General features: G+C 50.3%; 52 protein-coding genes and 1 riboswitch (1 of these 53 cut by a window edge). Of the genes, 40 read left to right on the top strand and 12 right to left on the bottom strand.

Annotated features, from left to right (window positions below; genetic code table 11):
* Positions 1 to 608: 608 nt before the first annotated feature.
* The gene (locus tag I8J30_RS05930) at positions 609 to 1502 is read right to left on the bottom strand and encodes a LysR family transcriptional regulator (RefSeq protein ID WP_210656340.1); all 894 of its coding nucleotides are present in this window, start codon (positions 1500 to 1502) and stop codon (positions 609 to 611) included.
* A 229-nt stretch (positions 1503 to 1731) separates the two neighbouring features.
* On the opposite strand from I8J30_RS05930, the gene I8J30_RS05925 reads away from it, so the two are divergent.
* From I8J30_RS05925 to sdhB, 3 genes are read left to right on the top strand one after another with little or no spacing between them, the layout of a single operon-like run.
* A complete protein-coding gene (locus tag I8J30_RS05925) occupies positions 1732 to 2403 on the top strand; it encodes a succinate dehydrogenase cytochrome b558 subunit (RefSeq protein ID WP_210656338.1) in 672 nt (223 codons plus the stop codon).
* A gap of 25 nt (positions 2404 to 2428) precedes the next feature.
* Complete coding sequence (gene sdhA / locus I8J30_RS05920) at positions 2429 to 4174, top strand: succinate dehydrogenase flavoprotein subunit (RefSeq protein WP_210656336.1); 1746 nt, start codon at positions 2429 to 2431, stop codon at positions 4172 to 4174.
* Between the two features lie 14 nt (positions 4175 to 4188).
* A complete protein-coding gene (gene sdhB / locus I8J30_RS05915; RefSeq protein ID WP_091221036.1) occupies positions 4189 to 4956 on the top strand; it encodes a succinate dehydrogenase iron-sulfur subunit in 768 nt (255 codons plus the stop codon).
* Between the two features lie 434 nt (positions 4957 to 5390).
* Here sdhB and I8J30_RS05910 read toward each other — a convergent pair whose 3' ends face one another.
* Positions 5391 to 5699, bottom strand: coding sequence for a winged helix-turn-helix transcriptional regulator (locus I8J30_RS05910; protein ID WP_091221031.1), 309 nt, complete (start codon positions 5697 to 5699; stop codon positions 5391 to 5393).
* Positions 5700 to 5924: 225 nt separating this feature from the next.
* On the opposite strand from I8J30_RS05910, the gene I8J30_RS05905 reads away from it, so the two are divergent.
* Positions 5925 to 6764, top strand: a complete 840-nt coding sequence (locus I8J30_RS05905; RefSeq protein ID WP_210656334.1) for a DUF695 domain-containing protein — start codon at positions 5925 to 5927, stop codon at positions 6762 to 6764.
* A 9-nt stretch (positions 6765 to 6773) separates the two neighbouring features.
* Here the strand turns inward: I8J30_RS05905 and I8J30_RS05900 are convergent, their stop codons facing one another.
* The 3 genes from I8J30_RS05900 to I8J30_RS05890 form a co-directional block, all read right to left on the bottom strand.
* Entirely contained in the window at positions 6774 to 7688 is a 915-nt protein-coding gene (locus I8J30_RS05900; protein ID WP_210656332.1) for an EamA family transporter, read from the bottom strand.
* 154 nt (positions 7689 to 7842) lie between these two features.
* Positions 7843 to 8652 (bottom strand): histidinol-phosphatase, encoded by an 810-nt coding sequence (locus I8J30_RS05895; RefSeq protein ID WP_210656330.1) that lies wholly within the window; start codon positions 8650 to 8652, stop codon positions 7843 to 7845.
* Between the two features lie 13 nt (positions 8653 to 8665).
* On the bottom strand, positions 8666 to 9568 hold the full coding sequence (locus tag I8J30_RS05890; RefSeq protein ID WP_091221019.1) for a LysR family transcriptional regulator: 903 nt from the start codon (positions 9566 to 9568) through the stop codon (positions 8666 to 8668).
* Positions 9569 to 9754: 186 nt separating this feature from the next.
* Between I8J30_RS05890 and I8J30_RS05885 the strand changes: the two genes are divergently transcribed.
* Positions 9755 to 11029, top strand: a complete 1275-nt coding sequence (locus tag I8J30_RS05885; protein ID WP_210656328.1) for an MFS transporter — start codon at positions 9755 to 9757, stop codon at positions 11027 to 11029.
* A gap of 187 nt (positions 11030 to 11216) precedes the next feature.
* Positions 11217 to 11864, top strand: coding sequence for a metal-dependent hydrolase (locus I8J30_RS05880; RefSeq protein ID WP_210656326.1), 648 nt, complete (start codon positions 11217 to 11219; stop codon positions 11862 to 11864).
* Positions 11865 to 11924: 60 nt separating this feature from the next.
* Here the strand turns inward: I8J30_RS05880 and corA are convergent, their stop codons facing one another.
* Positions 11925 to 12860: a magnesium/cobalt transporter CorA gene (gene corA, locus I8J30_RS05875; protein ID WP_210656324.1), complete on the bottom strand. Its 936-nt coding sequence runs from the start codon at positions 12858 to 12860 to the stop codon at positions 11925 to 11927.
* 478 nt (positions 12861 to 13338) lie between these two features.
* A riboswitch (SAM riboswitch) is annotated at positions 13339 to 13445 on the top strand.
* 94 nt (positions 13446 to 13539) lie between these two features.
* Between corA and metA the strand changes: the two genes are divergently transcribed.
* From metA to I8J30_RS05825, 11 genes are all read left to right on the top strand, one after another.
* Positions 13540 to 14457 (top strand): homoserine O-acetyltransferase MetA, encoded by a 918-nt coding sequence (gene metA, locus I8J30_RS05870; protein ID WP_210656322.1) that lies wholly within the window; start codon positions 13540 to 13542, stop codon positions 14455 to 14457.
* 39 nt (positions 14458 to 14496) lie between these two features.
* The gene (locus tag I8J30_RS05865; protein WP_210656320.1) at positions 14497 to 15657 is read left to right on the top strand and encodes a PLP-dependent transferase; all 1161 of its coding nucleotides are present in this window, start codon (positions 14497 to 14499) and stop codon (positions 15655 to 15657) included.
* 6 nt (positions 15658 to 15663) lie between these two features.
* A complete protein-coding gene (locus tag I8J30_RS05860) occupies positions 15664 to 16851 on the top strand; it encodes an aminotransferase class I/II-fold pyridoxal phosphate-dependent enzyme (protein ID WP_210656318.1) in 1188 nt (395 codons plus the stop codon).
* 224 nt (positions 16852 to 17075) lie between these two features.
* The gene (mqnC, locus tag I8J30_RS05855) at positions 17076 to 18212 is read left to right on the top strand and encodes a cyclic dehypoxanthinyl futalosine synthase (protein WP_090981967.1); all 1137 of its coding nucleotides are present in this window, start codon (positions 17076 to 17078) and stop codon (positions 18210 to 18212) included.
* A gap of 338 nt (positions 18213 to 18550) precedes the next feature.
* Positions 18551 to 19549 carry a putative sporulation protein YtxC gene (locus I8J30_RS05850; RefSeq protein ID WP_210656316.1) on the top strand — a complete coding sequence of 333 codons (999 nt, stop codon included), beginning with the start codon at positions 18551 to 18553 and terminating at the stop codon, positions 19547 to 19549.
* A 436-nt stretch (positions 19550 to 19985) separates the two neighbouring features.
* Positions 19986 to 21923 carry a threonine--tRNA ligase gene (thrS, locus tag I8J30_RS05845; RefSeq protein ID WP_210656314.1) on the top strand — a complete coding sequence of 646 codons (1938 nt, stop codon included), beginning with the start codon at positions 19986 to 19988 and terminating at the stop codon, positions 21921 to 21923.
* Positions 21924 to 22015: 92 nt separating this feature from the next.
* Complete coding sequence (locus I8J30_RS05840; protein WP_420831217.1) at positions 22016 to 22597, top strand: 3D domain-containing protein; 582 nt, start codon at positions 22016 to 22018, stop codon at positions 22595 to 22597.
* Positions 22598 to 22709: 112 nt separating this feature from the next.
* Positions 22710 to 23228 carry an RNA polymerase sigma factor gene (locus I8J30_RS05835; protein ID WP_210656310.1) on the top strand — a complete coding sequence of 173 codons (519 nt, stop codon included), beginning with the start codon at positions 22710 to 22712 and terminating at the stop codon, positions 23226 to 23228.
* 76 nt (positions 23229 to 23304) lie between these two features.
* Positions 23305 to 23433, top strand: coding sequence for a hypothetical protein (locus tag I8J30_RS33555; protein ID WP_256256401.1), 129 nt, complete (start codon positions 23305 to 23307; stop codon positions 23431 to 23433).
* A gap of 129 nt (positions 23434 to 23562) precedes the next feature.
* A complete protein-coding gene (locus I8J30_RS05830; protein WP_210656308.1) occupies positions 23563 to 24951 on the top strand; it encodes a methyl-accepting chemotaxis protein in 1389 nt (462 codons plus the stop codon).
* Positions 24952 to 25051: 100 nt separating this feature from the next.
* Positions 25052 to 25432 carry a hypothetical protein gene (locus I8J30_RS05825; protein WP_210656306.1) on the top strand — a complete coding sequence of 127 codons (381 nt, stop codon included), beginning with the start codon at positions 25052 to 25054 and terminating at the stop codon, positions 25430 to 25432.
* Between the two features lie 106 nt (positions 25433 to 25538).
* Here the strand turns inward: I8J30_RS05825 and I8J30_RS05820 are convergent, their stop codons facing one another.
* Positions 25539 to 26834 (bottom strand): ammonium transporter, encoded by a 1296-nt coding sequence (locus I8J30_RS05820; protein WP_210656304.1) that lies wholly within the window; start codon positions 26832 to 26834, stop codon positions 25539 to 25541.
* Between I8J30_RS05820 and liaF the strand changes: the two genes are divergently transcribed.
* From liaF to serC, 12 genes are all read left to right on the top strand, one after another.
* Positions 26761 to 28197: a cell wall-active antibiotics response protein LiaF gene (gene liaF / locus I8J30_RS05815; RefSeq protein WP_420831210.1), complete on the top strand. Its 1437-nt coding sequence runs from the start codon at positions 26761 to 26763 to the stop codon at positions 28195 to 28197. The two genes, I8J30_RS05820 and liaF, sit on opposite strands and share 74 nt — an antisense overlap.
* A gap of 7 nt (positions 28198 to 28204) precedes the next feature.
* The gene (locus I8J30_RS05810; RefSeq protein ID WP_210656302.1) at positions 28205 to 29245 is read left to right on the top strand and encodes a sensor histidine kinase; all 1041 of its coding nucleotides are present in this window, start codon (positions 28205 to 28207) and stop codon (positions 29243 to 29245) included.
* On the top strand, positions 29232 to 29897 hold the full coding sequence (locus I8J30_RS05805) for a response regulator (protein ID WP_210656300.1): 666 nt from the start codon (positions 29232 to 29234) through the stop codon (positions 29895 to 29897). The genes I8J30_RS05810 and I8J30_RS05805 overlap by 14 nt, the downstream gene beginning before the upstream one ends.
* 60 nt (positions 29898 to 29957) lie before the next feature.
* Positions 29958 to 30371: a YugN family protein gene (locus tag I8J30_RS05800; RefSeq protein ID WP_091220985.1), complete on the top strand. Its 414-nt coding sequence runs from the start codon at positions 29958 to 29960 to the stop codon at positions 30369 to 30371.
* A gap of 222 nt (positions 30372 to 30593) precedes the next feature.
* Complete coding sequence (locus tag I8J30_RS05795) at positions 30594 to 32222, top strand: S1C family serine protease (RefSeq protein ID WP_210656298.1); 1629 nt, start codon at positions 30594 to 30596, stop codon at positions 32220 to 32222.
* Between the two features lie 174 nt (positions 32223 to 32396).
* The gene (locus tag I8J30_RS05790) at positions 32397 to 33089 is read left to right on the top strand and encodes a response regulator transcription factor (RefSeq protein ID WP_210656296.1); all 693 of its coding nucleotides are present in this window, start codon (positions 32397 to 32399) and stop codon (positions 33087 to 33089) included.
* 4 nt (positions 33090 to 33093) lie between these two features.
* Complete coding sequence (locus I8J30_RS05785; protein WP_210656294.1) at positions 33094 to 34578, top strand: sensor histidine kinase; 1485 nt, start codon at positions 33094 to 33096, stop codon at positions 34576 to 34578.
* Positions 34579 to 34648: 70 nt separating this feature from the next.
* A complete protein-coding gene (locus I8J30_RS05780) occupies positions 34649 to 35599 on the top strand; it encodes a 4-hydroxy-3-methylbut-2-enyl diphosphate reductase (RefSeq protein ID WP_210656292.1) in 951 nt (316 codons plus the stop codon).
* Positions 35600 to 35619: 20 nt separating this feature from the next.
* The gene (locus I8J30_RS05775) at positions 35620 to 36132 is read left to right on the top strand and encodes a DUF2062 domain-containing protein (protein WP_091220969.1); all 513 of its coding nucleotides are present in this window, start codon (positions 35620 to 35622) and stop codon (positions 36130 to 36132) included.
* Positions 36133 to 36276: 144 nt separating this feature from the next.
* Complete coding sequence (gene aroF, locus I8J30_RS05770; protein WP_210656290.1) at positions 36277 to 37338, top strand: 3-deoxy-7-phosphoheptulonate synthase; 1062 nt, start codon at positions 36277 to 36279, stop codon at positions 37336 to 37338.
* A gap of 270 nt (positions 37339 to 37608) precedes the next feature.
* Positions 37609 to 39033, top strand: coding sequence for a type I glutamate--ammonia ligase (gene glnA / locus I8J30_RS05765; RefSeq protein WP_210656288.1), 1425 nt, complete (start codon positions 37609 to 37611; stop codon positions 39031 to 39033).
* A gap of 191 nt (positions 39034 to 39224) precedes the next feature.
* The gene (gene serC / locus I8J30_RS05760; protein WP_210656286.1) at positions 39225 to 40313 is read left to right on the top strand and encodes a 3-phosphoserine/phosphohydroxythreonine transaminase; all 1089 of its coding nucleotides are present in this window, start codon (positions 39225 to 39227) and stop codon (positions 40311 to 40313) included.
* A gap of 105 nt (positions 40314 to 40418) precedes the next feature.
* Here serC and I8J30_RS05755 read toward each other — a convergent pair whose 3' ends face one another.
* Positions 40419 to 41147: a response regulator transcription factor gene (locus I8J30_RS05755; RefSeq protein ID WP_091220956.1), complete on the bottom strand. Its 729-nt coding sequence runs from the start codon at positions 41145 to 41147 to the stop codon at positions 40419 to 40421.
* 114 nt (positions 41148 to 41261) lie between these two features.
* Here I8J30_RS05755 and trmL point away from each other — a divergent pair, with 114 nt between their 5' ends.
* From trmL to I8J30_RS05740, 3 genes are all read left to right on the top strand, one after another.
* On the top strand, positions 41262 to 41726 hold the full coding sequence (trmL, locus tag I8J30_RS05750; RefSeq protein WP_210656284.1) for a tRNA (uridine(34)/cytosine(34)/5-carboxymethylaminomethyluridine(34)-2'-O)-methyltransferase TrmL: 465 nt from the start codon (positions 41262 to 41264) through the stop codon (positions 41724 to 41726).
* A gap of 138 nt (positions 41727 to 41864) precedes the next feature.
* Positions 41865 to 42116, top strand: coding sequence for an AbrB/MazE/SpoVT family DNA-binding domain-containing protein (locus I8J30_RS05745; RefSeq protein WP_090981926.1), 252 nt, complete (start codon positions 41865 to 41867; stop codon positions 42114 to 42116).
* 455 nt (positions 42117 to 42571) lie between these two features.
* On the top strand, positions 42572 to 43768 hold the full coding sequence (locus I8J30_RS05740; protein WP_210656282.1) for an aminotransferase-like domain-containing protein: 1197 nt from the start codon (positions 42572 to 42574) through the stop codon (positions 43766 to 43768).
* Positions 43769 to 43835: 67 nt separating this feature from the next.
* Here I8J30_RS05740 and I8J30_RS05735 read toward each other — a convergent pair whose 3' ends face one another.
* Positions 43836 to 44156, bottom strand: coding sequence for a Rieske (2Fe-2S) protein (locus I8J30_RS05735; RefSeq protein WP_210656280.1), 321 nt, complete (start codon positions 44154 to 44156; stop codon positions 43836 to 43838).
* Entirely contained in the window at positions 44156 to 44983 is an 828-nt protein-coding gene (locus tag I8J30_RS05730) for a DUF2161 family putative PD-(D/E)XK-type phosphodiesterase (RefSeq protein WP_338044821.1), read from the bottom strand. The genes I8J30_RS05735 and I8J30_RS05730 overlap by 1 nt, the downstream gene beginning before the upstream one ends.
* Before the next feature lie 442 nt (positions 44984 to 45425).
* On the opposite strand from I8J30_RS05730, the gene I8J30_RS05725 reads away from it, so the two are divergent.
* The 5 genes from I8J30_RS05725 to I8J30_RS05705 all read left to right on the top strand — a co-directional run bounded on the left by I8J30_RS05725 (position 45426) and on the right by I8J30_RS05705 (position 51445).
* Complete coding sequence (locus I8J30_RS05725) at positions 45426 to 47324, top strand: PrkA family serine protein kinase (RefSeq protein ID WP_091220948.1); 1899 nt, start codon at positions 45426 to 45428, stop codon at positions 47322 to 47324.
* A gap of 160 nt (positions 47325 to 47484) precedes the next feature.
* Positions 47485 to 47859 (top strand): hypothetical protein, encoded by a 375-nt coding sequence (locus I8J30_RS05720; RefSeq protein WP_210656278.1) that lies wholly within the window; start codon positions 47485 to 47487, stop codon positions 47857 to 47859.
* A gap of 218 nt (positions 47860 to 48077) precedes the next feature.
* Positions 48078 to 49535 (top strand): circularly permuted type 2 ATP-grasp protein, encoded by a 1458-nt coding sequence (locus tag I8J30_RS05715; RefSeq protein ID WP_210656276.1) that lies wholly within the window; start codon positions 48078 to 48080, stop codon positions 49533 to 49535.
* A gap of 27 nt (positions 49536 to 49562) precedes the next feature.
* Positions 49563 to 50564 (top strand): alpha-E domain-containing protein, encoded by a 1002-nt coding sequence (locus tag I8J30_RS05710; protein WP_091220940.1) that lies wholly within the window; start codon positions 49563 to 49565, stop codon positions 50562 to 50564.
* The gene (locus I8J30_RS05705) at positions 50561 to 51445 is read left to right on the top strand and encodes a transglutaminase family protein (protein ID WP_210656274.1); all 885 of its coding nucleotides are present in this window, start codon (positions 50561 to 50563) and stop codon (positions 51443 to 51445) included. The genes I8J30_RS05710 and I8J30_RS05705 overlap by 4 nt, the downstream gene beginning before the upstream one ends.
* Before the next feature lie 153 nt (positions 51446 to 51598).
* On the opposite strand, the gene I8J30_RS05700 is transcribed toward I8J30_RS05705, so the two are convergent.
* The gene (locus tag I8J30_RS05700; protein ID WP_210656272.1) at positions 51599 to 53044 is read right to left on the bottom strand and encodes a SpoVR family protein; all 1446 of its coding nucleotides are present in this window, start codon (positions 53042 to 53044) and stop codon (positions 51599 to 51601) included.
* Positions 53045 to 53215: 171 nt separating this feature from the next.
* On the opposite strand from I8J30_RS05700, the gene I8J30_RS05695 reads away from it, so the two are divergent.
* From I8J30_RS05695 to I8J30_RS05685, 3 genes are all read left to right on the top strand, one after another.
* A complete protein-coding gene (locus I8J30_RS05695) occupies positions 53216 to 53359 on the top strand; it encodes a hypothetical protein (protein ID WP_210656270.1) in 144 nt (47 codons plus the stop codon).
* 106 nt (positions 53360 to 53465) lie between these two features.
* Positions 53466 to 55376 carry a ribosomal protection-like ABC-F family protein gene (gene abc-f / locus I8J30_RS05690; protein WP_210656268.1) on the top strand — a complete coding sequence of 637 codons (1911 nt, stop codon included), beginning with the start codon at positions 53466 to 53468 and terminating at the stop codon, positions 55374 to 55376.
* A 249-nt stretch (positions 55377 to 55625) separates the two neighbouring features.
* The gene (locus I8J30_RS05685; protein WP_210656266.1) at positions 55626 to 56747 is read left to right on the top strand and encodes an ATP-binding protein; all 1122 of its coding nucleotides are present in this window, start codon (positions 55626 to 55628) and stop codon (positions 56745 to 56747) included.
* A gap of 98 nt (positions 56748 to 56845) precedes the next feature.
* Here the strand turns inward: I8J30_RS05685 and I8J30_RS05680 are convergent, their stop codons facing one another.
* Positions 56846 to 57671, bottom strand: the 3' portion of a protein-coding gene (locus I8J30_RS05680; RefSeq protein WP_210656264.1) for an LTA synthase family protein. 1034 nt of this gene lie beyond the right edge of the window; the window shows 826 of its 1860 coding nt (coding positions 1035-1860); its start codon lies beyond the right edge, outside the window — the gene reads right to left on this strand; its stop codon occupies positions 56846 to 56848.

Here is a 57671-nt window from a genome sequence, read left to right as displayed (position 1 = left end):
ACTTATTAAGCTGAGGTTTGATCACGGTTTTAAAGGCAGGACGTAAACTCTTCAGGCTGTTACGCTCCTCTCCAGTCGCGTCTTCCCCGAAGCAACAACAAAGGACGGCACCCGAATCGGTGCCCCGTCCTTTATTGTTGCGGGAGGGAGCGACTCCCACCACGCCACATACCCGGAGTGGTTCGGGTACGTTTATTTGAACCGCAAAATTTGCGTGGTTCAATTGACTTAATGCGCCGCATGCCTGGCGCATTGAGCCTAAGCCAGCCGTATCCCAATTGCGGCGTGCTGCACGCTACTAAGATATATGAGCCGCATAGCTGCCGGGGCTGCGATTGCGGCTCCACCCGGCAGCCCAGCGGAGCAGATCATGCGGAGTTGGGCACTGGTGGGAGGGGAGCGTAGCGGGATGGGATGAAGATGGATGGGCAAGTGAAAGGGGAATCCGTTGGAGAGCGTTAGCGATCGCCTTTGAAACCGGGAATACACCGCTAAAAGTGTACAATTCAATATTCCCGGGTTCAACAGCGACGGAAACGGATCCCCTGAATGCAGTCCAATCCACTTCTTCATCCAATTTTCACGCGCAGCTCTACTCTTCCATCTCGCTACACCCGCTTATAATGCGTAGCGATCTCGTCGATCCACAGCCGCACCTCGGGACTCAAACTCTCCGACTGCGCATGAATAAGCGAAGTCGTTCGCTTGGACTCGACCAATTCGCGGATCGGAATCACGAGGAGATCGTTATCCTGCAGCATCTCCGGCCGCAAATAGGATTTGGGCAGCAGCGTTGCGGCGCGGCAAGTATGAAGCAGCCGCAGAATCGCCTCGAAGGAGTCGATTTCCATTCGCACATCGGGGAGCAAGCGGTATTTTTCGAACAGTTCGTCGGTCAGGATCCGGTACCACGTGCCTTTGGAGAACAATATCATCGGCAGCGCGTTTAAATCGCTAATAACAGGCAAGCCTTTATCCATGACGAAGTGATTGCGCGGCAGAACGAGCACAAGGTGATCGTCGAAGAGAGGCACGCATCTGAGCTGTGGGTCGTCGATGCGCGAAGCGACAATGCCCAGATCGGCTTTGCGCTCGCGGACGAGCGTTACGATCTCATGCGTCTTGCCGGTGATGGCCTTGATGTCGAGCTCGGGGCTGCGGAGGGTCAAGGCTTGAATGAGATCAGGCAAAGTCGTTTGCAGCGTGGTGAGACTTGCGCCGATGGTTAAAGTAGAGCGGCCAACGCTTTTATAATCGGCGACTAAGCTGAGATAGCGCAGATGCTGCTGCCTGGCCTCGATGGCATACTCGTACGTAAGCTGTCCGATTCGAGTCAGCTCGAGCCGCTTGCCGATTCGGCGGAAGAGCAAAGCGCCAAGATCCTGCTCCAGCTTGGCAATTTTGCGGGAGAGGGCCGGTTGGGACAGATTCAGTGCAGCGGAAGCCTTGTTCATGCTGGATTGCTCCACGACAACGGCAAAGACATGTAACTCATCTAACAACGGCGTTCACCTCGCAATTTCGAGTCTATATGCAAAAAAGGTATAACGTTTAATGAATAATAAGCAATTCCATTATAAGCATAAAAGGAGTATCATGTGTACTGTGCCACCATAATGTGTAAATCTATTATTTATTGACGCCCTCTGGGGCTAGCGTTACAATGGAGAATGGTTTTGGCGAATTATGGCGAATGCTACCCCACAGTTTGGAAAGGAGAACGTACAAGTTATGAAAGGAAATTCGTATTTATCGCGTAAGATCCACTCCTTACTCGGAGTAATTCCGCTCGGTTTGTTCATCATTGAGCACATGATTACAAACTATTCGGCCTATGAGGGTGGAGCACAGGGGTTTTCGGATAGCATCAAGTTCTTGAATGATCTTCCGTTCGTTTTCTTCCTGGAATTGTTCGGCATTTGGCTGCCGCTGTTGTTCCATGGCGTGTATGGATTATATGTTGCTTACCAGTCGAACCTGAATACCGGTCAGTTCAAATATGGACGTAACTGGGCTTTCGCTGTTCAGCGTATAACCGGTGTAATTACGTTTATTTTTATCTTCTGGCATCTTTACCAAACCCGTTTGCAAGTTATGCTCGGTGAAGTGAAGCATGAGGAACTTGGCAACTTAATGCACGACATCACAAGCAACGGTTTATACTTCGTGCTTTATGTGATCGGTGTACTTGCAGCAACGTTCCACTTCAGCAACGGGATGTGGGCATTCCTCGTTAGCTGGGGCATTACAGTCGGACCGCGTGCACAACGCATCTCCTCGTTCCTTTGGATGGGTGTATTCGTCATTGTAGCGGTGATGTTCCTGTTGTCGCTTGGCGCTTTCCGCGGCGATGAATTTAAAGAGGCGGCCTCTGCTGCTCTGCAATTGACGAATCTCGTTTAAGTTTGAGACAAGGAGCGATAATGTAATGGCTAAAAACAAAATTATTGTCGTTGGCGGCGGTTTGGCCGGTCTAATGGCTACTATAAAAGCGGCAGAAGCGGGCGTTCATGTCGATCTGTTCTCCGTTGTACCCGTTAAACGTTCGCACTCCGTATGCGCGCAGGGCGGCATTAACGGCGCGGTGAATACGAAGGGTGAAGGCGACTCCACTTGGGAGCATTTCGATGATACCGTTTATGGCGGGGACTTTCTTGCGAACCAACCGCCGGTGAAAGCAATGTGCGACGCAGCGCCGGGCATCATTCACTTGATGGACCGGATGGGCGTTATGTTCAACCGTACGCCGGAAGGTTTGCTTGATTTCCGCCGTTTCGGCGGTACGCAATATCACCGTACTGCTTTCGCAGGCGCTACAACAGGCCAACAGTTGCTGTACGCACTGGATGAGCAAGTTCGCCGCTGGGAAACAGCCGGACTTGTAACGAAGTATGAGCACTGGGAATTCCTCGGCTCTATTCTGGATGACGAAGGCGCTTGCCGCGGTGTATCCGCTCAAGATCTCCGCTCCATGGAAGTACATACCTTCGCTGCGGATGCCGTCATTTTGGCGACAGGCGGCCCTGGTATTATTTTCGGCAAAACGACGAACTCCGTCATTAACACGGGTACAGCCGCGAGCGCGGTTTACCAACAAGGCGTTCATTATGCGAACGGCGAGTTCATTCAAATTCACCCGACGGCTATTCCGGGCGACGACAAGCTTCGTCTGATGTCGGAATCGGCGCGCGGTGAAGGCGGACGGATCTGGACGTACAAAGACGGCAAGCCTTGGTACTTCCTTGAGGAGAAATACCCGGCATACGGAAACCTTGTTCCGCGCGATATCGCGACTCGTGAAATCTTCGATGTTTGCGTCGAGCAGAAGCTCGGTATCAACGGCGAGAACATGGTTTACCTTGACCTGTCCCATAAAGATCCGAAGGTGCTTGATGTGAAGCTCGGCGGTATCATTGAGATTTATGAGAAGTTCATGGGGGATGACCCTCGTAAAATACCGATGAAAATCTTCCCTGCGGTTCATTACTCCATGGGCGGCATGTGGGTCGACTACAATCAAATGACGAACATTCCCGGCTTGTTCGCTTGCGGCGAATGTGAATATCAATATCACGGCGCGAACCGTCTTGGCGCGAACTCGCTGCTCTCCGCCATTTATGGCGGCATGATTACGGGACCTAAAGCGGTCGAATACATCAAAGGCCTTAAGAAATCGGCTGAAGATATTTCTTCCTCCGTTTATGACCGTGCGAAGAAAGAACAAACCGACAAGTACGAGAGCATCTTGAACATGAACGGTACGGAGAACGCGTACGTACTGCACAAAGAACTCGGCGAGTGGATGACGAACAACATGACCGTTGTACGTTTCAACAAGAAACTCGAAGAGACGATCGCGAAGATCAAAGAGCTGAAGCAGCGTTATCGGAATATCAATATCAACGATTCCGCGCGTTGGAATAACGCGAGCGTAGCGTTCACTCGCCAGCTGTGGAACATGATGGAGCTTTCCGAAGCGATGACGCTTGGCGCACTAATGCGCAACGAAAGCCGCGGCGCGCACTATAAGCCGGAATTCCCGGATCGTAACGATGAAGACTTCTTGAAAACGACGAAAGCGACGTGGACGCCGGAAGGCCCGCAAATTTCGTACGAAGAAGTCGATGTTTCTCTAATCAAACCACGTAAACGTGACTACTCCAAGGAAAAATAGAAAGGAGAATAACGATGGCGGAAGCGACGACAGTGAAATCAAAAACAGTAAAGCTGGTCATTACGCGTCAAGACGCTCCGAACTCTGGATCGTATACCGAAGAGTTTGAAATTCCTTATCGCCCGAATATGAACGTAATCGGCGCATTGATGGAAATCCAGCGTAATCCCAAGAAACAAGACGGTCAAGGAACGGCTCCGGTATGTTGGGAATCCAACTGCCTCGAGGAAGTTTGCGGAGCCTGCTCCATGGTTATCAACGGCAAGCCGCGCCAGGCGTGCAGCGCGCTGATCGATAAACTGGAACAGCCGATTCGTCTGCAGCCGATGAGCACGTTCCCGGTTGTGCGTGACTTGGTTATCAACCGTGAGCGGATGTTCAACGCGCTTAAACGGGTTAAAGCGTGGATTCCGATCGACGGTACGTACGATCTGGGTCCAGGACCGCGTATGGCGGAAACGAAACGTCAATGGGCGTATGAATTGTCCAAATGCATGACCTGCGGGGTCTGCTTGGAATCCTGCCCGAACGTCAACGACCGCAACAGCTTCATCGGACCTGCGGCAATCTCGCAAGTTCGCCTGTTCAACGCTCATCCTACGGGCGAGATGAACCAAGAAGAACGTCTGGAGACGCTTATGGAAGATGGCGGCATCGAGGGCTGCGGTAACTCGCAGAACTGCGTGCGCTCTTGTCCGAAAGGCATTCCGCTGACGACTTCGATTGCAGCGATTAATAAAGATACGACTAAGCATTTGTTTAAAAAATGGTTGGGGATGTAGGGTAAAGATAGGGCTCCCGTGGGGGGCACTTCGCACAGCTATTCCGATTTGCGCTCCCGTGGTGCTCCGCACCAAAGTCGCTCAAATTCGGAATAGCTGTTGCTGCGTTTCCGCACCAAAGTCGCTCCATTTTACCGCTGCTTGGGGCAGCGGATAATGATTTTATTGGCTGGCGTCCGTTCCCGGCGCTGCTCCAGAGTCGCATGAAACCGAAGACATCCGCTCCCAAGTCGCGCCACAGACCAAAGACCAAAGACCGGCTCCGGAGTCGCTTGAAACAGTCGCACCACAAAAAGGCGTATCCAATTTCCGTTGGATACGCCTTTTTAAGTGACGCCATTATTTTGTTAAGAAATGCGCTATTTTAGCGAAAGGTGCAACATTATCGGATGTTTTCCCGTAAGTAAAAAAGCTGCCGTAATCTACGGCAGCTTCTAACACCAATTCTCGCCCCAATCTTGAATCGATTGGATAACGGGTTCTAGTCCCCGCCCTTTAGCAGTTAATTCATATTCAATTCGAACCGGCATTTCCGGATAGACGTTACGTTTAATAATATCGAATTGTTCAAGCTCTTTCATCCGGTCGGTGAGCATCTTATCGCTCATCTCCGGGATTTGCTCTTTCATCTCTTTAAACCGCTTCGGCCCGCCGAGCAGAACGCGAACGATCATGCCAGTCCATTTCTTCCCGAGCAGCTCTGTTGCGCATTCATACTTTGGGCACATTTTGGAATAATCCACGTTATCACCCCACTTTCAATGATTCTATTGTAGCACATGACGTTTTCAAAAGGGAGGGCTATTCGCCAAGAGAAGACAAATGCTTTTCATTCATTATATACTATACTTAAGTTAGTTGGATACGGATGGGGTATTTTTCCAAAAAACTTATTAACTTTGCAAGTATAGCCGAAATAATTCTAAGATGCTATAGAATATTATCATACCACGATATTGAGGTGCCGGATGTCGGACAACTGGGGATTTTATGAACGTCGGACGGAATCGGAGCAGCTGCGCGTGTTGATTAATGTCGGATTTCGAAACTCCGCGCCACTCGCACCGTACACGGATCTGCTTTCGATTACGATTAACTTATATCCGGTTCGTGCGCATAATCGTTCGAATCGGGATTTTGTCAAACAATTGGAGCAGTTGGAGTCCAAGCTTGAACAATGGCTGAAAAGTACCGCGGAGGCCATTTATATTGGGCGCATCAATGCCGCGACGCGGCTGGAGTTTTATTATTATACGAAGGGGGAGAGCCCCGATCTGCCGGCGATTCATGCTTGGCTGGATCAGAACTGGCCCTTCCGAGCACAGGTCTATCGCAAAGCGGATCCACAGTGGGAATTTTATAGGTTCATGCTGCCGGATGCGCTAGAGGAGCTGTTTGTGCACAATGCACAGATGATCTATGCGCTTATTCATAAAGGGGATAATATCGGGCAGCCCCGGAATGTGTATCACTGGCTGTTATTTCGCGAGGACGATGACAGGCGCGAGATTGAGTCGATGCTCAAGGGACTTGGCTATGTCATCGAGAAGGAGAAGGAAGGGAATCCCGAGAAGGGCTACCCTTATCCGCTCGTGATCAGCCGTTTCGAGGACGTTCGGCTTGATACGGTCAATGAACGCGTACGTGAGCTTCATTCGCTGCTGGCAGGCAGTGGCGGGCGTTACGATGGCTGGGGTTCGGTGATGAAGCTGTCCGCGGCAGGGCGGTTCCGCCGATTCATACGCCGGAACCTGAGTACCTTTGAAACAACGCTGCGCAAACTTTTTCTGAGACGCAACTCCGAATAAAACCAGCATCTAGAGCCGTATTAGGATAAGTCCGGCAATGGTCAGCACGAAAGCCGTCCACTGATAGCCGTTCAAGCGCTCGCGATATAAGATGATGGAGCCTGCGGCCACAACCAAACTGTTGGCGGCAAAGATGGGACCGGCTATGTTGGCACGTCCCGTTTCGAGCGCGATCGCGTAGAGCTGCAATCCGCCATAGGAGAACAAGCCGGCGATTAGCCCCCATTTCATTCCGATCGAAGCAGCGCGAAGCGACTTGTTTATGAGACCTGAAACGACTTCATGACCTGCACGTAAACTGCCGAGTGAAGTTCTGCGTGTTCGCTCTTGGCGCGCAGCAACGGCAAACCATACAATAGACAAGCTGTAAGCAACGAATAAGATCGGAGCGCTGCCGAGTCCAAGGTCACCTGTGACCTTCAGCCCGCCATTTCGAATCGCGAACAGCAAAATGCTGATGCCTACGTAGAAGTACCAACGCGGTGCGATACGGAAGGCTTTTTCTTTGCCTCGAACGGAGACAAGCACGACCGCTGACAGCAGCAGCAGAACGCCGCCAAGCTCGGTCTTCGAGAGTTGTTCGTTGTAGCCGAAGGTGCCAAGCGCAATAACAAGAATAATGTTCATGTTCGTAAGCGGCGATGTCAGACTGGCAGGTCCCCATTCCAACGCTTTCATGAAGAGCGCGTTCCCAAGAGCGGAGCCTGCACCGATAAGCAAGCCTGCGAGCCAAACGCGTGGATCAGCCAGCGACGGCAGTAGCGTATGCTCCAATGCGGCGTGAATGCCAAATCCGCAGGTCCCGGAAATATAAAGACCCAGAAGCAGGTAAGCGGAGGAACCGCTTTGCATCTGGGACACCTTCATCCACCAGCCAGCCAACCCGAACAGTACCGCACTGCCGACGGCTGCAGCAAACCACATGTCAATTTCCACCAATCCGGATGAATATTAAATGTTACACAAATGAAATGGTTCTGTTACGGTTCCTTCATATTGGAGGGGTATTATAGTAACCAAGACCCCCTTTTGATTATATATGACTTCGGACCTGCCGCGTGCAGGTCCACTTTTTTATCTAGAGGCCCACACGAACCGGCTTTTTGTTCTTGTAATAAAACCATTCCGTAAACCCGATTTCCTTCAGACGCTTCGCAACAAGCTCCCAATCTTCGCCGACACGGCTCGGCTTATGCGCATCAGAACCGAAAGATACCGTTACACCAAAATGCAAGGCGCGCTCCAATATCGCATCGGACGGATACCAGCCGCCGGCATCTTTGGTTTTGCCGGAGGTGTTGATTTCGATGGATACGCTGCTCTCCCCAATGCGTTTAAGGCAATCGTCAATCGCTTCATCCGCAGCAATGGCGGAGAATGCTGGGTAATAGCCCTTCATCGCATCGATATGACCGAGAATTTGGAACATGCCACTGCGGGCGGATTGGCCGATAAGCTCGTAATAATGGCGTTTTTCGTCGATTTGCTGTTCTTCAGAGAGGTTCTTCCAACGATTGCGGTTGAAGATGCTGACCCCGCGCGACTGGTGGACGGAACCGATAATGTAATCAAAAGGATAGCCGGCATACACATCACGATAAACTTGAGCGTGCTGAGGGAAGAAATCGGACTCCACGCCGAGCAGGACATCGATGGTGCCTTCATACTTGGCTTTGAGCCGCAGCACTTCTTCTACATAACGAGCAAATTCGCTTTTTCCCATTGCAATGCCCGGGTTCGGCTGTTCTTGATCGCTGGCAAAATAAGGAGAATGATCTGAAATTCCGATGACGGCCAGTCCCGCCTTGACGCCTGCCTTGATATAATCCTCGATATTATCGTCTGCATGCCCGCACCGGAAGTGGTGCGTATGTAAGTCGAATTTCAAACTGAATCTCCTCCTACTCGCTGCTAATGAAATGATCTTCGGGCATACCCTTCAAATCGCTCAAAAACTGCTGCATTGCTGAGTTGATGTACCGTCCCGACTTATAAACCAAACCGACCGGATGGCTCATATCGAGCTCATTGACTTTAATCCGTTTCAATGTTCCGAGCTGCACCTCTTTGGCAATGGAGAGCTTAGACACTACCGCTGCCCCTAAATTGATCTCGACCATGCGCTTCACTTCCTCGCTGCTCGAAAGCTCCATGACGATGTTCGGGTGCAAATTATATTTGCGGAAAATTTGATCCAGAAAACGTCGTCCTAATGTGTCCGGCGAGAGCATAATCATGGGAATGTCCTTGAGCGATTCTACAGTAGTATGCTTCAAATGGCTCATCGGATGCTCGGGAGCGACGACAAGTTCGTAGGTGTCATAGTACAGGATGGATGTTTCCACATTCGGATTGCGTTCCGACAGATAGGTGATGCCGATATCTACGGTGCCATTCTCAACGCTGGCCATTACGCCTGAAGAAGGCATGGAGTGAATCGTTGTTTTAATTAGCGGAAATTGGTTTTGAAAATAAGACAGCACCCGAGGCAAAATTTGAATCGCGATCGAAGAGGTTGTTCCCAGCACGATATGACCCTGCGGCGTTTGGCTGAGGTCGGAGAGCTTCTGCTTCAGTTCTTCTACGATGGCTAATATGCGCTCGGCGTGATCAAGAAACACTTGTCCGCGGTCCGTTAATGTGACGGGTTGATTCCGATCAATTAGAACCGTCTTAAACTCATCCTCTAAGCTTTTGATTTGAGCAGAAACAGCCGGCTGCGTAAGATTAAGCAGCTCTCCTGCTTTGCGAAAGCTCATGGTGCGTGAGATGGTTAGCAACGTTTCAAGTTGGTTAATATTCACGGAATCCCTCCTTTAGCGATTAAAGATTTTTATCACAGCTATATATCATTATAATGTAAAATCAGCTCGACGGCAAAAGGTACCAACCAGCGGGGAAGCCGTCGTGAGTTAGAGCAGGATTCAATATGGATCCTGTCGAATGTTGGTTACAGGTGACAATTCATGTCCTACAAAGGAGCGAAGAGGATGAATCCGAAAGCAGTACGAAGCTGGATGATGTATGATTGGGCCAATTCTGCTTTTGTCACGACGATTATGGCCGCGGTCATGCCGATTTACTACAAAACGGTGGCCGGCGCAGACTTGAGCGGCAATACGGCTGAGAATTACTGGGGGTACACGCAAACCATTGCGATGATTTTCGTAGCCATTCTATGCCCGATTATGGGAGCGATTGCGGACTACTCAGGATCTAAGGTGCGTTTCTTATCGGTGTTCATGTTCATCGGGTCCATTGCAACGATCTGTATGGCGATGGTCGGGACAAATGATTGGATGCTTGCTTCCATATTGGTTATTATCGGTACGATCGGCTATGCCGCTTCCAATACGTTCTATGATGGATTAATTACGGAGGTATCGACGCCTGAAACGCTTAATTCGGTGAGTAATAAAGGATATGCGATGGGTTACTTGGGCGGCGGGCTGCTGCTGCTCGTGAATTTAGTGATGATTGAGAAATGGTCGTTAGTGGGGTTTCCCAATAAAACAGTCGCTACACAGACCGTCTTTGTTACGGTTGGGATATGGTGGATTTTATTCTCACTTCCGATTATTCGCAACGTGAAGGAAACGGCCAGAGGAACCTCTGCCGGTTACGGAGATATGATGCGCCGCGGGATGCAGCGCATCGGCAATACGCTGAAGACGTTGAAGCATTATCCGGAGCTGCTTAAGTATATGGCATCCTTCTGGTTCTTCAACGATGGCATTAGTACGGTTATCGTCATGGCGACGATTTACGGCAGCGGCATCGGGATTGAAACGATGGACCTGATAGCTGCACTGCTCATTACGCAGTTCGTCGGCTATCCGAGCACGCTGCTCTTCATCCGATTCGCCTCGCGCATCGGAATGAAGAAGTCGCTTTACTGCTCGCTGCTTGTATATGTGCTGATTGTTTTGCTTGGCTATTTCATGACAAGCGCGCTCCACTTCTATGCGCTGGCCATTATGGTCGGATTCGTGCAAGGAGGGAGCCAAGCGACGGCAAGATCGCTGTATGCCACATTGGTGCCGCCATCGCGAACGGCAGAATTTTTCGGCTTCCTGAGCTTATCCAGTAAATTCGCCGCCGTGGCCGGACCGGCCGTTTTCTCCGTCGTCGGCACGATAACCGGCTCCAGCCGTTTAGGCATATTAGCGTTGCTGGCGTTTTTCATCATCGGCATCATCCTGCTGTATTATGTGAATTTAGACAAAGGCCGTAAGGAAGCGCTGGCAGGAGAGGGACTTATGTAGCTAATTGCCTGCCAATTCCTCGCAACCATCATACGAAGGCATCGTTTGAATGGACTTCAAGCGATGCCTTTTTTACATGTCGGAATTCCTATTGAATGCGGAGGGAAAAGAAGGTATAATCAGTCGAAAAGCGAACTGACGTTCGATGAATGATTCAACATAGTCAGTCAGAATGAGGGGGGCAGGTATGAAAGGAACGACACATCTGGCCATTGGCGTCGCAATCGGGGTGGTTGCCGCTGCAACACATCCCGTTACGCTAACTAACGCTGCGGCGTTTATCATCGTTGCGGCATTCTCCGCTTTAAGCGCGGATTTGGATGGTACGAATATGCTGAGCAGCAAGCTTAGCAAGCCGGCGAGGATAATACGCGCGCTTATGCTATGGGGCGGAGTTGCAGCAGGAGCCGCAGCGGCATATTGGTATTGGCTTGAAGATCAATTTTATCCCTATCTCACGATTGCCGCGGCGGCCTTGTTTCTTCTGGGGCTGGTGTCTCGGAATGGCATGATTCGAGATGCGCTCGTGAGTGCAATTGGATTAGCGCTTCTCTATGCAGGGTATTCGATCGGCCATAATTGGCTGATGGGGCTCGGACTTTATGTGGCATGGGTACCTTGGCTGAATCATCGGGGGTTAACGCATACCGTATGGGCAGTGGCTGCTTGGGGAGCGATCGGATGGGGGCTGGAGCAGCAGCTCGAGATCGAAGGGATCGCCTATACCGCAATAAGCGGTTATCTGTCCCACCTTGTTGCGGATACGTTAACGCCAAGCGGCGTCAAATGGCTGTACCCGCTGACGAAGAAGACCTTTAAGCTTCCGTTCGGTTAAGCAAATAAAAAAGCTCTCCCGCGGTCGCTGTGCGTCCCTGGAGAGCTTTTTGTTAACGATTCACAGCCATTCTTTCTTGCGGAAAATGAAGAACATGCCGAATCCGAGCATGAGCATAAACGTGAGCAGCAAGTAAGAGCCGCCGTGCAGATGGAGCCCGGGAATAAAATCGAAATTCATTCCGTAAATACCGGTAATGAAGGTGAGCGGCATGAAGATCGTGGTCAGCGCGGTAAAGACGCGCATGATTTCATTCGCGCGGTTCGCAAGCGAAGACTGGTAAGCCTCTCGTAAGTTGCCCATCAGATCGCGGTAAGTCTCGAAGGTCTCGGCGATTTTGACGGCATTCTCATAGATATCGCTGAAGTACTTTTGCAATTGATCATCAATAAGCTTCAGATCTTTCTTATTGAGCGTTGCGATAAGTTCCTTCTGAGGTCCAAGCACTTTCTTGAGCCAGAGAATCTCGCTTCGAAGACCGATGATTTCGTTCAAATGCGATTTCTTCGTGTTGACCAGAATATCTTCTTCAAGGCTCTCGATCCGCGCTTCAATCCGATCGCCCACGAGGAAGTAATTATCAACGACGATATCGACCAAATGATAGAGGAAACGGTCGGGGCGGCTGACTTGCTCTTCAAGCAGGATCGGCTTCAACGTGCGAAGCTCGTTAATTTTCTGTTTCGTAACGGTAATAATATAATGGCGGCCCAGAAAAATGTTCAAGGCGCGTAGAAAAATTTCTTCATCGTCAAAACGGATGCTGTTAATTACAATAAAATAATGGCCTTCATGAATTTCGATCTTAGGCCGCTGCTCTTCTTCGCTCAAACAGTCTTCGACTGCCAGTTCGTGCAGCGCGAATATCGGCTGGAGCACAGCGAGGTCATCTACATCCGCATCAATCCAGTAGAAGCCTTCGGCAGGCGGCACGACGGCTGCTTGAATGTCATCAACCGGTGCGAAAACACCTTGATTCACGTGACGGATTTTCATCCGCGTTCCTCCTCTCGTTGTTGCAGTAATTCCCGGATGCCGGCTATGAGGAGGAGAACAGAATCAAGCAACATCAAGCAAACCGTATTGCGCAGTGCCGTGCTGCTTGCTCTAGTCCATCTATCTAGAAGCGGCGCGTTTGCGAATACGGTTGGATGACGTTAGCCTTCCTGTTATCTTCCGTGTAAACCGGTTATCAGTGCGGTTGCCCGCAGGCCTCGGGTCGCCTTCCATAGTCGTAAACACCCCTTTAATGGTCGATTATTCACTGCTTAAAGCGTAATTCTTGTCTAGTATACTCCGACAATGTCTTTCCATTCAAGAAGAAAGTAGCGTCCATGGTTCTGTAACAGCATATGCAGGGAAAAGCCCATGGTTACGCGTTTTTTGTCGATGAAGGCAGGGGGGCTCCTTGACGGGAATAAAGGAATGATTTAAAGTAGGAACTAAGGTATTTCTTTAATTAAATAAGCAAGCTTTCTTATCAAGAGCAGGCGGAGGGACTAGCCCGATGAAGCCCGGCAACCGGCGTGTAAACGTACGGTGCTAATTCTTGCGGAAACGTATGTTTCTGAGAGATGAGAGGCGCATGAACGATACATTTGTGCCCCTCTCTTAGGAGAGGGGCTGTTTTCATTGCGCGCCTCAGTGACAATCCAAGCAGACAGGAGAGATTATCATGCCAATTAAAGTACCGGACCAATTGCCTGCGAAAGATGTTCTAACTGATGAGAATATCTTTCTAATGGATGAGAGCGTAGCCTATCATCAAGATATCCGCCCGCTGCGGATAGCTATTCTCAATTTAATGCCAACCAAAGAAACGACCGAAACGCAGCTGCTCCGTTTAATCGGGAACACGCCGCTGCAGGTGGAAGTGGTGCTGCTTCATCCTCGGACCCATACATCCAAGAATACGTCGTCCGAGCATTTGGAGTCGTTTTACAAAACATTCGAAGATATTAAGCACGAGTATTATGATGGCTTGGTTATTACCGGCGCACCTGTAGAGACGCTTCCATTCGAAGAGGTCAACTATTGGGAAGAGCTGAAGGACATTATGGATTGGTCGGCTCGTCGGGTAACGTCAACCTTCCATATCTGTTGGGGCGCACAAGCGGGATTATATCACCACTATGGCATTCCCAAATACGAGCTGCCGGATAAGGTGTTCGGCGTATTCCCGCATACGGTCGAGAAGCGCAATGTTCCTCTTGTACGTGGCTTTGACGAGCTGTTCCTTGTTCCGCAGTCGCGTCATACGGAAGTCCGCCGCGAGGATATCGCCAATATCGGGGATCTCGATATTCTGTCTGAATCGCCGGATGCCGGCGTTTATCTGGTCGCTTCCAAGGACGGAAGACAAGTATTCGTTACCGGCCATTCGGAATATGATCCGTTGTCTCTCAAAGCCGAATACGATCGCGACGTTGCAAAAGGAATGGATATTGCTTTACCGAAGAACTACTATCCAAACAACGATCCGTCGAAGATTCCGCTGTCGAGCTGGAGGGCACATGCCAATCTGTTGTTCTCGAACTGGCTGAATTACTACGTTTATCAGCAAACGCCTTATGATTTGGGTGCAGGCATTTAAATAAGAAGGTCATTATTCGACGAGAGGGAGTCACTTCTGATGAAAATAGAAAGCCGCTTAGCACAAATTGGATCCATCAAAGAGCCGGTTACCGGAGCGATTAGTTTCCCGGTGTACCAAGCAACAGCTTTCCGCCATCCGAAACTTGGCGAAAGCACCGGCTTTGACTATGCCCGCACGAAGAGTCCGACTCGCAGCGTGCTGGAAGAGGCAGCTGCGGAGCTGGAGTCCGGCGACGCAGCGTTTGCGTGCAGCAGCGGCATGGCTGCGCTGACGACTGTCTTCTCGCTGTTTGGCCAAGGCGATCATTTGCTCGTTTCCTTGGATCTGTACGGCGGTACATACCGCTTGCTGGAGAAGATTATGACTCGCTTTGGCGTGTCAGCTTCTTACGTGGATACGAATGATATCGATGCGATGAACCAGCTGGTTACGCCGGCTACGAAAGCCATCTTGATCGAGACTCCGACGAATCCGCTGATGATGATAACGGATTTGGAGCGCGTTTGTTCATGGGCGAAGTCCAAAGGTTTGCTGTCCATTGTAGATAACACGCTGCTCACTCCGTTCTTCCAACGTCCGATTGAGCTTGGTGCCGACGTCATCGTGCACAGCGCGACGAAGTACCTTGGCGGCCACAATGACGTGCTTGCAGGCCTTATTGTCACGAAGGGCAAGGAGCTGTCCGCTGAGATGGGATTCCTGCATAACTCGCTCGGCGCTGTTCTGGGACCTCAGGATTCATGGCTGCTGATGCGCGGCATGAAGACGCTGGCGCTGCGGATGGAACGCCATCAAGCGAATGCGACTGCGATCGCGAACTGGCTGCTGACGCATGAAGTAATCGAGGATGTGTACTACCCGGCGCTGCCTCATCACCCGGGTCATGAGGTACAGAACCGTCAATCCTCCGGTAACACGGGCATTTTCTCCTTCCGCTTGAAGAAAGCTGCTTATGTAGAACCGATCCTCCGTCATATTAAGCTGATTGCTTTCGCAGAAAGCCTTGGCGGCGTGGAGTCGCTGATGACGTATCCGGCTGTTCAAACCCATGCGGATATTCCGCTGGAAATTCGCCAGCAAATCGGCGTAGACGACCGTCTGCTTCGTTTCTCAGTCGGCATTGAGCATGTGAATGATTTGATCGCAGATTTGGCGCAAGCCTTTGAAGCAGCAAAACGTGAGCTTGGGGAGGCATAAACCATCATGGCAGAGCAGAATCCGGACAAGGGCAAAGGCAATGACACCACCGAGAAGCAATTTGCAACGAAATTGATTCACTTCGGCGCCGAGATCGACGGGCAAACCGGCGCATCAAGCGTGCCGATCTATCAAGCTTCCACCTTCCATCATCACGATATCTTCAATCCGCCGACATACGATTACAGCCGCTCCGGCAATCCGACGCGTCAAGCTTTGGAAGATTACATTACGCTGCTTGAAGGCGGCGTTCGCGGCTTTGCGTTTGCATCCGGCATGGCTGCCATCTCGACGGCGTTCCTGCTGTTCTCGACGGGCGATCATATCATCGTAACCGAGGACGTTTACGGCGGTACCTACCGCCTGCTGACAACGGTGCTGAACCGTCTTGGCATCGAATCCACCTTCGTGGACATGACGGACTTTGAAGCCGTGAAAGCAGCGCTCCAGCCGAACACGAAGGCGGTCTTCATGGAGACGCCTTCTAACCCGACGCTGAAAATAACCGATATCGGTGAAATCGCGGCATGGGCGAAGGAGCATGAGCTGATTACGCTGCTGGACAATACATTTATGACGCCGTACCATCAGCGCCCAATCGAGCTCGGGGTTGATATCGTCCTGCACAGTGCTACGAAGTTTCTGGGCGGGCACAGCGACGTGCTTGCGGGCCTTGCCGTTGTGGCAACAGAAAGCCTCGGCCGCAGGCTGAAGCAGCTGCAGAACGGTCTTGGCACCGTTCTGGGTACGCAAGAATCATGGCTGCTGATCCGCGGCATGAAGACGCTGCAAGCGCGCATGGAGCACAGCGAGCGCAGCGCTCGCAAGCTGGCGGAATGGCTTGATAACAACCCGGATGTAACCCGCGTGTATTATCCGGGTCTTGCGAACCATCCGCGCCGCGACGTGCATGAGAAACAATCGAAGGGGTACGGCGCAGTCGTGTCCTTCGATGTGGGCGACGGCGAACGCGCCAAAGCCGTTCTCAGCCGTGTGAAGCTTCCGCTTGTAGCGGTAAGTCTTGGCGCTGTTGAAAGTATTCTGTCTTATCCGGCGATGATGTCGCATGCGGCGATGCCGCGCGAGGTTCGTCATGAACGCGGGATTACGGATGGTTTGCTTCGTTATTCCGTCGGCCTTGAGGATATCGATGACCTGATTGCGGATCTGGAACAGGCGCTTAAAGGGGAATAAGGCGGAATGCTCCCTTCGAAGCTTCGGCTTCGTAGGGAATCCAATCCGCCTATAAGGCGCAAATAATGCGATACGCGGCAGTCCCGGCGGACTAGCCGCGTTTTTCGCCGTTTAGGCTGGCTTTTTCGGCCGATGTCGGTGAATGACGCTGGTTGGCGTTTGTGGTAGTATTAGTTGAAACGTAGCAAGTGACGGATATGTTGATAGAGAAGGAGGTCTCCGACGTGCAACAGGTAGATCGCATTTTAGATAAAGCACTGCAAGGAGAACGGATCGGACTTGAGGAGTGCGTGACACTTTTTGAATCCGATGAAATTGAGAAAATGGGCCATGTGGCCAATCAAATTATGCTGCGGCATCATCCTGATCCGGTAACGACATTCGTTGTCGGACGGAACATTAACTATACAAACGTATGCGATGTATATTGCCGATTCTGCGCATTTTATCGTGCACCAGGCTCTAAGGAAGGTTATGTGCTTCCGGATGAAGTCATTTTGCAGAAGATCAAAGAAACAATGGATGTCGGCGGAACCGAGATTCTGATGCAAGGCGGCGTGAATCCGGAGCTGCCGTTCTCGTACTATTTGGACTTATTGCGTAAGATCAAACAGCATTACCCCGGCATTACGATGCATTCCTTCTCCCCGGCGGAGATTCATAAGATGGTATTGCTTTCAGGCGGACAATCGCTGGAAGAGGTGCTGCGCGAGCTGAATCGTGCAGGACTTGATTCCCTTCCGGGCGGCGGCGGCGAAATTCTCGATGACCGGACAAGACGTAAGATCAGCCGGTTGAAGGGCTCCTGGACGGACTGGATGGACGTGATGAAGACCGCTCACCGTATCGGCATGAACACGACAGCTACGATGGTTATCGGGTTCGGTGAAGAGATGGAAGAGCGTGCGCTGCATTTGCTTCGTGTCCGCGATGCGCAGGATGAGTGCATTGCGAACGGTTATAACTCCAAAGGGTTCCTGGCGTTCATTCCGTGGACATTCCAGCCGGAGAACACGAATATGAAGCGGGAGAAAGCAACGCCTGAAGAGTATTTGAAAACATTGGCGATCAGCCGGATTACGCTCGACAATATCGATAATTTCCAATCTTCATGGGTGACCATGGGGCCGGAAGTGGGCAAGCTTTCGCTTTCCTACGGCTGTAATGATTTCGGCAGCACGATGATTGAAGAGAACGTGGTTTCAGCAGCCGGAACGACGCATAAGGTCAACATTGATTCCATTCTTCGCTTAATTCGTGAAACAGGCAAAATCCCGGCGCAGCGCAACACGCGTTACGAGATTCTGAAGATGTATAACGAATCCGAAATGGCACAGAACGACTTTATTATGCAGAACTAAATACAGACGACGATATAATAAGCTTCCCTTCAGGAATTGCAATTCCTGAAGGGAAGCTTTTGTTGTTTAAGCGAACAAAGAATGCCGAGAAATATGCCACGATTGCCCTTCCATTCCAATCGCTCACCAGCTGTGCCAATGGCTACATCGTATATATGCTTTTGCAGAACCATATACTGTTAAGGAAGCCCGATTTGACCTCTGGAATACGTATGGAAATGACCCTACCGAGACCATCCGTCTGCTCGTTTAACGCCCAATCAGCCGAATGTCCGGCCACCATATCCAGTCTGCTGATTAGCAGGCTGCTGTTCGCAAAAACTTTTAGGAGTGAGCCTATGGAACTGTTCACTGTTTCTTTGCTTTCGGCTTCCCGTGAAGCGATTGATCGACTGCACCATTGTTTGAGCGAGGAATTTGTCGATTTACATAGCGATAAGGATACCGCCGTTCCCTTCGTGAGCTTTACAAGGCCTGAATACGATACGATGGAAATATCATGTCTCGTTGACCTTGCAGACTTTAAGCTCGCTGCGGATGGTCCTCAGATGTATCGAAGATCCGCAGCCGCCTTTGCGCGTTACATCATGTCTGAGCTGGAGCCCATGCTGTTGAAGGCCATTATTCGCAAGCAGTTTCATTATGAAGTGGTGAAAGAGATCGAAGTGCTGGAGCGATATTGCCAAAATATTCTCTACGGCGCTGCCGTTCCGGCCGTTCAAGAAGATGATACCGATACCGCTTTGCTGCGTTCGGACAGAGAGCGTCGGATGGGGAAAGTGGCCGATGAGATCGAGCAGTTTCTGAGCAGCAACACCCGTTTGCATCTCGATGGCTTCGTTACGTTTAGACTTGCCGCTTACTGGCAAGAACTGAAGGAAGTCGTTGCTTATGCAGTGGATGAATATGTAATGGATAAGCAATACCAGGAATTTATTTCGCTGCTTAAATATTTCGTCCGGATGCAGGAAGTGAAGCTTCCGATCGTGCATGTGCTGCACAAGGGAGGCAGCGACTTCGTCCTTTACGATCAAGAGTTTCAAATGCTGGAAACCGTACCGGCCGACCGCATCGTAGCGGAGATGCTGGAGTCTGAAATGAATATGGAGGACATGATTGTAAGTACGCTGATTACGGTGTCGCCGCAGCAGATCGTCATACACACCCGGCAGCCGGAGCTGCCTGTCATGCGCACATTAGAAACCATATTCGAGCATCGGGTGCGGTTATGCTGCACATGCGGCCATTGCAGCTACTTCTTCGATGAGCAAGGACTGCCGGTTGTGCAGACGACCGACGTCGTTTCGGAGAAGCGGGTACGCAATGTCATTCCATGAGAAGAAATTACACCGCAATATAGGCTTGACCTGTCAGTTGGTGTCAGATTATAATAATTCACATGTAAAGGCAATGACAAAGACATGTATCACCAGCGATGCTCGATTCAGAGAGAGGAACCTAGGCTGAAATTTCCTCGCGAAGCAGTGGCGATATACCCCTTTGTAGCTGTCCAGTTGAACTCACGCTTCATCATGAAGTTTGGTAGTAAGCTGCACCGGGCCGTTCCCGTTATAGGACGTCTACAAGGATCAGCTTCCGGTACGGTTAGGCGCTGATTGAACTAGGGTGGAACCACGGGTCTATTAGAGCACTCGTCCCTTTGCGGGATGCGTGCTTTTTTTGTTGGCTGCATGCCGCATAGATTGTTAAATTTCGGTATTGCGATGCATGATGATGCGGCCGCAAGAACCACATCCAGGAGGAACGAAGGGTATGGCGATTCAAGTTAAGCTGCCGGACGGCGCTGTCCGGGAATACGAGCAAGGCACAACAATTGAAGAAGTTGCAGGTTCCATCAGCAATGGTCTGCGCAAGAATGCGATTGCGGGGAAAGTGGACGGTAAAGTGGTAGATGTCTATACGCCTCTTGAAGGCAATGCTGCGCTTGAAATCGTGACCGTCGAATCCGCTGACGGTCTTGAAGTGTATCGTCACAGTACTGCGCATTTAATGGCGCAAGCCATCAAGCGTCTGTTCGGCAACAACGATGTAAAGCTTGGTATTGGACCTGTAATCGAAGACGGCTTCTATTATGACATCGATATGGAGCAGTCCCTCACGCCTGAAGATTTGGTCAAAATCGAGAAAGAAATGGAACGCATCGTGCAGGAGGATTTGCCAATTCGCCGCCGCGTCGTAAGCCGCGAAGAAGCGATCGCAATCTTCACGGAGATTGCCGATCCGCTGAAATTAGAGCTTATTCGCGACTTGCCTGCCGATTCGCAAATTACGATCTATGATCAAGGTGAGTTCTTTGATCTATGTCGTGGACCGCACTTGCCTTCCACAGGCAAGATTAAAGCGTTCAAGCTGCTAAGCGTAGCCGGTGCTTACTGGCGCGGAGATTCCAAGAACAAAATGCTGCAGCGCATTTACGGCACAGCATTCCCTAAGAAAGCGCAGCTCGACGAGCATCTTCATTTCCTGGAGGAAGCAAAGAAACGCGATCACCGTAAACTCGGCCGTGAGCTGAAGATGTTTACCTTCTCCCGTGAAGTCGGACAAGGACTTCCGCTATGGCTGCCAAACGGCGCGCGTCTGCGCAGAACAATGGAGCGATATATCGTAGATTTGGAGGAAAGCCTAGGCTATCAACATGTCTACACGCCGGTTCTGGCTAACGTTGAATTGTACAAAACAAGCGGACACTGGGAGCACTACAGCGAGGATATGTTCCCGAAAATGATCATGGATAACGAGGAACTCGTTCTTCGTCCAATGAACTGCCCGCATCATATGATGGTGTTCAAGTCGGATATGCGTTCGTATCGTGATCTTCCGGTTCGTATTGCTGAGCTTGGCACTATGCACCGTTACGAAATGTCCGGCGCTCTGACAGGGCTGCACCGCGTACGTGCGATGACACTTAATGACGCTCATATCTTCTGCCGTCCGGATCAGATCAAAGAAGAATTCGCGCGCGTTGTTACGCTAATTCGCCAAGTTTATGAGGATTTCGGCATCAAGGATTATCGTTTCCGCCTATCCTACCGTGATCCGCAGGATACAGAGAAGTACTTCCAAAACGATGAAATGTGGGAAATGTCGCAGCGCATGCTTCGCGAGGTTGTGGAAGAGCTTGGCCTGCCGTTCTTCGAAGCAGAAGGCGAAGCGGCGTTCTACGGACCGAAGCTCGACGTTCAAATCAAGACAGCGCTTGGCAAAGAAGAAACACTCTCGACTGCACAGCTGGACTTCCTGCTTCCGGAGCGTTTCGAATTGGAATACGTTGGCGACGACGGCAAGAAACATCGTCCGGTCGTTATCCACCGCGGTATTATCAGCACAATGGAGCGTATGACAGCATTCTTGCTGGAGAACTTCGCCGGTGCATTGCCGCTCTGGCTGTCTCCGATTCAAGCCAAAATCATCCCGGTTTCGGTTGCCTACGAAGCTTATGCGCGTGAGCTTGAAGCGAAGCTGCAGCTTGCAGGTATCCGCGTTGAATCCGACCTTCGCAATGAGAAGCTCGGCTATAAGATCCGCGAAGCACAGCTGGAGAAAGCTCCGTACATGCTCGTTGTCGGTGAGAATGAGGCCAACTCGGAATCCGTCTCCGTGCGTAAACGCGGTGAAGGTGACCTGGGCTCCATGCCGGTATCAGAGCTGATCGCGTTGCTGAAAACGCAAATTGCCGAGAAACAAATCTAATCATTTCCTGCGCTGGTACATGATGCCGGCTGCCGCATAAAGCTTGTCGCACTTGGGTATCCTTCGAACTAAGGAGGATAACAACCCAGATGATGACAAGCTTTTTGTCGTTTCAACGTGTTTTTACCATCAGTACAGCAGGGATGATGATGATAATCGTTCTGTTGTTTGCAGACTGTACGGCAGCCTACAGTGTAGGGGCAGAGCTTGAGCGCCAATTCACTCAGACGCAGCAACCGGTCAACAAACAGCCGAAAGTGAAGTCATTCAAGCCCATTCAAGTGATCGCAACAGGTTACACTGCAGGTGTAGAATCGACTGGTAAGCGGCCGGGGCATCCGCAATACGGAATCACGTATTCCGGTGTTCGCGTGCGAAGAGCATTTGTATCGACAATCGCCGCAGATCCCAAAGTGTTTCCGATAGGAACGCTGCTGTACGTGCCCGGATATGGATATGGAATCGTAGCAGACACCGGTTCAGCGATTAAAGGGAAGAAGATCGATTTGTATTTTGAAACAAGGAAACAGGTATTCAAGCAGTGGGGAAAACGCAAGGTTACCGTTAAGGTGCTGCGGCGCGGCAACGGCAAGCTGACGGAAGCTTGGCTGAATGAGCTGAATGAAGCGGTCACGGCGGAGAAGACGATCCCAAGAGAGCTGCTTGAGTCCTAATCGACATAGAGAGAATGTTCGGCGATTGCTGAATATTCTCTTTTTTTTGCGGAAAAGGTATGTTAGAATACACGTTGAAAGCGCTACCACCTATATATGAGGGCGGATATCCATGAACATTGAATCATCCCGTACAGAGCCAAATGTATTATTTCAATTAGAGGCGTATGAGGACAAGCTGCTTGAGCTCTATAAGGAGATGATTCATGTAGCCTATGGGAAGGTGCATAATAAGTCAGATGCCCAGGATGCCGTTCAGGAAGCATGGGTACGGATGCTCACGAAGCAAGGCACGCTGCGAGAACGCAGCAAGCTATTCTCATGGGCGAAAGTGATTACATCCAATATTGCATTGAACTTGAATAAGAAAGCAGCCCGGATGCGCCCTTCAAACGAAATGGAGTCCATCTGCAGGTCGCAAGACGCCGGTTATCGAGATGAAGCGGCGGTCATGCTGGAGATCAACGAGCTGCTCGATATGCTGGATCCGGCGTCTCGGGCTATGCTGCTGTACAAATTCTATTATGGCTTTAAGGATGCTGAAATCGCAGCCGTGATGCAGGTTCCGGTCGGTACCATTAAAGCCCGAATCCATCGAACGAAGCGGTATTTACGCGACAAAATGATTTAACAATAATTCATTTCCGGCTTACATAAACTGTTCCCGGCCTTGCCATACTATTGGTTGTACGGGGAGGTGAGCAGGAATGGCGAAAAATAAAAACAACAAATTTAATGCAGCCCAAAGTAAATACAACGCAGAATTTGCGTCAGAAAACGCAGCAAACTCCGCTAATGCAACAACAAAAGCCGCTTCACAGAAAGCCGAAAAATAAACATAGCTTCCGTATTTACGAAGCAGTAAGTTAAGAGGGACCCGAGAGGGTCCCTCTTTTCATTTAGGGGACTGTGGACTATACTATTAGTTAATTCTGACCAATTGTCGAAAAAAGGGGGATAATATCATGCCGCTATTGCAGCGTTTCCGAACGCAAGGTACGCCGAGTAAGCAAGAAGAAGCAGAACAGAATGTTGTGCTCGCGCAATTAATTAATGAGTCGTTAGTTATTTCGGATCAATTGACCGCTGCGGTAGAGGAAGTTAACCAGTCCATCGGCCAGCTGACGGACATTGCCGATCAATCTGCTGTCACCGAGGGGGAGCTTCGATTATGCAGTGAACGAGCGATGGATCGTATTGGCGAGACGTTCTCGACGCTGCAGGAGGTAGCCGCATCCGCTGAGCAAATCAGCGACACCGCGCAGCTGCTGGACACGGAAAGTAAAGAAACGAAAGAGGTTGTGCTTGAGGTTTGCAGATCTCTGACGAACACGGATCAAGTGATGAATGATCTCCAGCGGCATAACGGGACAATGGACCGCCATATCCGTGAGCTGATTGAGCAAACTTCGCGGATTAACGAAATCAACGGCTTCATCCAAGAGATTGTGTCCCAAACCTCGCTGCTTGCGCTGAATGCTTCGATTGAGGCAGCCCATGCAGGTGAATTTGGCCGAGGCTTCTCGATTGTTGCCCAGCAAATCAAGAAACTTGCGGAGCAAAGCCATGAAGCGGTAAGACGCTCCAGCGGTTTGGTTGAAGAGATTGAGAACGGGGTCAAGCAAGTTGTAGCCTCCGTTGATTTGGAGAGAACGGCAGTAGAGCAAGGCATTCTAGAGATGGCGGAAACAAAGAACCGCATGGATTTGATTTTCACACGTATTCATGAAGTAGATCGATTGGTCAGCAAGAGCAGCACGGCAAGCAAGCAGCAGACGCAGAGCATGAACGCTACGACAGGCATGCTAAAGGATGTTGTCGATGCGGTGAACCAGACACTTGGAAGCGTAGACGAGACACTTGAGCTTACACATAAACAGCGCAGACAAATTAAGAAGCTGGACCGAATCAGCACTAATTTACATAAGTCATCCTCAGAGCTAACGAAAGCAATCGGGCAGGTTGGCATCAAGCACGAAGTGAAAGAAAGCGAAATTAACGTAAGCGGGACGTTGGAGAAGCTGAGTAAGCTGGCGGCAGATTCAAGACTCTTCACCTTAGACGAATCCGCGCATCAAGAGCAGCTCTCGCGATTGCTTCAGCAATTGCCGGAGATCGAGGCGATTTGGTCGAACCGTGATGACGGCTCGTTTATCTTCTCTCAGCCTGAGGCGGGGTTGTTGAATGCCAAGGGTCGGGAGTGGTGGAAGCGGGCGATGGAAGGGAAAGCCTTCACTTCGCCGGTATACATCTCCGCAATAACGAAGAAACCTTGCTTAACGCTTTCGGTACCGATTCGTTCAGGCGACGGTCGATTGATTGGTGTCGTAGGAGCTGACATCCGCGTCAAATAATTGCCATTTATTTTGATGAAAAAGGTGTTTCCAAACGGGAAATGATCGTGTAAGATAAATAGTGTAATGAATGATAACATGCGAAGGCAGGGGAGTTGTCATGACAGAACCAATTACTTACACGCCACCTTCTCGTTTGAGACACCGTAAAGCAGCTGAAGTAATTCCTTTCCTCAACACATATATTGCCAAGAGAGAGCAAGAGATTGCGGAAATTGTTCAGATGGTCGAACGTTATGAGAAGCGCCGTCTGCACGAAGAACGCTCCTATCAGTCGATGTCGACACTTCGCCGGATGCTTACGGGTAAGAAGCCGGATCATCATCTTGCCGTGGAATACATTCACTATGTGAAACGCCCTATGGAGAAAGTGCGTGCGCTCCGCCTGGAAGTGGAGCAAGCTCGTGCGATTCTACATAATAACAATCCTGCTACTGATACCATTGAAGTCTCGAGTGAGTTGGATGAAGAGATGAATTAAATGATAACCGTCCGTAACGTGGGCGGTTTTTTTGTCTCTATGAAGGAAAACGCCGCGTTCTCCGGAGTATTTACTCCGTGAGAACGCGGCGTCTTTGTTGTTTCTGTTATTTGCGTGACTTTAGCTGCTCCAGATCGAGGAAATCATGATCTTGGTTGTAGGCCGGTACGCCGTGGATGCCGACATCAAGTCCGATAAGCTCTTCATCCTTCGACACACGTACAGGCATGAATTTTTTGATGATTAGAAGCACGCCCCATGTTAGTGCGAAGCCCCAGAAGCTGACGATAACGAGGCCGAGTGCTTGTACACCGAGTAAGTTCCAGCCGCCGCCGTAGAACAAGCCATAATACTCTTGTCCGATTCCTTTCGTCATCTCGGGCATGGCGAACAGCCCGACTGCCAGTGTACCGAGACTGCCGCTGATGCCGTGTACGGCGAATGCGCCAACGGGATCGTCGACGCCTTTGCTCTCGAGCAACTCGGTTGCAAGCACCATTGCAATGCCGCATACCGAACCGATCAAGATGGCTGCGCCATCGGAAACGAATGCGCAACCTGCCGTGATTCCGACCAGTCCGGCCAGCGATCCGTTGATAACCATTGGCGGATCGGCTTTCTTGTAACGCATCATAGTGAAGAGGATGCATACCGCACCGCCCGCTGCCGCAGAGAGCATGGTTGTAACCGCGATATGGCCGATGGAGCCGTTCGTAGCGCTGAGCGTACTGCCGGAGTTGAAGCCGAACCAGCCGAACCAAAGAATGAAAGCGCCAACCGATGCGAGCGGCAGGTTGGAAGGGGGGACGATGTTGCTTTTGCCTTCAGGCGTGAATTTCCCGATACGCGGACCGATGAAGATCGCTGCAGCGAGTGCTGCGAATCCGCCTAATGCGTGGATAACTGCGGAGCCGGCGAAGTCGATCATGCCGAGCTTGCCAAGCCAGCCGCCAACCGCCCAGACCCAGTGTCCGGCAACCGGATAGATCAAGCCGGTCATCGCGATCGCGTACAAGATATAAGCTCTAAAGTGAATGCGTTCCGCAACCGCGCCGGAAACAATGGAAATAACGGCGATGACGAAAGCGCATTGAAACAGCCAGTAAGTCTCGTGGGAAATATTAAGCGAAATATGAGACAGGTCTCCGTCCAGCAAGAAGCCGGTTGTTCCGATCCATCCTCCTGCATCTTTTCCGTACATCAGGCCGAATCCGATAAAGTAAAAGATCAGTGCGCCGAAGGCAATGTCCACGAATACCTTCATAATGATGCTGACTGCATTTTTCTGCCTCACAAAGCCTGCTTCAAGTAGTGCAAAGCCGCCTTCCATGAGTAGAATCATTGCGGCTGTCAGCACGACCCAAATCGTATCCAACCCGGTGGACAGAGTGGCTAAATCCATGCTCTCATCTCCTCAAGTATGTCATGTTAGGTTTTATCTCTCAATCCAATCCGAACCCCATTATATAAGCGCTGTGTTAATGATGTCAACGAGTGAAGTGACAAGACCTAACATCAACTCGTCCGATTGTAAAAGGGCCCTTATTCGCTCCGTCTCGAGACGTAGGAAAGGGTCAACCGTGAGACCCTTTTATGTCGCTTGCAGCACCTGTTATACTTGGAGTACAAACCTTTGCAGATGCGATTGGGAGCTGGTGGCGGCAATGAACGGGAATTTTATAAGTCGGTTTATGTGGGGCCTCTTCATTATAGTAATGGGCGTAGGCTTAATGTTAAGACAAAGCGGCGTAGTCGATTTCGATATCGGACTTGTGGTTTCTACCTATTGGCCGTTGATGCTGTTGTTCCTTGGTATCCAAGGTATGCTGCAGCGAGCTGTTTACGGAAGCGGTTCTTTCTTCGGTTCATCGATCATGCTCATCGTCGGCTTTGTATTTCTGGGGCGTAATTTAGATTGGTTCGCCTGGTCGATCGGCGATGTGATGCAGTTCGTTGGTCCGTTGATTCTTATCATATTCGGTCTGCGGATGATTCTTAAACCGAAGTCGAAGAAGACGGAAGAGGTTCCGGGCGATGATTGGAAAGCCTACAATTACGGTCAAGTTAATGTAGACATTCCTCCGGCACCGCCGCTCCATCCGGATCCGACGAAACCGCCGTCGGATTTGCCCGATCAGGAGGACGTGAGTGACGCGCCTTCGGATAAGGCGGAGGGCAATCCGGTCATACCGCCTGTTCGTCCTAACGATGCGTATGCGAAGCTGCAGCAGAAGAAGAACAAATGGGAAGAGCAAGCAGCCAGAACGAGAGGGCATTTCGAGAGGCACGCGCAACAAGTCAAGGACCATCGGGAGAGGCATTTAAGAAATGCTGCTAAGCACCATCACCGCAACGGTCGCGTAGAGTGGTGGAATCACGATCCTAATGTTCAGACGCGATCGGGTTTTATCGGCGACATCTATTTGGGCCAAGATTACTGGGAGCTCAAGCCGATGAATATCTCCCATTTTATCGGCGACACCGTGCTTGACCTCACGAAGGCGCAAATATTACCCGGTGAAACCACCATTAATATCTCTTCCTTTATAGGCGACGTTAAAGTGTATCTTCCTGACGATTATGAAATCGGCGTGCACGTCGTTTCCAGCGCCTTTATCGGCGATGTTGCGGTGCTGGAACATAAAGAGGGCGGCATATTTAAAAATATGGATATCGAAACCCCTTATTTTCAAGAGAATGACAAAAAAATCAGGCTCCACGTCAGTACGTTTATCGGTGATGTGCGCGTTACGAAAGTAGGTTGATGCGCACATGATGGTTCGATTGTTTCGCAATAGCAAGTGGGATATGATTTTGCTTTTTCTGGCTTCGTCGACAATCTCGGTATTCCTCTGGCAGTTTGGGACCGAATTGACGGCAAAAGGGTACAGCAGGTCGCTGTGGATCGGCGTCGCTGTGCTCTTCTTATTGATCAGCGCCGTATTCGGGTATTGGGCAGCTCAGCGGATACAGCGTCAAATGGATCTGATCGTGCTTGGCTTGAAGCAGGCTGCGCACGGAAACTATAGTTCAAGGCTTCCGGAAGAAGGCTCGTTTACGCCGGCGTTTCGCGAGTTCAACGATATGATGGAGTCGCTCGATGAACGGATGCACTGGATTCAGCGCTCCGGCGAAGAGCAGGTCATGAGGGAAACCGCTTCGAATGAAGCGGCGGTGCTTGAAGAGCGCAGACGGCTTGCGCGCGATCTCCATGATACGGTTTCGCAGCAGCTGTTCGCTATACATATGTCGGCATCTTCTCTTCCGAAGCTGCTTGAGCTGAACCCGAACCGGGCCAGCGATGTAATGGAGCAGTTGATCTCCATGTCTTCGATGGCGCAGAAGCAGATGCGCGGGTTTATTGCTCAGCTCAGACCCATGGAGCTGGAGGGCAGGTCCCTTCAAGAAGCGCTCGACAAATGGTTCCCGGACTACTGCCGCCAGAACGGACTGCAAGGTGTACTTGAATGGCGTGTGCGGGAGAAGCTGTCTGAAGCGAAGGAGCATCAGTTATTCCTGATCGTTCAGGAAGCGATGGCGAATATCGTGAAGCATGCAGGTGCGCAAACGGCGCTGTTAACGGTTGCCGAGACGGAGAGGCAGATCGTGATGACGCTGCAGGATGACGGTGCCGGTTTCCGAGCGGATCAAGTGAAGCGGGGCTCTTACGGTTTGTCCACGATGCGGGAGCGGGCTAACAAGCTCGGCGGCGATGCCTCCATAATTAGTAAGCCGGGAAGCGGAACAAGAGTCAGAGTGACTTTACCCAATTATTTGAATAAGGGAGAGAACCTTAGCGATGAGTTCAAATAACAGCTGGAAAATAATGATTGTCGACGATCATGATATGGTACGGGCGGGATTGCGCACTTATTTGATGTTAGACCCGAAATTTGAGGTCATCGCGGAAGCGGCTAACGGTAAAGAAGCGCTGGATATGCTTCAGGCAGGCATTCAAGATGGACCGCCGCAGCTGGTTCTTATGGATCTCATGATGCCGGTGATGGACGGGGTTGAAGCCACGCGCCATATAATGAAGGATTTTCCTGAACTGAAAATTGTCATGCTCACGAGCTTCCTCGAAGATGAGAAGGTTGTAGCGGCCGTTGAAGCGGGTGCGGTTAGTTATGTGCTGAAGACCGTTTCGGCAGAAGAGCTAATCTATGCGCTTAACGGAGCGGCTAAAGGAATGCCGGTGATGACGCATGATGTCTCGCAGGCGCTTACGAGAGGGCTGCGTCAGCGGAGCACGCAAGGGGCCGATGAAGGGTTGACGGAGCGGGAGAAAGAAGTGCTTCTTCTCATCGCAGAGGGGATGTCTAACAAGGAAATCGCGGAAGAGCTTCATATCAGCATCAAGACGGTCAAAACGCACGTCAGCAACCTTCTAATGAAATGCGAGCTGGAAGACAGAACGCAGCTTGCCGTATTCGCGCATCGCAAAGGTTGGGTAAAGACGGGATAACAGCCATTCACTCCGGGCAAGCTAACGGTAAACATTAGGCCAGGAGGAGAATATAGAGCGATGATCCCCCTTGAATTCAAGCTGGAATCAAGTGAGAAGGAATTTACGGAAGTCCGAAGCATGCTGGAAGAGCACGAGTTCTCGCTTGGCGGGAATTGGGATTATGAACACGGCTACTTTGACCGCTACCTGGATGACGCGCATAAAGTATGGCTGCGGATGCCTTTTGATGTGATCAACGGCAATATCGACAGTGATACGCAGGACCTTGATGCCAAAATCAGAATGGGGCAGCCGTTCGTGCTGAAGCATTTGTATAATGAAGGTCTGGATAAGCACGCTCAGCCGCGGGCGCTCGGCAGTTTAATCGATCAGTTTCAGGAGCCGATTGATCCGGATGCCGAAGTGGAATCCAAATGGGTAACGAAAGCAAAAGAAGTGCTTGGCGAAGTAGAGCAGCGATTGCTGCAATGATGAGAGAGTCGCAGATTGGATGATGACCGGGCAAGGCTGATTATTCAGCCGAGCCCGGTTTTTTTATGTTACATTATAACAATTTTAAGTTTGATTTAAGGTAGATTGTGCATGATAGAACTATGAAAGCTGAATGATTCGCGAAGCCAATCAGATGCAAGAACATAAAGCACTTATTGAGAACTTTACAAACATGGGAAAACATTTGAGGAGGAATAAGCAATGGACGATCAAAACAAAAAAAATAACGGTTACGACGATTTCTTCAACAACGAACATAACGATAACCATAACGAGGATAATCGCGATAAAAACCAACCTTACAATGCAAACGAAGGTAAGCCGCATGACGAAACCGACAAGAGCTCTTACTACTATTCATACGGACCATTCAAATCCGGTGCAGCCGATTCTGAACCGCAACGACCGGTTGGCGGCGACACAAATGCAAATGCGGCACAAGGCGGATTTGGAAGCAGCTCGGATGGTTTGCATAACTCAGTCGAAGTTACGCCGCCTACACAGCTTCGCGCTTTCGCGCCATCGCAGTCCGCAACTCGCGGCGGCTGGCAAATGAAAGAATCCAGACGCAGTCCATTGAAGGCGATGTTCGCATCCTTCCTCGCCGGCGTAGTCGTTGTGGGTTCGCTCATGTTCGTATCGGATAAGCAGAACTGGTTCACGGCTGATCAGGCGCTCTCGCAAACCTCGGAGCAAGCGAGCTCCGCAGTGGGTAAAGCGGGCGATGACGGCAAAGTATCGGCAGCGGCTGATGTGGTTAGACCAAACAACATTGCTCAGCTGTTCGAGAAAGCAAGTCCGGCGGTCGTTAAGATCGAAACCTTTACGAAGCAGCGTGCAGGCGGCGCGCAAGGCAATTCGATGGATGATTTCTTCAGCCAATTCTTCGGCGACCAAGGCGGTCAAGGCGGCCAAGGGCAGGACGATGGCTCCGGACAAGGCAGCACCGATCAAGGCAGCGGCGAATTAACGCCGGAAGGAATCGGCACAGGGTTCTTCTTCGATTCCACAGGTTACATCTTAACGAACCAGCACGTGATCGGGGATGCCGATGAAATTCAAGTAACCGTGCAGGGTCACAATAAACCGTTAGTCGCGAAGAAGCTCGGCTCTGATTACAACTTGGATCTGGCGGTACTGAAAGTTGAAGGAACAGACTTCCCGACGCTCCCAATCGGCAGCTCCGACAAGATCAACATTGGGGATTGGGTCGTTGCGATCGGAAATCCATATGGCTTTGACCATACGGTAACCGTCGGTGTGCTAAGCTCCAAGGAACGTCCGATCAGCATTCCGGACTCCCAAGGCACGCGCCAATACGAGCATTTGCTGCAAACTGACGCTTCGATCAACCCAGGTAACTCAGGCGGACCGCTTCTTAACCTGCAAGGCGAAGTAATCGGCATTAATACGGCTGTAAGCTCGCAAGCTCAAGGTATCGGATTCGCGATTCCGACGAGCACGATTCAAGAAGTGCTGGAGAATCTGAAAGCCAATAAAGAAATTCCGAAAAAACCTGTACCGTTCATCGGCGCGAACTTGGCTGAAATTACAGATGAAATCGCCAAAGAGCTTGGCCTGTCCAGCAAAGAAGGTTCGATCGTATCGAGCGTTCTGTACAAATCGCCTGCTTATATGGCGGATCTGAGACAATATGACGTGATCACCGGCTTGGACGGCACTAAATACAGCAACCGTGAAGATTTGATCGCTCAAATCCAGAAGAAAGCGGTCGGAGACACCGCGACACTCAACATTATCCGCAATGGTGATAAGATGGATTTGAAAGTAACCGTAGGCAACAAGAATGAGTTTGCAAGCCAGCAATAAGATTGGGAATAGCAACAGAACAGTGTTACCCGGGCGCAAACAGTCGCATAGACTGTCTGCGCTTCTTTTATGGAAGAAGCCGGACAAGCTGTTTCATGGGAATCGGATGTTGCGCTATAATATGTAGGAAGGTTTTGGAAGGAAAAACTAGTTGTTTGATGATGGGGGATTAGGATGAGAGCGCATATATTAGTGGTGGATGACGACGATAAAATAACATCTCTGCTTCGCCGTAGCTTGGCGTTTGAGGGCTATGAGGTCGCGACGGCGAGTAATGGGCATGAGGGCTTGAAGCAAATGCTCGTAAGCGATCCGGATTTGCTCATTCTGGACGTCATGATGCCGCAGCTGGATGGCTGGGAAGTGTGCCGCCGGGTTCGCGAAGGCGGAAGCACTGTGCCGATTATGATGCTGACGGCAAAGGACGATATTACAGATCGTGTGCGCGGTCTGGATCTGGGCGCCGATGATTATTTGGTGAAGCCGTTTGCGCTTGAGGAGCTGTTAGCTCGTGTGCGTGCGCTTCTTAGACGTAAATCCGACAAGCTGGAGGAGAACTCGAGCAGCTTGCAGTTTGAGGATTTGACGCTCGATCTGGATTCGCGCGAAGCGATTCGGGCCGGACGCAGAATTGATCTCACGGCGAAGGAATTCGATCTGCTCCAGCTGCTCATGCAGAATCCGCGGCGAGTGCTGACGCGCGATGCGATTATGGACAAAATATGGGGCTTTGATTACAGCGGTGAATCGAATGTGCTGGAGGTTTATATTGCCATGCTGCGCCAGAAGACGGAAGACGGAAAGAGCCCGCGCCTCATTCAGACGGTTCGGGGCACCGGATACGTGCTTAGAGGCGAAGGAGGCTGATTCCATGTCGATTCGCTTAAGGCTCACATTATGGTATTCGGTGATTCTGGCGGTCACGCTTATTGCATTTGGGGTCGCGATCTATTTCTTCGTCAACTACAACACGTACAAGGAAATGAAAGCCAAAATCGAGCAGCAAGTCAACGCGATCAATATTACGTCGACGCTGGATATGTTCGGCAATTATCAAACCCCCAATTTCGTCATCGGGGATGACGAGATGTTTATCCAGGTCGATAATTATAAGAACGGTGTCGTCAAGACGACGTCGAACCTGCGAAGGATCGACCAGCTGCTGCCGAAACCGGATGTAAAGGAAATCAACGACAGCTACGAAGGGTTTGAGCATGTTAAGGCAGGTCCTTATCCGTTTCTCGTGTACCGGCATATTTTGAAGCAAAATAATGAAATATTCGGATTGCTGCAGGTTGCGGCTTATTCAGGCCGGGAAGATAAGTTTCTGACCGAGCTGAGGACGACGTTGATCTCCTCGCTCATTATCGTGGTGCTCATCGCCTTCACGATTGGGTTATTTCTTGCGCGTCAGGCGCTTCGGCCCATTGAGAATGTCATTCGTTCGAGTGATCAAATCCAGAACGGCTCTGATCTTAGCATGCGCATTCCGAGAGAAGGTCCTAACGATGAGCTCGGTCGCTTGGTCGATACGTTAAACGGCATGTTAGGCCGAATCGAAACCACCTACAATGGGTTGAATGAAGCCTACAAAGCACAAAGGCGATTTGTATCCGATGCCTCGCACGAGCTTCGCACACCGCTTACGACGATTCGCGGGAATATCGAGCTGCTGGAGCGAATGTGGCTGCCGACGTTAACGCAGGGCGCCGATGATCCGGACGGTGAAGGGCTGCCGCAATTAAGTGAACAAGAACGCAGTCGGATGATGCTTACACGCGAATCCATGCTGGATATCGCAGGCGAAGCCAAACGCATGTCCAGCTTAGTCAATGATCTCTTGTCCCTTGCACGCGCGGATGCCGGCTACCAAATGGAGAAATCCGTTCAGCCGCTGCTGCCGCTGGTTGAGGACGTGGCACGTAAGGCACAGCTGCTTCCAAGAAAAGCAGAATGGAAAATCGGGAACCTGGATGCCATTGCAAACGTAGAAGTATATGCGCATGCCGATTTTCTTCGTCAGCTCTTTTTTATCTTCGTCGAGAACGCATTCAAGTACACGCCTAGCGGACATGTTGAACTGCGTGCCATCGTATCCGGCGATCAAGCCGGCATTGTCATCAAAGATACGGGGATTGGCATGGACCATGACCAAGTTCCATTCATCTTCGAACGATTCTATCGAGCAGATGAATCGCGCGGAGAAACGAGCGGAACCGGACTGGGATTGTCGATTGCCAAGTGGATTATTGATGAGCATGGCGGATCGGTCGAGGTTTCGACACGCGAGGGTGCGGGAACGACATTTATCGTATGGCTTCCAATTGCTTTCCACGAGAAGTCGAATGAAGTATAATAATTAGAGTTGGGTCTTAAAGAGGCCTGTCCGTGAACACTGGTTTAGCAGGAAAGCAGGTGCAAGCAGTATGGAAATTGTGAAGATTTCACCGCGTGGTTATTGCTACGGCGTTGTAGATGCCATGGTTCTGGCATTGCAAACCGCCAAGAATTTAGACTTGCCGCGGCCGATCTATATTTTGGGCATGATCGTTCATAATAGTCATGTAACGGAAGCATTTAAGCAAGAAGGCATTATTACGCTTGACGGCGAGAACCGTTTGGAAATATTAGAACAAATCTCGAGCGGTACTGTCATTTTCACCGCGCACGGTGTTTCTCCGGAAGTACGCAGACGCGCGAAGGACAGAGGTTTGACGGTCGTGGATGCCACTTGTCCGGATGTAACCAAAACCCATGATTTGATCCGGGAGAAGGTAGCGGAAGGCTATGAGGTCATCTACATTGGCAAGAAGGGGCATCCGGAGCCGGAAGGCGCCATCGGTATCGCGCCTGATCACGTTCATTTAATCGAGCGTGAGAATGAGATTGATTCTCTTGCGCTAACGAGCGATCAAATCATTATTACCAATCAGACGACGATGTCTCAGTGGGACATCAAGCATTTAATCAGCAAGCTGCTGAAGACATTCCCGACAGCGGAAATTCATAATGAAATTTGCTTGGCGACGCAGGTGCGGCAAGAAGCGGTTGCGGAACAAGCGAAGGAAGCCGAACTGTGTATCGTGGTAGGCGATCCCAGAAGCAACAATTCCAACCGGCTTGCGCAGGTTTCGGAAGAGATCGCCGGAGTCCCGGCTTACCGTGTATCGGATGTGTCGGAGATCGAGTTGGAGTGGTTGAAAGGCAAGAAGCGGGTAGCTGTAACTTCAGGGGCATCGACACCAACACCGTTAACAAAGGAAGTCATCGCTTACCTGGAGCAGTTTAACGACGAGGATTCCTCTACCTGGGAAGCACGGCGTACAGTCAACATGAACAAATTGTTGCCTACTGTGCGAGTGAAATCGTCGCTGTGAGTGAAAGGGGCGCTACTCAAATGACGACTTCAAGCAAACCGCGCTCGATTAAACGTTGGCTCAAATTGAAATATACGCAGCTTATGCGGGCACCAGGCGGCCCATCGTTTGTAGCACTCGGTTTCGCAATCGGTATTTTTGTTGAGATGTTTACATTACCGACTTACGGGTTAGCCTTCTTCCTGATATTCCCATTGATTTACATGATGAATGCCAGTTTAGCCGGCGCGTTGATCGGTTTTGTTTTTGGTAAAATCATCTTTATTCCGGTCGCCTTCATCAATAGCATGGTTGGCGGTTGGGTGCTTCCGAACCATATCAAAATTTCGGTGCCCTTAGCGCCGGAGTGGCTCGACCATATGCTGCTTGTTAATTTGAAGCTGATTGTAGGCGGCATTATCGATGGTATGGTGCTTGGCGCGCTGTTCTATTTCCCTGTGAAGCTGACGCTGCAATACGTAGCTAACAAACGCAAGGAGAAAAGAAAGCTTCGCCGACTCTCAGTCGTCGACGTGAAGCCGCTCACGGAATAATAGAAATGGCAGCAAGCCGGTCTCTTGACGAGGCCGGTTTTTTCATGTATATTTGCTTTAGCGATTAAAAGCATAAAAGCCTAACAGCATAAAAGCGTCGAAGCGAACACGCGTCTAAGCGTGACAGGAGAGGGAGTCGAACTTATGATCGTGATTACTCAAAATAATGTAACGGAAGAGCGGATTGGCGAGATCGTACAACATATCGAGAGAGCGGGGGTACAGGCGCACGTTTCCCGCGGGACAGACCGGACGGTCATTGGTATTATCGGGAAAGCAGAGCCGACACTGGCTGAACATCTTCGTCAAATGAAAGGCGTCGAGAACGTCATCAAGATTTCGAAGTCCTACAAGCTCGCTAGCCGTGACTTCCATCCGGACGACACCGTAATTGAAATAAAAGGCGTGAAGATCGGCGGAGAGCATCTTGCCATTATGGGCGGACCTTGTGCGGTAGAAACACCGGAGCAGATCGATGAGATCGCAAGACTGGTGAAAGCTGCCGGCGGTCAAATCCTTCGCGGTGGCGCGTTTAAACCGCGTACAGGACCATACAGCTTCCAAGGTATAGGCGTGGAAGGGTTAGCGATGATGGCGGAAGCAGGCCGCAAGCATGGGCTGTTGACGATTACGGAGGTCATGACGCCGGAATACGTAGATATCTGCTGTGAGTATGCTGATATTCTGCAAGTCGGCACGCGTAACATGCAGAACTTCGATTTGCTTCGGAAGCTGGGCACAGTGAAGACTCCTGTTCTTCTTAAACGGGGTTTCAGCGCAACCTACGATGAATTCTTGAACGCTGCCGAATATATTCTTGCGGGCGGAAATCCGAACGTTATGCTTTGCGAGCGCGGAATTCGCACCTTTGAGACCTATACTCGAAATACGCTGGATTTGTCCGCAATTCCGGTACTGCAATCACTCAGCCATCTGCCGGTTATTTCGGATCCGAGCCATGGAACGGGACGACGCGAGCTGGTTGAGCCGATGTCGAAAGCGTCTGTTGCTGCGGGCGCGAACGGTCTTATTATTGAAATGCATACGGATCCCGATAATTCGATGACGGGCGACGGTGTACAATCCTTGTTCCCGGACCAATTCGCGAACCTTCTAAAAGAATTGGAACAGCTGGGAAAATTAGTCGGAAGACGCTTTGATACACCTAAAGAGCCGGCAGAATATTTCAATACGTGGATCAAATAATAATCCAAGCTCTTGTATAAATAATCGGTTTTAGAAGCTGCAGCCCTTCGTGTTAGGGGGCTGCGGCTTCTTGTTTTTGGCGTCAATACTGGGAATTTGAACAATCTGACAATTATGTGAAGTTATCTAACAAGTGCTTTAAAAAATACCTTACATGACTATTGACTGTAATAAACCTAAAACCTATAATAACAATCATAGTTTCAGATCAGAAGTTGAACAATTAATGTCCTACACATCGCAAATGTTCGGAAATGGAGGAAATACCTAATGTCAGTTCAAAACGTATTGAGCACAATCAAAGAGAACAGCATCATGTTTGTAGATTTCCGTTTCGTGGATCTTTCCGGCCACGCGCACCACATCACGCTTCCTTCCACGGAAGTAGATGCCGAAACTTTTGTTAACGGCGTAGCTTTTGACGGTTCCTCGATCCCGGGTTTCCGCGGTATTGAAGAGTCTGATATGGTTATGATTCCGGACACAGAGTCCAGCTTCATCGATCCGTTTACAGATCACCCAACATTGAATATTATGTGTAACATTCATACGCCAGATGGCGAGCGTTATGAGCGCGATCCGCGCGGCATCGCTCAAAAAGCAGAAGAATACCTGCAAAAATCCGGCGTAGGTACAGCAGCTTACTTCGCACCTGAGTCCGAGTTCTTCATCTTCGACGAAGTTCGCTACGAAAGCAAAATGAACACTTCTTTCTACGAAGTTGATTCCGCTGAAGCTGGCTGGAACACGGCTCGTAAAGAAGAAGGCGGCAACCTTGGTTACAAAATTCCTGTAAAAGGCGGCTACGTTCCGGTTGCTCCTGTTGATTCCCAACAAGACATCCGCAGCGAAATGGTTCGTTTGATGCAAGAATCCGGCCTTCGCGTTGAGCGTCATCACCACGAAGTTGCAACAGCTGGTCAAGCTGAAATCAACTTCCGTTTCGACACATTGACTAAAACTGCAGACAACCTGCTGAAATACAAATACATCATCAACAACGTTGCTCGTCAATGGGGCAAAGTTGCAACATTTATGCCTAAGCCGCTATTCGGCGACAACGGCAGCGGTATGCATGTTCACTCTTCCATCTTCAACGGCGATTCCCCGCTGTTCTATGAGAAAGGTGCTTATGCAAACCTGAGCCCATTGGCTATGCACTACATCGGCGGTATTTTGCACCACGCACCAGCGTTGATCGCAATTACAAACCCGTCGACGAACTCCTTCAAGCGTCTTGTTCCAGGCTACGAAGCGCCAGTTAACCTTGTATTCTCGAAGGGTAACCGTTCTGCTGCAATCCGTATCCCGGTTGCTGCAGTTACGCCGAAGGGCTGCCGCATCGAGTTCCGTACACCGGACTCCACAGCTAACCCTTACCTCGCATTCGCAGCGATGCTGCTTGCAGGTCTTGACGGTATCAAGCGCAAGCTGGACCCGGTTGCTCTTGGTTATGGACCGTTCGATAAAAACATCTACGATCTTCCGGACGAAGAGAAGAAAGAAATTCGCTCGGTTCCGGGAACGCTTGATGAAGCGCTTGACGCTTTGGAAGCTGACTCCGAATTCTTGACTGAAGGCGGCGTCTTCACTAAAGACTTCATCGACAACTTCGTTCAATTGAAGCGTGCTGAAGCGAAAGCTGTTGCAATCCGCGTTCATCCGCACGAGTACAGCCTATACTTCGATTGCTAATCCGAACTTATAGTACAAATTACTTTCAGCGAGCTCTCTCAAGGAGAGCTCGCTTTTCATTATCCGTAAAAAAGCTAAATCCGAATATTCGAAATAAAACTGTTGGTTTTTGTTCGACTTTTTACACTTGATGCAAAGCGTGAAACTTGCTATCATACTGATAAGCAAATTGAAGAGTGGAGTGAGCTACAGTGACGAATCGAGCGTTTAATTTTAATGCCGGACCAGCGGCATTGCCGCTGGAAGTATTACAGCAGGCACAACAGGAATTTATTGATTATGCAGGTGCCGGCATGTCCATTATGGAAATGTCCCATCGCAGCGGCATTTTTGAAGAGGTCAATGACGGTGCGCAATCGCTCCTTCGTGAATTGTTCGGAATTCCAAGTCATTATAAAGTTCTATTCCTGCAAGGCGGAGCCAGTACGCAATTCGCTATGATTCCGATGAATCTATTGGGCGCTGGCCAGACGGCAGCATTCGTAAACACGGGAAGCTGGGCGGACAAAGCAATCAAGGAAGCGAAGCTGTTTGGCGAAACGGCGGTTGTAGCTTCTTCGGAAGCGGATAAGTTTAATCGGATTCCGGACGTTAGCAACCTTCAAATCCCGACAAATTCGGCCTACCTGCATATTACGTCGAATGAAACGATTGAAGGCACGCAATACGCGGCTTATCCGGAAACAGGTGATGTGACACTGATCGGCGATATGTCGAGCGATATTCTAAGCCGTCCGGTCGATGTCAGCAAATTCGGCATGATCTATGCCGGGGCACAGAAGAACCTGGGACCATCGGGCGTAACGATTGTTATCGCACGTGAAGATTTGATTTCAGAGAGCCCGAAATCGATCGCGACGATGCTTCGCTACGATACGCATGTAAAGAACAATTCCCTTTACAATACACCGCCATCTTTCTCTATTTATCTGGTTGGCTTAATGTTGAAATGGGTGAAGGAGAGAGGCGGCGTTGCCGCGATGGAGCAATTCAATCGCGACAAAACAAAGCTGATCTACGATACCATCGATAACAGCGGCGGCTTCTACCGCGGCTTCGCGGATGTAAACAGCCGTTCGCTCATGAACATCACGTTCCGCCTTGGTTCGGAAGAGCTCGAGAAACAATTCGTGAAGGAATCCGAGCAGCAAGGTTTTGTCGGCTTGAAAGGCCACCGCAGCGTTGGCGGCCTGCGAGCATCGACTTACAATGCCGTTCCGCTCGAGAGCTGCAAAGCACTTGCCGATTTCATGGGCGACTTCCAGAAGCGCAACGGCTAACTTAAGGAAGCTGCCGCCGTGCTATATAGAAAAGAAAGAAGACCGCCGATTCTTCCATGCGTGGAAGGTCGGCGGTCTTCTTGAGCGCTAATGGACGGGTATGTGTTAAGCTAGTGAAGAATCAGCATTTGACGTGCTGCTTCCCGGTCCGGAAAGTTTATAGCCAACGTTACGGACCGTCATGATATATTCAGGCGTTCTCGCATTTTTCTCGATTTTATCACGCAGATGGCTGATATGCACATCGACGATACGGGTGTCGCCGAGGAAATGATAGTCCCAAACACCGTGCAACAGCTGCTGACGGCTAAGGACTTTCCCGCGGTGACGGCACAAGTAAAGGAGCAATTCAAATTCTTTAGGTGTCAATTCCACTGACTTGCCTTCAAGCTGAACTTCACGCTGCTCGGACAGAACCGTAAGTGGACCGATTGTATGCGTCGTTGATTCTCCTGATCCCGGCAGCGCCTGCGTTCTGCGCAAGATGGCTTGAATACGGGAAAGAAGCTCTTGCGGTGAGAATGGTTTCGTCATATAGTCGTCAGCGCCGTGATCAAGTCCTGCGATCTTGTCGCTTACATCATGGAGTGCAGTTAACATAATAATGGGAACGACGTTATTTTGTTTGCGAAGCTCTCGGCATACTTGTAGTCCGTCCATCTTGGGGAGCATAAGATCGAGCACGATGAGATCAGGACGAAACGGCTTTAAGAAATCGAACACGGCTTCTCCGTCTGAAGCGCAACGTACTTCATAACCGGCTAGTTTCAAGTTAAACTCAAGCAACGTGGAGATGGATGGCTCATCATCGACGATTAATATTTTCTTTTTCAAGCGTTTATGTTCCCCTTTCATGCAACATTATAGTTGTATTATGACAGCCAAGTTTTCTCAATAGATTAAGCTAGCGTAAAAGCTATGTAAAAAGTGAAGGGTGTTTGATAACAAATGGCATTCCATATCGTTCTCGTAGAGCCGGAAATTCCGGCAAATACCGGCAATATTGCACGGACTTGTGCAGCAACTGGTACAATTCTTCATCTGGTTCGGCCATTGGGGTTTAACACAGATGACAAAACGCTTAAACGGGCCGGTTTGGACTATTGGTATGCGGTAGAGATTCATTATCATGATTCGTTCCAGGAGCTAAAGGAGCTATATCCGGAGGGGCGTTTCTTCTGCGCAAGCACAAGGAGCTCGAAAGTATATTCGGAGCATCGCTATCAAGACGGCGATTTCTTCGTATTCGGAAAAGAAACGAAGGGACTTCCGCAAGAGGTGCTTGATGCGCATCCTGACACCTGTATTCGCGTGCCGATGACAGACAAAGTAAGATCGCTAAATTTATCGAATTCTGCGGCGATTGTTGTGTTCGAGGCAATTCGACAAAACGGATTTGTGGGATTGAACTAACTTTCTTTAAATTTTATTGCAGAATACTAAGAAAATCGAAATAATTGCAGGAATTAACCGGCCATTATCGAACCTAGTAGGGAGCAAACTGTCATATGACGTTAACTTGCAAAATGCGACTACAGGAGATGTGAATTTGTGAAACCGGCTGGTGTTGTGCGTAAAGTGGATCAATTAGGGCGTATCGTATTGCCAAAATCGCTACGTAAAAGATACCAAATGAATGAAGGAGACCCCGTGGAAATTCTTGTCCAGGGTGACCATATCATTTTGGAACGTTATCGTCCTCGTTGTGTGTTTTGTGGCACACTTGATGGTGTACGCGAGTTTAAAGAGCGTTACCTGTGTGGGGGATGCATGACAGAGATGGCGGGACTGCGCCGGGGTTAACGCGGTGCGTCACACTATTTTCGCATTAAAAAAGAAGCTTCCGACGATTGTCAACAATCGCTGAAAGCTTCTTTTTTTGATGATTGGTCCTATTGCATTACAAGCCTTTAGTCTTGTCGTCATTGTAAGACGCCGTACACATGGCGATCAGGAACAAGGCCGAGACAGTGAGGACGATAAGAAAATTAATGGTCATTCGTATTCCCTCCTAAGCTGCCAGTACATACATACTCCCCTTCATTATACCCAACGATATGCAAAAAGAAAACGAACAAAGTTGTGAACATGTTGTTACGGTAATTCCGCGGCAAACATAAAATACAACACATTGGTGAACGCTGTAACCAATTGACGAAACAGCGTACAAATCCGTGCGTTTTAAAGCATTCTTCTAGTTGCTCCCATCACCAATTGCGCGTAAAATGTGTGATAAGTGAAATGGGGAGGGAATGAACGTGGAATACCGGTTTTCGAATTATGTCGAACGGCTGCAATCGTCTGCTGTTCGCGACATCTTGAAGCTAACGCAAGGAAAAGAAATTATTTCGTTCGCAGGCGGTTTGCCGGCCGAAGAACTGTTTCCGATTGATGCAGTAAGAGAGGCAGCAGATCGGGTATTCCGTTCCGGTAAGAATACGCTGCAATACGGTCTTACGGAAGGGTTCATGCCGCTTCGTGAGCAGCTTTGTGCCCGAATGGCCCAGAAGGGCATGCACGTCCAACCTGATGAAATGATCATGACAACAGGCTCGCAGCAAGCAATTGATCTGATTACTCGTGTACTGATGGAGCCGGGCGATATTGTTCTGGTGGAGAACCCGACCTATCTGGCCAGCTTACAAGTGTTTAATTTAAGCGGCTTGGATGTTGTTCCGGTTGCCAGTGATAAAGATGGCATGATTATTGCGGAAGCCGAACGGCTCATCAAGCAGCATAAACCAAGATTAATTTATGTAGTGCCTACATTCGGCAATCCAACGGGTCGAGTATGGAGCATGGAACGCCGCAAAGGGCTGCTTGAACTCAGCCATCGTTATGGTGTTCCCATCTTGGAGGATGATCCATATGGCGATATTAAATTTGATATTAATGCCGACTATCCAACCTTGTTCTCGCTTGAAGGCAAAGCGGATGGCGGCAATGTCCTTTATACAAGTACGTTCTCCAAAACAGTAGCGCCTGCTCTTCGTACCGGCTGGGCAATCGGCAGCCGCAACGTAATCTCTATGATGGCAAAGGCGAAACAAGCGGCCGATCTGCATTCCAGCTCGCTTGACCAGCAAACACTGGATCAGCTGCTCCGGCATTTCTCGCTTGATGATCATATTCAAGTAATTAGGCAGGCGTACGGCGATCGTATGCAGCAAATGCAGAAGCTGCTGTCGCAGCAGGGCTGGAGCGACGTGAAATGGATCGAGCCGAAAGGCGGCATGTTCCTCTGGCTGGAGCTGCCTGAAGGACTGGATGCCGAAGCGCTGCTTCGAGCAGCTGTGAAGAAGAATGTAGCCTTCGTTCCCGGCTCCTCCTTCTATGCGGCAGAGCCTGCGCGCAACACGGCTCGTCTGAACTTTACGTATACACAAGGCGAGCGGATGGCGACGGGTATTTCGCGCTTCGCCGAAGCGTTGAATGAATTTCTGGCGCGCCGCTAATTCATCAGGATATAGAGAAGAAGCCCGGAATCCTCGCTTGAGGATTCCGGGCTTCTTGTCGTTCGTTTTAAGCTTGCAGCAGAAATTGGCCGTCACGAACCACCAGCGGCGAGCAATCCAGCTGCTCTCCCGGGATGTTCGTGGATTCGCCTGTCGCTTTATCGAAGCACCAGTAGTGCAGCGGGCAAATAAGCTCATTCAGATGCGGTCTGACAATACCGCCGGCATGCGGACAGATCGCCGAGATCAGATTATAGCGTTGTTCTTCATCGGCTTTGCGCGGTGCTTCAACAATATAATAAGGCTGGTTGTTTAATTTCACATGAGCCGGAAATTCCGGGAAGTCCTCTACATTGCCAATGATCTTAAAGTTGTTTGTTTCGCTCATCAGTATCTTGTCTCCTTTGATAATTTGTTTTCAGGCATGATTGCGGTGTTTTCCTCTTGTGCGGGCCTCTGCTGCAGCCAAGCTTCAATAATATGGTTGTACTGCTTTAGCGCGGCTGCTCCGTCCGGTTTCAGGCTATAATGCCCTCGTCGTATACGTTCAAACCAGCCGTAGTAATCCTTCTGGAGAAAATGGTCGGCTCGCGCTATCCCGGTCAGCTCCGAGGCGGCGCGAGGGGAAAGCTCGCCGTGCTGGTTAAGCGCCCATGCCACGCGAAGCGCCTTCTCCCGGTACGCGGTGACGAGTTTGCGGTTGTTGCTGCCGCCGGTATTATAGTCGCCGCTGCGTTCGCGAAATTCGGTGAGCAGTCTCGCTTGACGGACACGCCGTTGTCCGCGCACCGGAGGATCGCCCGGTTGGCAAAGCATCTCCAGCACCGGCGATTTGGTCTTGAAGAAGGTTACGGTCATCAAGCCAAGGCCAAGCATCCGGCACAGCTCGGTTAGATCGCCGAAGCGCTGATTGTGCGCGCCGACCTTCTTGCGGTTGCGCTCGACGGCGAGTATGACATGTCCGTTTAAACGCAGCCTCTCGATGCCCTGGAGCAGCAACGCGAGATTGAAGGTTTTCTTCATCTCCACCAATATGGTTTCATTCGTATCCGGATGAATGGCGACGAGATCGCAATGCATGATCTCGCTCTTTACCTCAAAGCCTTGTTTCTCGAAATAAGACTTGATTGGCGGATACAGCTCGGTTTCGTGTTTGACAGCCAAATCATCGCCTCGATTCAATGGGAGGGTAGTCTGTTCACGATTATAGCACATTCCGGACAACCCCTTAAGCCATAAATTAGAGGTTACATCTGGTGTCACAACTTTTTCGTGTCGGTCATGCCGGAAATTTGTCGCAATCGCCGCTATTCGACATGGGTTCGCGGAAGCGCAAAAGAAGGAGCCAAGTCTTCATACGTATAGCTTTTCGCCCAATGGAGACGGGCAGGTGCTCGTTTTAACGGAATTAACATTTTGTAAAATTCGTGTCTGCGATGTGCGGATTTTGGCGGAATCTTGTTTAAAAAATAGGGCAACTTCCCTCGCGAAAGCGCATAGGAATGTAATACTTCAATAAAAAATGCCGGGCAGCTTTAGATGGCTGGATAAATATTACCCGCATGCATGAGGCGTTCTAGGTAGTGGCATCAGGCTGGTCGGAGTATAGGCTTACGAAGTGAGTTTTGCAATCGCAAAACTTATAGGAGGTTACGGCATGGATATTTTGAAACGGATTTCGGCGTACAAAGCGGAAAGCGAAAAACTTGCTTGGAACGGATCTTTCAAGGACTACATCGACCTGCTGAAGCGAGATCCTACTCCGGCCATGACTGCGCATGCTCGAGTTTATGAAATGATTGAGTCATTCGGGGTTGTGGATGATGGCGGTACATCGAAGAAATACAAGTTTTTCGAACAAGAAATATTCGGCTTGGATCGTGCCGTTGAGAAGCTTGTAGAGGAATACTTCCATTCATCAGCCCGGCGGCTTGATGTGAGGAAAAGGATTTTGCTGCTCATGGGGCCTGTCAGCGGCGGTAAATCCACCATTGTTACGATGCTTAAGCGAGGCCTCGAACAGTTCTCCAGAACAGAACGAGGAGCTGTATACGCGATTAAAGGCTGCCCGATGCATGAGGATCCGCTGCATCTCATTCCGAATGAACTGCGGCCTGAAGCCGAGCGGGAGCTTGGTGTCCGAATCGAAGGTAATTTGTGTCCTTCCTGCCAAATGAGAGTAAGAACGGAATACAGCGGCGATATTGAGAATGTGCAAGTCGAACGTGTGCTGATTTCCGAAGAGAACCGTATCGGGATCGGAACGTTTAGCCCGTCCGATCCGAAGTCTCAGGATATTGCCGATTTGACCGGAAGCATCGATTTCTCAACCATTACGGAATTCGGTTCGGAATCCGATCCGCGTGCATACCGGTTCGACGGTGAGCTGAATAAGGCGAACCGCGGTCTGATGGAGTTCCAAGAGATGCTCAAATGCGATGAGAAGTTTCTATGGAATTTGCTGTCTCTAACCCAAGAGGGCAATTTCAAAGCCGGCCGATTTGCCTTGATCTCGGCGGATGAGCTCATTATCGCGCATACGAATGAAACCGAGTATAAGTCTTTTATCGCCAATAAGAAAAATGAAGCGCTGCAATCCCGGATGATCGTAATGCCGATCCCTTACAACCTGAAGGTGTCGGAGGAAGAGAAGATTTACAAGAAGCTAATCGGTCAGAGCGATATGAAGCACATTCATATCGCGCCGCACTCGCTGCGCTCAGCAGCCATCTTCTCCATCTTGACTCGTCTGAAAGAGACGAAGAAGCAAGGGATGGACCTCGTTAAGAAAATGCGCATGTATGACGGCGAGGAGATCGAAGGCTACAAGGAAGCGGATCTGAAGGAAATGCAGTCGGAATACATCGAAGAGGGCATGTCGGGTATCGACCCGAGGTACGTCATCAATCGCATTTCGAGTGCGCTCATAAAGCAGGACCTGCAATGTATCAATGCCCTTGATGTGCTGCGTGCATTGAAAGACGGACTTGATCAGCATCCTTCGATCACGAAGGAAGAGCGGGAGCGATACTTAAATTTTATTTCCACAGCCAGGAAAGAATATGACGGACTCGCCAAGAAAGAAATACAGAAGGCGTTCGTTTACTCCTTCGAAGAGTCCGCAAGAACGCTGTTCGAAAATTATCTCGATAACATTGAATCGTACTGCAACTGGGCGAAGATCAAAGACCCGCTTACAGGCGAAGAGATGGATCCGGATGAGCGGCTCATGCGTTCAATCGAAGAGCAGATCGGCGTATCCGAGAATGCGAAGAAAGCGTTCCGAGAAGAGATATTGATTCGGATTTCCTCGTACTCTCGCAAAGGCAAGAAATTCGATTATTACAGCCACGAACGGCTGCGCGAAGCGATCGAGAAGAAGCTGTTTACGGATTTGAAGGATATCGTCAAAATCACGACCTCGACCAAAACACCGGACGAGAAGCAGCTTAAGCGTATTAATGAAGTAACAAAGCGGCTGATTGACGAGCACGGATACTGCCCGGTCTGTGCCAACGAGCTGCTGCGTTATGTAGGAAGTCTGCTTAACCGATAGGCGATAGCGGAGCAAGTGAGCCGCAGTACGCGCAAGATGCGTACTGCGGCCTTCCTTTGATTAAAGAGAGGTACAAGCATAGGGACGGTGTACATGCAAACCAATCATCTGTTAAAATAGGAACACAAGTTCTTATTTTGGTGCAGAAGGAGTGTTGGACATGCAGTTGTTGCTGCTGAGCAAGAACGGGGAAAGGGAGTGGGTTCCGATGGATATGATTTGCTTCGTGTCGCACACGCCGAAAGGACCCCAATTTGTGACGAAGGGCGGAGCAAGCTATCACTATCCGCAAACGATGGAGCAAGTGGCGCTCGTCTTCGGACCATTCGGCTATGAGCGACTGGATCGCAACGTTGTTGTCAATATGGCGGCAGCTGTATGCTATAACCCGGTTGAACGCAATGTTTATTTCGATGATTCGGCCGGAAGCGGGGGCGGCTTATATGCCACGGTGTCAGGAGCGAACGTGGACAAAGTGAAGCGCCTCATGATTCGAGAACAGGAAGAGGTAACCTACTGCACTTCCGCTGCGTAATGTGGTAGGAGGCGCATGGGCGCGACCGATAACTTATATTCCTTAATTTACTGTAAAGGCCGCCTCTATCGGGCCTTTTATGTGTTATATAAGTTGACACAAATGTCCTCATTGGGTATGATCTAGGTAATATAATCCAAATTTATACGCGAAAATGTAGACAAGAAAGCACAAAAACTGACATGAGAGTGACACTGATGGCTTTGGAGGCGGTTGACATGTCGATGGCGATGAAATCACAATTCGATCCTTACGATTCACAATCTTTCTACGACGAAATGTTCGATAATGATCTTAATGTACGTCCGCATTATGAAAGTGTTCATCGAACGTTCGCCCGTATGAAGCCGCCTGAGCTGACAGCGCGCCACACAACCATTCAGCAGCGGATGCTGGAGGAAGGGATTACGTTTACGCTTTACACCCAGAATCAGAACGAGCCGCTGGAGCGTACAATTCCTTTTGACTATATTCCGCGCATTATTCCGAAGCTTGAATGGGAAAGCATTGAACGCGGAATGAAGCAGCGCGTTAAGGCTTTGAATGCTTTTATCCATGACGTCTATCATGAGCAGCGCATCGTCAACGACGGCATCATCCCAAGACAGATGATTATTGCCAATAAATATTTTCGGCCGGAGATGGCAGGGCTGCAAGTACCGCAGAACGTCTATATGACCGCATCCGGCATAGATTTAATTAAGGACGAGAAGGGCCGCTACTTTGTGCTGGAGGATAATCTCCGTACACCATCAGGGTTTTCCTACTTATATAAAGGGAGAAGCTTAATGAGTGAGCTGTTCTCCGATTTGTACTTGAATAGTGCGGTAGCGGATATCGAGCGCAGCTTGAATGTATTCTTGAGCTCGCTGCGCAGCTTGGCGCCTTCGGGAAAATCAAACCCGCTTATTGTGCTGCTGACGCCGGGAGCGTACAATTCCGCTTACTTCGAGCACGCTTTTCTGGCTCAGCAAATGGGCATCCATCTGGTGGAAGGCCGCGACTTGGTTTACAAGGATCACAAAATCTATTTGCGTGATTTGCGCGGATTGCGTCAGGTAGATGTCATCTACAGAAGGCTTGATGATGAGTATTTGGATCCATTGGCATTTCAGGCGGATTCGCTGCTCGGTATACCGGGTCTCATGAATGCTTATCGTGCTGGCAACGTTGCGATTGCCAATGCGCCGGGCACAGGGGTAGCAGACGATAAAGCCATCTACGCGTATGTGCCGGATATGGTCCGTTACTATTTAGGCGAGGAACCGATCCTGCATAACGTACCTACTTACATTTTGTCACGCAAGGAAGAACGGGAGTATGTGCTCGATAATCTGGATCAGCTCGTAGTCAAGGAAACTTCGCTCTCCGGCGGCTATGGGATGCTTATCGGCCCTGCTGCTTCCACCAAGGAGATCAATGCCTTTGCCGATGCCATCCGCCGCGATCCGGGGCGCTACATCGCTCAGACGACGATGAAGCTGTCACGGGCGCCGGTGATGCTCGGAGGGGCTATGCAGCCGCGCCATATTGATTTGCGCGTATTTGTGCTCATGGGCGCACAAACCCATGTGATTCCGGGCGGATTGACTCGTGTTGCGCTTCAAGAAGGCTCTCTGGTCGTGAACTCTTCGCAGGGCGGCGGCGTAAAAGATACGTGGGTGCTTAATCGTTAACGATTATAGGAAGCGGAGGGATTGACGATGCTGAACCGGAATGCGGAGGCTTTGTTTTGGATCGGGCGGTACATGGAACGGGCGGAGAACCATGCTCGGCTAATCGATGTTCATTATCACCTTCAGTCAGATGACTCGCATACGATACCGAAAGGCGAGCCTGGCGAGAAAGCCCAATCGCTGTGCAAATGGGGGCGGATCGTCGATGCACTCGGCAGCAGAGCCGCTTACGAGACGCAGTATGGCACATATACGGAGCAAGACGTTGTGCTGTATATCACCCTTGACCGCGATAATGCGAATTCCCTCGTTACATGCGTCAATCATGCCCGGGATAATGTGAGGACGCTTCGGGAGAAGCTGCCCAGCGAGCTATGGGATGTGACGAACGGCTTCTACCTGTGGCTTCGCGAGAAGCAGGCAGGGGATTGGACCCGCGAGTCGCCGCATCAGTTTTTTGGCAAAATTAAAGAATGGACGGCGCTCTTTCAAGGCATTACGCAGTCGGTGATGCCGCGCGAGAACGAATTTCATTTCATAGAATGCGGCCGCTATCTGGAGCGAACGGAGAATACGCTTCGGATCATGCAATCCGCGATTACGTCCCGGACCATGCTCCCTTCGGATACGGACGGCAGCAACGATGTGTATCCTTTCCTGCAGGCGGTGCTGCGTTCCGTTAGCGGCTACCAAACGTTCAGGCGGTATTACGCAGATGGCTTCTCGCAGGAAGCGATTATGGAGTTCCTGATTCTGAATGAAGTGTTCCCGCGCTCCGTTCATTATTCGTTGCATGCGCTCGATGAGCATTTGCGCGGCATTCAGCTGCAGGAGAAGCAGCTGCGCACGGCTCATGATCGGATTATTCGGCAAGTGGTGAAGCTCAAGGCCGAGCTTGCTTGCTTGGAGCGCGAGGATTTGCAGCGGGATGATGAAGGTCGGGTCACGGGACATTTACTCCAGGCTGCGGGACAGCTGGGGGTATCGTTTGCTCATACCTTTTTTCGTATGGGGGAGGTCAGTGCATGAAGCTTTGCATCTCGCACACAACCGAATATTCGTACATGAATCCGGTTATGGACAGTGTCAATGAAATTCGGCTGACGCCATTTACGAATGAGCAGCAATCGTGTTATCAGCATTCCATTTCAGTGGAGCCGAATGCGCCTCTCTTTAGCTATGACGATTATTTCGGCAATCGCGTTCACGCGTTCTCAGTCAATGATCAGCATCGCAAATTGGTCATTCGTACGCAAATGACAGTCGTCACGAAGGAAGCCGTTAAACCGGTTGAAGGTCAGGAAGGCATGACGCCTAAGCAAGCTTGGGATTGGCTGGCGACCGATGGTGCGATGAACCGGTTTGCGGAATATTTGCTGCCAACGGAGTATACAGGCATTACTCCGGAGGTTGCGGCATTTGCGGAAACACCGCTGCAAAGTGATCCGAATGAGAAAGAACTGGGCGTGTACAGCTGGCTGCTGTATGTATCCAATCGAATTCGCAATGAGTTTGTATACGATCCGGAAGCGACCAATGTGCACACGATCGCAGGGGATATGATGCGCAGACGTCGCGGCGTCTGTCAGGACTTTGCCCATCTGATGATCGCGGCATGTCGTTCGAAAGGCGTACCGGCTCGTTATGTGAGCGGCTATCACTTTGTTGGCGACTTGCGAGGGGGCAATGCGGATTTCGAGCAGGCTTCACATGCATGGGTGGAGGCGTATGCGCCCGGCCTTGGCTGGTGCGGGTTTGATCCGACCAACGATGCCCTCGTTGGCGAGCGTTATGTGAAACTGGGCCATGGCCGGGATTACAAAGATATAGTCCCTGTCAAAGGTGTCTACCGGGGAACAAGCGAAGCGAATTTGAAAGTGAAGGTGGATGTGAGAAGGGTCGAGGCCTAGTACGAGGCGTGCCGCAGGCGGGGGATATAGCGAACCGCCTGTTCGGAAGCGATGGATACATAGAGAGCATCGAAATAAAAAGATCGCATTCCTGCAGCCTGCAACGGGCTGTACGGGAATGCGATCTTTTTGCTGATTAGCTTCAGGTTTAACTTAAATAAATTTCCGGCTCGTTTTCTTGCCGTCGCAGCTGAACACGATTCGTTTGTCTTCGACGATCGTCTCGAGGTGAACGGTCTTGCCCCAGAGCTGAACGACGTGAGGGAGCGTCCGCTCCACGTATTTCAAATCCAGCTCGACCCCTTCGTATTTATGGAAGAGGAACAGCTCGCCGACGCGGTTAAAGTCGCCATCCGTTACGACGAGACTCGGGAAGCCGCCGTTGACTCGAGATGTCACAAGCTGATCGCGGACGGACTCCCATGCTTTGTCGGTGATTTTCCATTCCGCGCCTTTCTTCTCGAAGACGTAGAGATCCAGATCGCCAACAAGCTTCTTCGTCAAATAATTCCGCAGGAATGAAATGTCGGAGTCGAACTCCCGCACTTCGAATATTTTATCCCGCCCGAGCCCCGGCTTACGTCCGAAGCGATCCTGCTCCTCCTTGGTCGGGTTATCCCAGCGACGCTCGATATCCTCGAAGATCTTAAGACCCAAGTAATACGGATTAAGTGAATGTCTCGATGGCTGCACAACCGCGGAGTTGAGCGAGGCAAATTCGATCGTTTCCGCACTCGTTAAGTCAAGCTCGCGAAGGATCCGCTGATGCCAGTAGGAAGCCCAGCCTTCGTTCATGATCTTCGTCTCGATTTGCGGCCAGAAATAAAGCATCTCATCCCGCAGCATAGACATGATGTCGCGCTGCCAATCCTGCAAATTCGGCGAGTATTCCTCAATGAACCAGATGAGGTCTTTCTCCGGCTGAGGCGGGAAACGCTTCGGCTCATTATTGGCTGCTTTGAGACTCGCCTGCGCAGCCTGTTCTTCGCTATCCAGCGACCACAAATCATCATATTGCGATTGGCGAGGCACTTTGTCTACTTGATTTGCCTTGTTAAGCAGCTCAATGTAATGGGCTTTATCCAGCTTGTAAGGCCGGATAATGGTGGAATCGACATGCTCTTGAATAGCCAGGACCGCGTCGATAAATTTCTCGACGGCCTCGGTGCCATACTCCATCTCGTATTGACTCACACGCTCGGCCGTGGCGGACATACTTTCCACCATGTTTCGGTTCGAGGCGCTGAACCGTGCATTGTTCTTGAAGAAGTCGCAATGTGCCAATACATGCGCGACGATCAGCTTATTCTGTATGAGTGAGTTGCCATCCAGCAGAAAGGCATAGCAAGGATTGGAGTTAATGACAAGTTCATAAATTTTGCTTAGGCCAAAATCATACTGCATCTTCATTTTATTGAACGTTTTGCCAAAGCTCCAATGGCTGAACCGGGTAGGCATGCCGTAAGCGCCGAATGTATAAATGATATCGGCCGGGCATATTTCATACCGCATCGGGTAGAAATCGAGGCCAAATCCTTGGGCAATCTCAGTGATCTCGTCAATAGCTCGCTCTAATGCTTTGATCTCATCCTGGTGCAATTTCGCTTCCCCCTTGTAATGCGAGTGTGCTTCATAGCTATATGTATGGGAGGGCGGACAGCGATATGAGCTTTTTTTGCGACGATAGCCCGTTTCTTCTTGGACTTCTTGCGGGGCGATTGAGTTCTGTGGTATGGTTAGATAAATATTCGAAAGGAGGTGTGAGGTAGGATGAATTCAGAAATGGTGAACAACCGTATTAGCCAGCTGCCGATTGCAATGGCTGGCATCGTGCATGCATTTGGAGCTAACGGGAGCAGTCTGTCCAAATTTGCCAATACGGCACCATCACTCAAGCGAAGACGCCTACCTTAGACCTCGATCGGTAAAGACCGAAGAGTCGCAGGGCATTTTCCTGCGGCTCTTTTTTTGTTGGTTTCAGACGGGGGCGATCTTCCGAAACAACTGGGAGGATTCCACGATGATAATGGTAAATGGTCAACATATAAAGAAATATTACGGCGCTAAGCTGGTGCTTGAAGATGTAACATTTGAAGTTCACGAAGGGGAGCGGGTAGGGCTAGTGGGTCGCAACGGAAGCGGTAAATCCACGCTGATCTCGCTCATTGCAAAGCTGTCTAAACCGGACGAAGGGCAGCTCACGATTCGCAAGGATACGAAAATCGGATATTTGGCGCAAATCCCGGCAGCTTGGGACGATGGAACGGTTTACGATGTGCTGGCATCGGGGTATGCCGAGCTCCTGGCGTGCAAAGCCCAAATGACGAAGCTGGAGCAGGAGATGTCCGATTCGGGAACAGGCGAGAAGCGGCTGGAGCAGCTGCTTCGTGAATACTCCGTGCTGCAGGAGCGGTTTCAGAATGAAGGCGGCTACGAGCTGGATGCGAAGATTGATGCGGTTACGACGGGGCTGCTGATTCCGCGAGAGATGTACGAAAGACGATATGGCACCTTATCCGGCGGGGAGAAGACGAAGATCGGCCTTGCGGCACAGCTCATCAGCAAGCCGGAGCTTCTGCTTCTGGATGAACCGACCAACCATCTGGATTTGCAAGGTGTGCAGTGGCTGGAGTCGTTCTTGAACGGATATGACGGTTCCTGCTTGATCGTTTCGCATGACCGGATGTTCCTAGACCAGGTCGTTACGAAAATAATCGATATCGAAGACGGTGAGGCCGTTACTTACCATAGCAATTACAGCGGCTATGTGAAGGAGAAGGAAGCTCAGCTGCTTCAGCAGTTTGCGGAATACCAGGAACAGCAGAAGGTCATTAAGAAGATGAAAGAGACCATCAAGCAGCTGCAGGAGTGGGGAAGAGTCGGCGGTAACGAGAAATTCTTCCGCAGGGCGGCTTCGATGCAGAAGGCGCTCGATCGGATGGAGCGGGTGAAACGCCCGGTGCTTGATCCGAAAGGAGCGGAGTTTCAGCTTCAGCTGGCGGATCGTTCCGGGAAACGGGTCGTTGAGTTTCAAGGCATAAGCAAGAGTTATGGTGACCGCAAACTGATGCATGAGGTTAATGGGATGCTTCTCTACGGAGAGAAAATTATGCTGCTTGGTCCGAACGGTGCGGGCAAAACGACGCTGTTCAAGCTGATTCTCGGAACGGAAGGGCAAGACAGCGGAACGATCGATATCGGAGCACGCGTGGATATCGGCTACCTGGCCCAGCAGCAATATCCCGCGGATGATAAGAAGAATGTGCTTGCTTATTTCCGTGAGGCGGCGGGGATGGAGGAAGGTGAAGCTCGCTCGCATTTGGCAAGGTATCTGTTTACCCAAGGAGAGGTGTTCAAGAGCGTCAGCCAGCTATCGGGCGGCGAGTGGACGCGGCTGCGGCTGGCGCTGCTCATCCTGAAGAAACCGAATTTGCTGCTGCTGGACGAACCGACCAATCATATGGACATCGCCTCCAGAGAGGCGCTTGAGGATGCGCTGGAAGAGTTCCCGGGTACGATTCTTGCGATATCGCATGACCGGTATTTTATCAATCGACTGGCGAATAAAGTGTGGGAGCTCGATCGAGCTAAGCTGACGGTGTACCTCGGCGCTTACGATGAATACGCCGAGAAGCGCAAGCAGCTTCGCACGGATGAGAGCGCGCAGCCCGCCATGGTGAAAGAAGCAGCTCCGGTTAAGCGAAATCAAGCGGCCGCGAACCTTCATGCCGCTGTCTCCTCGAAGCAGCCTAACACGGAGAGGCTGGAGCAGCAAATCAGCCAGTTCGAAGCGCGGCTGGTAGAGATGGATGCGGAACTGAACGAGAAGTCAGAGCAGTTCGCCGTGGATGAGCTTGCTCAGCGCTGGCGTGAACGGGAGCAAGTGCAAGAGCAGTTGAATGAGCTTTACACAAAATGGATGGCACCGTAATTGAACATTATTCCCAAAAATGGAGATGTAACATATAACTCTATGTTATAGTTAGATAAGTTGAGTAGTTATTTATTCCTATTCTATCGTCGAACCTACTAAAGGGAGTCGTGTTTTACATCCATGTCCGCTATCCTCATTTATGAATTTCATGGTTTGCTCTATATATTAGCGGCGTGCACATTTCTCTTTATAAGCCCAAGGGTCATGCTGTCGGCTCGGCGAAGGAAACAGGCGATTGCTGTCATCATGGCCGTGTTGTCAACCTGCTACCAAATCATCGAGCCCATCGACCCGCTTGTTTTCTCGCTGCATCTCATGCCGATCAGCATTATGATGGCTTCCGTGTTTGAGGGAGCCTGGCCCGGCATACTCGTTTGTGCGGCAGTAACGCTTTGCGGCGTCTTCTTTGCAGGTACGGATATCGAGGCCAATCTGGCAAGCAATCTCCTATTGGCGCTGCTTGGGGTTTGGTTTCATTACCGGATGTTCTGGAAGAGTACGCTCTCAAGAACAATGGGCTATTCGCTTTTCTTCATGTTCATTCATTTTGTTGTTTTCCTCGCGGTGTATTCGGAAAGCGACCAACTGAATGCTGCTGAAGTGCTGGTCTTATTTGTGGGGACGATGATCTCCGCTGTTATTGTCGTCATCACCTGCAACAAGGTAAGGAGTCAGGAGAATTTGCAGGAAGAGCTCTACAAAGCCGAGAAGTTCCATATGATCGGCGAGCTGGCTGCATCGATTTCCCATGAAATCCGCAATCCGCTTACAACCACACAGGGGTTTCTGCAGATGATGGCGAAGCCCGGTATCAGCAGTGCATCCATAGAGCGTTACCGATTGCATGCGATTGAAGGAGTCGAGCAAGCGAATGCGATCATAACGGATTATTTGAACTATGCCAAACCGACGATTGAAGAAGCGAGGCCGATCCATGTTATTGAGGAAATTAAGGGACTCCTGCCTTGGATAACGCCGCTTTCGGTCATGTCCAGCATCGAGATCCGAATCGAGCATCAGCAAGAGCGAGCCTTGTACATCCTGGGGGAGCCGAAGAAGTTTCAGCAATGTCTGTTAAACCTGATGAAGAATGCCATTGAAGCGATGCCGACAGGAGGCCTTCTATCGATTTCGACCAGGGTCGAGAACAGGCAGGTATGCATTCAAATTTCCGATACCGGAGTGGGGATGAGCAAGCTGCAGCTAAGACGGATCGGTTTGCCGTTCTTCACGACCAAAGAAAAAGGCACGGGACTAGGTCTGATGGTTGTTGTCAGCCTCGTTAAGGTAATGGACGGGGAAATCTTATTCACGAGCAAATTGGGTCGAGGCACGGTTTGTGAAATCAAATACGGGCTGTACGGATAGAAGGATCAACGTTCACTAAAAGAAAGCACTCTCCTCATTAGCGGCATGATAACCGGCTAGCGAGAAGAGTGCTTTTTGCATACAGGCGTGTATTGTCGTTAAGGTTTCACCGGCGGCAGCTGGCTTACATAGCTGTCGGATAAATGAAGGAGCTTCAATGCCCGATTGTATTGATCCTCGGATACCGTTGATCCATTCTGAACACTGCCATTCAGCGGATAATGGGTGCCGTCATTGTAGGCAGTACCCGGAATAAACAATTCCTGATCGTTAATCATCGATCCGGTAGGCAGGTAATAACGCTCCGGCAAAATGTTCGACGTTTGATTGAGTAAATCTTGCCCGAAGTGAATGTGATCGGCCAATGAGATGCCGAGCAAATTCGCAATCGTCGGCATAATATCCGATTGACCGCCAATTTGCGGAAGCTTCGCAGGCGTAGTAATACCTGGAGAAGAGATAATTAACGGAATATTGATCATGTCGGTAAATCCGTATTCATGACCGTAGATTTCGCGCATCAGCTTCTTGTCGTCGTTGTCTAACGAGTAGACCGGCAGACCAAGATGGTCGCCGTACGTTACAAAGACGCTGTTATCCCAGATTCCGCGCGCCTTAAGGTCGTCAACGAACAATCCAAGCGCATAGTCCGCGTAATTCTGTGCTCGTATATAATCACCGACGAATGTACCTTCATAACGCTCCGGCAGCTTCATTTTGTATTTAGCCTCGGGAATTGTGAAGGGGTGATGGGAGGACATCGAAATAATTTGCGCATAGAACGGTTTGCCGGATTGTTGCATGTGATCCAGCTGCTCAGCCGTTTTCTTGTACAGCACCTCGTCGGAAGGACCGAAGAATACCATATCCTCTTTGCCGAAGAAGGATTGATCGTAGTATTTGTCAAAACCAAGCGCTTTATAA

It is taken from the genome of Paenibacillus lignilyticus, from assembly GCF_017942085.1.
GTDB classification, from domain to species: Bacteria; Bacillota; Bacilli; order Paenibacillales; family Paenibacillaceae; genus Paenibacillus_Z; species Paenibacillus_Z lignilyticus.
Note: the sequence above shows the minus strand (reverse complement) of the source record. Positions and strands in the feature narration are given on the sequence as shown.

Excerpts from the sequence above, each read along its gene's own strand:
- I8J30_RS05820 (WP_210656304.1), bottom strand. The coding sequence starts at position 26,834 with ATGGATTTAGCCACTCTGTCCACCGGGTTGGATACGATTTGGGTCGTG.
- I8J30_RS05885 (WP_210656328.1), top strand. The coding sequence starts at position 9,755 with ATGAATCCGAAAGCAGTACGAAGCTGGATGATGTATGATTGGGCCAAT.
- I8J30_RS05780 (WP_210656292.1), top strand. The coding sequence starts at position 34,649 with ATGGAAATTGTGAAGATTTCACCGCGTGGTTATTGCTACGGCGTTGTA.
- I8J30_RS05800 (WP_091220985.1), top strand. The coding sequence starts at position 29,958 with ATGATCCCCCTTGAATTCAAGCTGGAATCAAGTGAGAAGGAATTTACG.
- abc-f (WP_210656268.1), top strand. The coding sequence starts at position 53,466 with ATGATAATGGTAAATGGTCAACATATAAAGAAATATTACGGCGCTAAG.
- I8J30_RS05775 (WP_091220969.1), top strand. The coding sequence starts at position 35,620 with ATGACGACTTCAAGCAAACCGCGCTCGATTAAACGTTGGCTCAAATTG.
- trmL (WP_210656284.1), top strand. The coding sequence starts at position 41,262 with ATGGCATTCCATATCGTTCTCGTAGAGCCGGAAATTCCGGCAAATACC.
- I8J30_RS05840 (WP_420831217.1), top strand. The coding sequence starts at position 22,016 with ATGACAAGCTTTTTGTCGTTTCAACGTGTTTTTACCATCAGTACAGCA.
- I8J30_RS05790 (WP_210656296.1), top strand. The coding sequence starts at position 32,397 with ATGAGAGCGCATATATTAGTGGTGGATGACGACGATAAAATAACATCT.
- I8J30_RS05925 (WP_210656338.1), top strand. The coding sequence starts at position 1,732 with ATGAAAGGAAATTCGTATTTATCGCGTAAGATCCACTCCTTACTCGGA.
- I8J30_RS05905 (WP_210656334.1), top strand. The coding sequence starts at position 5,925 with ATGTCGGACAACTGGGGATTTTATGAACGTCGGACGGAATCGGAGCAG.
- sdhB (WP_091221036.1), top strand. The coding sequence starts at position 4,189 with ATGGCGGAAGCGACGACAGTGAAATCAAAAACAGTAAAGCTGGTCATT.
- sdhA (WP_210656336.1), top strand. The coding sequence starts at position 2,429 with ATGGCTAAAAACAAAATTATTGTCGTTGGCGGCGGTTTGGCCGGTCTA.
- I8J30_RS05785 (WP_210656294.1), top strand. The coding sequence starts at position 33,094 with ATGTCGATTCGCTTAAGGCTCACATTATGGTATTCGGTGATTCTGGCG.
- I8J30_RS05695 (WP_210656270.1), top strand. The coding sequence starts at position 53,216 with ATGAATTCAGAAATGGTGAACAACCGTATTAGCCAGCTGCCGATTGCA.
- corA (WP_210656324.1), bottom strand. The coding sequence starts at position 12,860 with ATGAAAATCCGTCACGTGAATCAAGGTGTTTTCGCACCGGTTGATGAC.
- I8J30_RS05730 (WP_338044821.1), bottom strand. The coding sequence starts at position 44,983 with ATGTGCTATAATCGTGAACAGACTACCCTCCCATTGAATCGAGGCGAT.
- I8J30_RS05720 (WP_210656278.1), top strand. The coding sequence starts at position 47,485 with ATGCAGTTGTTGCTGCTGAGCAAGAACGGGGAAAGGGAGTGGGTTCCG.
- thrS (WP_210656314.1), top strand. The coding sequence starts at position 19,986 with ATGGCGATTCAAGTTAAGCTGCCGGACGGCGCTGTCCGGGAATACGAG.
- I8J30_RS05705 (WP_210656274.1), top strand. The coding sequence starts at position 50,561 with ATGAAGCTTTGCATCTCGCACACAACCGAATATTCGTACATGAATCCG.
- I8J30_RS05830 (WP_210656308.1), top strand. The coding sequence starts at position 23,563 with ATGCCGCTATTGCAGCGTTTCCGAACGCAAGGTACGCCGAGTAAGCAA.
- I8J30_RS05825 (WP_210656306.1), top strand. The coding sequence starts at position 25,052 with ATGACAGAACCAATTACTTACACGCCACCTTCTCGTTTGAGACACCGT.
- I8J30_RS05795 (WP_210656298.1), top strand. The coding sequence starts at position 30,594 with ATGGACGATCAAAACAAAAAAAATAACGGTTACGACGATTTCTTCAAC.
- I8J30_RS05725 (WP_091220948.1), top strand. The coding sequence starts at position 45,426 with ATGGATATTTTGAAACGGATTTCGGCGTACAAAGCGGAAAGCGAAAAA.
- I8J30_RS05900 (WP_210656332.1), bottom strand. The coding sequence starts at position 7,688 with ATGTGGTTTGCTGCAGCCGTCGGCAGTGCGGTACTGTTCGGGTTGGCT.
- I8J30_RS05805 (WP_210656300.1), top strand. The coding sequence starts at position 29,232 with ATGAGTTCAAATAACAGCTGGAAAATAATGATTGTCGACGATCATGAT.
- I8J30_RS05880 (WP_210656326.1), top strand. The coding sequence starts at position 11,217 with ATGAAAGGAACGACACATCTGGCCATTGGCGTCGCAATCGGGGTGGTT.
- aroF (WP_210656290.1), top strand. The coding sequence starts at position 36,277 with ATGATCGTGATTACTCAAAATAATGTAACGGAAGAGCGGATTGGCGAG.
- I8J30_RS33555 (WP_256256401.1), top strand. The coding sequence starts at position 23,305 with ATGGCGAAAAATAAAAACAACAAATTTAATGCAGCCCAAAGTAAATAC.
- I8J30_RS05865 (WP_210656320.1), top strand. The coding sequence starts at position 14,497 with ATGAAAATAGAAAGCCGCTTAGCACAAATTGGATCCATCAAAGAGCCG.
- I8J30_RS05850 (WP_210656316.1), top strand. The coding sequence starts at position 18,551 with ATGGAACTGTTCACTGTTTCTTTGCTTTCGGCTTCCCGTGAAGCGATT.
- metA (WP_210656322.1), top strand. The coding sequence starts at position 13,540 with ATGCCAATTAAAGTACCGGACCAATTGCCTGCGAAAGATGTTCTAACT.
- I8J30_RS05735 (WP_210656280.1), bottom strand. The coding sequence starts at position 44,156 with ATGAGCGAAACAAACAACTTTAAGATCATTGGCAATGTAGAGGACTTC.
- I8J30_RS05860 (WP_210656318.1), top strand. The coding sequence starts at position 15,664 with ATGGCAGAGCAGAATCCGGACAAGGGCAAAGGCAATGACACCACCGAG.
- I8J30_RS05710 (WP_091220940.1), top strand. The coding sequence starts at position 49,563 with ATGCTGAACCGGAATGCGGAGGCTTTGTTTTGGATCGGGCGGTACATG.
- glnA (WP_210656288.1), top strand. The coding sequence starts at position 37,609 with ATGTCAGTTCAAAACGTATTGAGCACAATCAAAGAGAACAGCATCATG.
- I8J30_RS05835 (WP_210656310.1), top strand. The coding sequence starts at position 22,710 with ATGAACATTGAATCATCCCGTACAGAGCCAAATGTATTATTTCAATTA.
- I8J30_RS05715 (WP_210656276.1), top strand. The coding sequence starts at position 48,078 with ATGTCGATGGCGATGAAATCACAATTCGATCCTTACGATTCACAATCT.
- I8J30_RS05810 (WP_210656302.1), top strand. The coding sequence starts at position 28,205 with ATGATGGTTCGATTGTTTCGCAATAGCAAGTGGGATATGATTTTGCTT.
- liaF (WP_420831210.1), top strand. The coding sequence starts at position 26,761 with ATGAGTAGAATCATTGCGGCTGTCAGCACGACCCAAATCGTATCCAAC.
- I8J30_RS05685 (WP_210656266.1), top strand. The coding sequence starts at position 55,626 with ATGGCCGTGTTGTCAACCTGCTACCAAATCATCGAGCCCATCGACCCG.